The organism is Streptomyces sp. NPDC101110 (assembly GCF_044759525.1).
Taxonomy (GTDB): Bacteria; Actinomycetota; Actinomycetes; order Streptomycetales; family Streptomycetaceae; genus Streptomyces.
Map to the genome: position 1 here is coordinate 1 of NZ_JBIVZM010000014.1, position 54,949 is coordinate 54,949.

Here is a 54,949-nt window from a genome sequence, read left to right on the forward strand (position 1 = left end):
GTCCCGCAGCGGATACCGGGCCAGCACCGCCTCCACCTCCGGCGTCAGCGCCCCCGCCAGACGGGAAGCCGCAGGACGGCCCTCGTCCCGCAGGGTCTGCGCCGCTGTGAGCAGCACCGAGCGGCCGGCGCCCTTCGGCGTGCCGGCCGCTGCCCGCTCGAACAGTTCCGCGCCCTCTTCCAGGACCAGATCCGGGTCGATGCCCGCCGGGACCTTTATGCCCGCCGTGTGACGCCAGGTGGCCACCGGGTCGCTCCAGGCCTCCACCCGGTACGACCAGCGGCCGACGGCGTTCGCGGTGACCTCGGCGCCCCAGCGGTCGCTGCCGGGGGCGAGCTCGCGCATCGGCGTCCAGGGACCGGGGCGGCCCTCGGGGTCCTCCAGGACGACGTTGGCACCCACCGCGTCGTGCCCCTCCCGGAACACGGTGGCGGTGACCTCGAACGACTCACCCACGACCGCCTTCGCCGGCCGGTTGCCGCCCTCCACGGCCGGGCGGACATCCCGTACCGGGATACGGCCGATGGCCCGGGTCCTCCTCATGGTCCTCACCTCCAGCGTGCTCGAAAGCCGGGCCGCCTGGCCCGGTTCAGGGGACGGGTGTGCGGGAAGGCAGCTACCTTCCCGCCGTGGATCTGCGCTCGGCGGCCGTGGGTCTGCGTTCCGCCGCCGAGGTCCTGCGTCTGACCGCCGTGGCCGGGCGGGGCCGTTCCTTCGGTTCCTGCACGCAGGCGACGTGCTGCTCCTGCAGGCAGGTGATCTGCTGTTCTTGCAGGTAGGCGACGTGGTTCGTGCGCAGGTACCGCTCGGCGGCGTCCGCCGCCTCCCGGGCACAGCGCTTGCCCATCAGCACGCAGAGCGTGTAGCCGGAGTCCTCGAAGGTGGTCCGCACCGTGCGGTCGTTCGGTGCCGCGAGCATCACGCGTTCCCAGGCCCGGTAACGCCGCAACTGCCGGGCGACTTCGGCTTTGGCGGGTAGCAGCATGGCGCCGATCACCTTTCGGGGCTCGAGGGGCACGGTCTCCCGACGGTCGGACGGCGGCCGTGCAGCGGCCGGACCCGTAACGGCGATCGAGTTCTTCACACATGGTGCACGTGTGGACACGCAGCGTCTTGTTGGGTCTTCAATCAATGGCGGTTCGACTGGGCCGTTCGGGCGCCCCGGGCCTGCTCACTTGTGCCCTCTGGCGCCTCAGTTGTGCGCTCGTGTTGCACGGACGGGCTAGCACCCTCACGCTAATGGTGACTCAGAAGCGATAGGCGCTCACGTTCCGTGTTCGGGGCTCGTCCCGCAGGACCGCGGGAGCGAGAAGGAGCTGAGCTTCGCGGTGAGGAGCCGACCGATGAAGACCGCAGTGCCCTGCTACTACCACCTCGACGTGGAAGTCAGCCCGGAACGGGTGGGACAGGTCAGCCGCATTCTGGCCGCTCACCTGAAGTTCTGGGACCTGGACAACCTGATCCAGCCCGTCTGCGGCGGTACCGAGATGCTGCTCAAGGCCATCGACGAACACGCCACGGACAAGAACACGTCGATCGAGATGTGGTGGAACGGGCAGCACCTGATCACCGCCATCGGGGACAACGACCGCGCCCTGCGCCCGGACCAGGAGCTGCGAGGCTGCCTGGAGCACCTCGCCGCCATGAGCGACGGCTGGGGCTGCTGCGCCACCGAGACCGGAAGCAAGGTCATCTGGTTCTCGCAGCGCGCCCGCGCCGGTGAACGCGTCCCGCTGGTGCCCACGGCTCCCGCCCCGCGTGAGAGCGAGGGTCTCGACGTGCCCCGCGAGGAGCGGGTGGTGCGGCTGGCCGGCCCGGTCGGCACCCCGGCCGAGGTCCTGGAGGACGCCCGGTGACGCGCCTGCCGTCGAGGAAAGGGGCGTCCGCCTGGGGCGGGCGCCCCTACCCGCTGGGAGCGGACTACGACGGGGACGGCACCAACTTCGCGCTGTTCAGCGAGGTCGCCGAACGCGTCGAGCTGGTCCTCGTCGACGACGACGGTACCCACACCCGGGTGCCGCTGACCGAGGTCGACGGCTTCGTGTGGCACGGCTACCTCCCCGGCGTCGGCCCCGGCCAGCGCTACGGGTACCGCGTGCACGGGCCGTGGGCCCCGGCCGCGGGCCACCGCTGCAACCCGGCGAAACTGCTGCTCGACCCGTACGCCCACGCGGTGGACGGGCAGATCGACAACCACCCTTCGCTCTATGAGCGCAACCCCGACGGCCCCGACCCGGCCGACAGCGCCGGGCACACCATGCTCGGTGTGGTGACCGACCCGGCCTTCGACTGGGGCGACGACACCCGGCCCGGCCGGTCCTACGCCGACACGGTCATCTACGAGGCACACGTCAAGGGCATGACCCGCCTGCACCCCGAGGTGCCCGAGGAACTCCGGGGCACCTACGCCGGACTGGCACACCCCGCGGTCGTGGAGCACCTGACCTCCCTGGGCGTCACGGCCGTCGAGCTGATGCCGGTCCACCAGTTCGTCCACGACGGGGTGCTGCACGACCGCGGTCTGTCGAACTACTGGGGCTACAACACCATCGGTTTCTTCGCGCCCCACAACGGCTACGCCGCCCACGGCACCCGCGGCGGCCAGGTCGCCGAGTTCAAGCAGATGGTGAAGACCCTGCACGCGGCCGGGCTCGAAGTGATCCTCGACGTGGTCTACAACCACACCGCCGAGGGCAACGAGAGGGGGCCGACGCTGTCCTTCCGCGGGATCGACAACTCCTCCTACTACCGGCTGGTCGACGGCGACTGGGGGCACTACTACGACACCACCGGCACCGGCAACAGCCTGCTGATGCGCCACCCCTACGTCCTGCAGCTGATCATGGACTCGCTGCGGTACTGGGTGACCGAGATGCACGTCGACGGCTTCCGCTTCGACCTCGCGGCGACGCTCGCCCGGCAGTTCCACGAGGTGGACCGGCTGTCGGCGTTCTTCGACCTCATCCAGCAGGACCCGGTGATCAGCCGCGTCAAGCTGATCGCCGAACCGTGGGACGTCGGCGAGGGCGGTTACCAGGTGGGCAACTTCCCGCCCCTGTGGTCCGAGTGGAACGGCATGTACCGCGACGCGGTCCGGGACTTCTGGCGCGGCGAGGACCACACCCTCGGCGAGCTCGCCTCCCGCTTGACGGGGTCCCCGGACCTGTACCGGCACAGCAGGCGCCGGCCCCGCGCCAGCGTCAACTTCGTCACCGCGCACGACGGTTTCACCCTGCGCGACCTCGTCTCGTACAACGGCAAGCACAACGAGGACAACGGCGAGGACAACCGGGACGGCGAGAGCACCAACCGGTCCTGGAACTGCGGCACCGAAGGCGCGACCCGCGACCCGTCCGTGCTGGAGCTGCGCACCCGCCAGCAGCGCAACTTCCTCGCCACCCTGCTGCTCTCCCAGGGCATCCCGATGCTCTGCCACGGCGACGAACTCGGGCGCACCCAGGGCGGCAACAACAACGCCTACTGCCAGGACAACGAGATCTCCTGGATCGACTGGCGGCTCACCGAGGAGCAGCGCGACCTCCTGGAGTTCACCCGGTACGTCATCCGGCTGCGCAGGGGCCACCCCGTCCTGCGCCGGCGCCGGTTCTTCCTCGGCGAGACCCTGACCCGCGCGGACCAGCCGCTGCCCGACCTGGTGTGGCTGGCGCCGGACGCCGGCGAGATGACCCACGACGACTGGCGGCGCGGCGACGCGCACTCCGTGGGCGTCTTCCTCAACGGCGACGCCATCGCCGAACCCGATCCGCGGGGGCGCCCGGTCGTCGACGACTCGTTCCTGCTGCTCCTCAACAGTCACTGGGAGCCGGTCGACTTCCGCCTTCCGGACCGCTCCTACGGCGAATGCTGGAGGGCCCTCATCGACACGGCGGACCCGGAGGCCACTCCGGACGAGTCCGAGCACAAGGCCGGGACGGGCCTCACCGTGGGCGCCCGCAGCCTGGTCCTGCTGTCCCGCCCGTCACGGGCGGCGCGTGGGGAGGAGTGACGCCGGGCGAGCGGCGGCACGTGTGAGGGGGTGACGCCCGCCGGGCGTCACCCCCTCACACGTGATGCGCTGTGCGCGGGAAGCGACGGCGCGCGGCAGCGCGAAGGACGTGACCACGCGGCAGTGCGAAGTACGCGACCGCGCGGCAGCGCGAAGGAGGTGACCTCGCGCGGCGGTGACGGGGATCAGCGGTCGCGGCGCGCGGGCGGCACGGCAGTCGCGGGGATCAGCGGTCGCGGCGCGCGGTCACGGTGAACTGTGCGCCGTCGTGGTCGCGCAGCACCGCCTCGTCGCTGCCCTTGGACAGGACGCTGCCGCCGTGGAGTTCGGCGGCCCGGGCGCAGGCCTCCACGTCGTCGACGGAGAAGTGGACCTGCCAGTGCGGCCGGATCGCGGGGTCGGGGGCCGCCTCCAGCACCCCCGACTCGATCCGGGCCACCACGTCCCCGCGGCTGCGCAGCACGACCTCGCCGCCCTCGTAGTGGACCTCGCAGCAGCCGGGCCGCTGGGTCGCCCAGTCGAGGATCTCGCCGTAGAAGATCGCCGCGTCGAAGGCGTCCCGGGTGTGCAGCGTGATGAAGGCCGGCTGCGCGTTGCGCCAGGTCTCCCAGTCGGTGAAGAGGTCGCCCTCCCAGATGCCGAAGGTCGCACCGTCCCGGTCGGCGAGCAGCGCCGCCCGCCCCGGCGGCAGCGAGATCGGCCCCACCGCGACCGTCCCCATGCGCTCCTGCACCCGCGCCACCGCTTCGTCCGCGCTGCGCACCGCGAAGTACGGCGTCCACGCCACCGCCATCTGCCACATGGTCGCCACCCCCGCGATGCCGGCCACCGGCGAGCCGTCGACCAGCGCGATCCGGAAGCGGTCGCCCAGCTTGGCAGGCCGCCACTGCCAGCCCAGCACGGCACCGTAGAACTCCTCGGTCGCCTTGACGTCCCGGCTGGTCAGGCTCACCCAACAGGGCGCACCGAACACGGAGTGTGATGAGACGACGTCCTTGGTGCCGGAGGAGGTGGGCATGTCGTGGTTCATGGCAGTCGCGTCCTGATCTCGTCGGCCTGGCAGCCACCGGAGGATTGACACCAGTGTCCAACCGGAACCGCTGTGGGCGCCTGCCGAGTACCCCGGCCAGGGCGCCGAAACGGTGTCCCGCCTGGTCCGCCCCGGTGGCACCGGGCGGGCCGAGTGACGACGATGGATGGGTCGGACACTGCGTCAAGGTACTCAAGCATCCGGCGGGACCTCCGGCGCAGCGGCGCACCGCACCCGGAGGTGACCATGCCCACGGACGGGGGCTCGGACCGGATCCTCGAACTGCAGGAAGAGGTCCAGCAACTGAAGGAGGCGGTCGCCTCCCATGCCGTCGTGGACCAGGCGATCGGGATGATCGTGGCACTCGGCAGGATCTCTCCCGACCGGGGGTGGGCCGTGCTGAAGGAGGTGTCGCAGCACACCAACATCAAGCTGCGCAACGTCGCCGAGCTGATCCTCGTCTGGGGGCGCACGGGCCTGATGCCCGAGGAGATCCGGTCCGTCCTGGAGGACGCCCTCGACCGCGCCGGACCGACGCAGATCCCCGGATCCCCGCCGGAGGTGTGATCCCGGCGGCGGTCCGGTCCGGAACCCCACGCCCCCGCTTCAGCGGGCCTCGGCGAGCAGTTCCTCGCGCAGATGGGCGAAGCAGCTGCTGAGCAACCGGGACACGTGCATCTGTGAGATGCCGAGCTGTTCGGCGATGCGGCTCTGTGTCATGCCCTTGAAGAATCGCAGATACAGGATGATCCGTTCACGCTCCGGCAGCGCTTCGAGGCAGGGCCGGACGGCCACCCGGTTGACGACGGTGTCGAAGGCCGGGTCGGGTCCGCCGATCGCGTCCCCGAGCGCGTAGCCGTCGGTCCCGGGCATCTCGGCCTCCAGAGACAGCGCCGAGAAGCACTCCAGGGCCTCCATGCCGGTGCGCACCTCGCCCTCGGTGAGCTGGGCGTACTCGGCGATCTCGGCGACGGTCGGGGCGCGCCCCGGGGTGGTCTGCGACAGCTCCTTCGCCGCGTGCCGCACCCGGTTGCGCAGGTCCTGGACCCGGCGGGGCACGTGCAGCGTCCACATGTGGTCGCGGAAGTGGCGCTTGATCTCGCCGGTGACCGTCGGTACCGCGTACGCCTCGAAGGCGTTGCCGCGGGCCGGGTCGTAGTGGTCGACCGCCTTCACGAGCCCCAGTGCGGCGACCTGGTACAGGTCCTCGAGGGCCTCGCCACGGCCCCGGAAGCGGACGGCGATCCGCTCGGCCATGGGGAGCCAGGCCTCGACCAGCTCGTCCCGAAGAGCCTTGCGCTCGGGCCCCTCGGGCAGAACGGCGAGACGTGCGAACGCCGCCGCGGTGTCGGGGGCGTCGTCGTGGGGGTGCGTTCGGGTGCTGCCGGCGATACGCATGGTGCGCACCTCCCTGCGCAGGTGCTGAATGGGGACAGACACCGTGGGAAGCGCGGCCACGGACCTCACGGAAAGCACCGGGAGTCCGGGCGGCCGGCTCCCCACATACGTGCCTCCTGTCCGAAGCACTAACAATTCAGACAATACGGCATTTGGGGGACGTGGGCGCTCTCGAGACCGCCACCCTTTCGCGTACACCGCGTGACCTCATCCGCCCTCGAACCACCCCTGACCCTTCTTGACCTCGGCTTGGACCGGCCGGCTCCGTTGCAGAACCGATGTCGGCGGCACGGAGCCGGGGGCCTCCCCCGAAGAGCTGACCGACGGGCTCGGCTGGGTCCGGTGGCTGCTCCGGCGGCGCCTGCGGCGGCAACCGCCCGCCCCGCGGCCGCGCGGTGCCGAGGTGGAACTGCTGCGCCTGGTCGTGGCTCGCCGGCCCGGCGTCGGCGTCTCCGGCGCGGCGAAGGGGCCCGGTCCGGCGGCGAACTCGGTGTCCGCCCTGATCAACCGGCTGGTGGGGGCCGGCCGCGTGGTCCGCGAGACGGGTCACGCGGACCGGCGGGCCGCCCTGCCGCCGCGCACCCCCCTTGTTCTCCGGCCCCAGTCGTCCGGCTTCGCCGTGCTGTGCGTCGGCGCCGCACTCGGCGTCGCCGCGGCCTGGGTGCCGCTGGGCCGTCCGGCCCGTTGATCTTCACTCGTGGAAGTGATGTGCGGCACGCCTGGGCAAGCGCTTTCCCCCGCTCCTTCCGGATAACCGCTGGGCACGGCTTGATCACCGATCAAAAAGGATGAACTGCCAGGCCACAGCGCATTCTGCTCATTTGACAGTGCGCTGAGGGCACAGATAGGAAGCAGCTTCCAGAGGTCGAGAGGGTGCAGCGTGTACGAGCCGAACGTGGTCGGGGACTGGCAGGAGTACGACGAGCATGCCGGTCTGCGCGTCCGCGTCCACCGTCTGGAACTGGCCGAGCCGCCCCGCGGCCGGGACGACGCCGCCGACGGACTGACGTACTTCTGCCTCCGGGTGACGGTCGAGAACCGCGGCAGCCGCCATCTCGGTGTGCACCTGGAGGACGGTCAGATCGACGTCCGCCTCGGGCCGGACGGGGAGAGTGCCTTCATCGACTGGCGCAACTCGCAGTTCATCGAGGGCTTCGACGTCTACCCGCTGCGCCGGGCCACCGCCGTGCTCTACGCGGCCGGCGCCGAGGCCTCCCTGGGCCTGGTCGACGTCCAGGTGCAGCTGCGCGTCGAGGAGGAGTGGGCCGACCGCCGGCTGTGGTCGGGCGGCATCGGCGTGCACGAGGGCGCCGCCGCCGGTCAGCAGGGCGCGGTGCGGGACAGCCTGGCGCACCAGGTGAGCGTCTTCCTGCGGGATCAGGCGGAGGAAGGCACCGCCTGATCCGGCGTCAGGGCGCCCGCGCGGGTCAGTGCGGGATGCCGTCGATGATCTCGCGCGCACCCTGACGCAGCAGGGCCACGGCGACCGAGGTGCCGAGGGTGGCCGGGTCGAGCCGGCCCGCCCACTCGTGGGCGTTGAGGCGCGTCTTGCCGTCCGGAGTGAACACACAGGCCCGCAGGGACAGTTCGCCGCTGCGGTCCACCTGCGCGAACCCGGCGATGGGGCTGTTGCAGTGCCCTTGGAGCACATGCAGGAACATGCGCTCGGCGGTGGTCTCCCGATGGGTGTCCGGATCGCCCAGACCGCTCACCGCGTCGATCAGCGCGGTGTCGCCCTCACGGCACTGAAGCGCCAGTACGCCCGCGCCGATGGGCGGCATCATCGTCTCGGTCGAGAGGATCTCGCTGATGACGTCCGCGCGGCCGATGCGCTCCAGACCGGAGACCGCGAGCAGCAGCGCGTCCGCCTCCCCGGCGGCCAGCTTCGCGAGGCGCTTGTTGGCGTTGCCGCGGAAGGGCACGCACTCCAGGTGCGGGTGCGTGGCGGCCAGCTGCGCGACGCGGCGCACCGAGGAGGTGCCGATCCGGGTCCCGGCCGGCAACTCGTCCAGGGTGAGCCCGCCCGGGTGAATCAGGGCGTCGCGGATGTCGTCCCGCTTCAGGAACGCGGCGAACACCGTGCCCGCCGGGAGCGGACGGTCGGCCGGCACGTCCTTCACGCAGTGCACGGCGAGGTCGGCCTCGCCCGCCAGCAGCGCCGCGTCGACCTCCTTGGTGAACGCGCCCTTGCCTTCGACCTGGGACAGATCACCCATCCACTTGTCGCCGGTGGTCTTCACCGGCACGACCTCGGTGCGCACTCCGGGGCGGGCGGCGGCCAACTCGGCCCGGACACGCTCCACCTGGGCGAGCGCCATGGGGGAGTCACGGGAGACGATGCGAATCAGTTCGGGGGCGGACATGCGGCCACGATAGACCCTCTCGCGGGTGCGTTCGTGCCGTACCTCCCCCGACCGCCGGGCGACGCACGCCAGTTCGGGACGAGTGGATCTCCCGCGGCACGGCGCCGCCTCACCGTGTGGCGGGGCGGCACCGGCACGAGTCCGGCCCGGCAGGGGGCGGCCCCTGGCCCGGTCGCGCGTGTCAGGCGTACGGGTCGAAGGAGATGCCCGAGGGCTTGGCCTTCGCGAGGTGGCCCGCGAAGTCGCCGTCCTTCAGGCCGAAATGGGCGCTGCCGAAGTCGTACGACGTGAGCTTGTCGCGCACCCCGGCCGGGTAGCCGTTCCAGCCGACCAGTGCCGGGTACTGCCAGGTGCGCTTGTGGTTCTCCGGAGGCTCGTCCTTCGTGTTCGCGGCGCGGAAGCAGTGCGTGCTGATGCCGTCCTTGTGGTAGACGACCTTCGCGTGCGTGCCGTCGAAGCGGATCGCGGACGCCGCGCGCACGGTGAACGAGCCGTGGTTGGACGTCGACACGTACTTGACCTGGTTGTCCTGCACGAACACCGCGACGTGCTCGAAGTCGTGCCGGTGGCCGCCGATGCCGCTGCCGGCCACGGCCTGGTCCTTCTCGAAGTAGAGGGCGTACAGGATGGCGCACCAGCCGTTGTTGCACTTGGAGCGCGCGTAGCCGTTGGTGTTGTCGAGGTCCGAGGCGTCCCGGCAGTTGCCGTTCAGGGCGCCGCTCGGTTTGAGACCGCCGTTCACCGTGCCGTCCGGGCCGATCGCCGGCGTGGAGTAGCAGCCGTCGGTGTCGTAGTCGTAAGCGGGCTGGTACGTCTGCTCCAGCGGGTCCGCGTTGGCGGGCAGTGCCGACGGCGGGGCCGCGAAGGCCGTGGCGGGGGCCGCCAGGACGAGGGCGGCGGCACCGGCCGCTCCGGTGAGCCATCTCCTGCTGTGGCGGGCGAACGTGCGTGACGACGACACTGCGTCCTCCTTGGTCCGGGCGCAGCCCAACGGCTGTGGGGGGAACGGGGGTTCAGCTTCCAGGCTGAACGCGTCCATGCCAAGAGGGGCGGAGGATCTCAGGGCGAATCGCAGCCTGACAGTGGGAGATCCGGCGTCGTTTCAGACCATGTCGTCCGGGATGTCGGCCGCCGCCTCCTCGGGCGCCAGATCGGGCCGGAGCCGCAGCCAGGACGGCTGCCTCAGCAACCCCTCCCGGGTGCGGGTGCTGTAGCGGACCTCACCGACCAGGCGGGGGACCACCCAGTGCGCTCCCGGCGCCCGGGGGGCCGGGTCGAAGGGGCAGACCCCGGTCGCGGCGGCCTCCAGCAGCCCGGCGAGTTCCGTGCGTTCGGCCTCGCTCCAGCCTGTGCCCACACTGCCGACGTAGCGCAGCCGGCCCGCGGCGCGCTGCCCGACCAGCACCGCGCCGGGCAGGCCGGTGAGCCGTCCCCTGCCGGGCTGCCAGCCGCCGACCAGGACGTCCTCCGTGCGCATGTTGCGGATCTTGATCCAGGCCCGGGAGCGGGTCCCCGGTTCGTACACGGAGTCCAGCCGCTTGCAGACCAGGCCCTCCAGGCCGTGCTCCCGGGTGGCGCGCAGGGCCTCGGCGCCGTGGCCGACGAGTGCGCGCGGGGTCGACCAGGAGGGCCCGGTGAGGCCGAGGTCCTCCAGCGTGGCGCGGCGTCGGGCGTAGGGGAGGCGCAGGAGGGAGTGGTCCTCCAGGTGCATCAGGTCGAACAGCACGAGGTGGACGGGGACCTCGGCCGCCCGCCGGGCTGCCCTGGCCGGCGCGTGGGCCAGGCCCATCCGGGACTGCAGCAACTGGAAGCTCGCGCGGCCCTCGGCGTCCAGGGCCATGACCTCGCCGTCCAGCACGGCGGGTGTGGAACCGAGCGCGGTGGCCAGCGGACCGAGTTCGGGGTAGGCGGCGGTGATGTCGTCCCCGGAGCGGGCGCGCAGCAGCACGGTGCCGTCCCCGGGCAGATAGACGACCACCCGCTGACCGTCCTGCTTGGTCTCGTAGGCCCAGCGCGCGTCCTGCGCGGCGGGCGGCAGGGCGCCGGACGTGGCGAGCATGGGCGGGATCAGCGGCAGGTCCACGGGTGAGGTGTCGACGGACCGGTGGGCCCTCACGCGTGTTCTCCGGCTGTTTCCCCTGAACGGCGCCGACACGAGGCCCGGTCCAGGGTCCGCCCCGCACCCGCCCGGTCCAGGGTCCGCCCCGCACCCGCCCCGCCCGATTTACTTGACTCACGCAACGAGATGATGGCCTGGTGCTCATGTCCACACCACCGCTCCCCTGCGTTCCGACCCCGGAAGTGATCGAGATCGAGCGTGAGCTCACCCGCATCACCCACCTGAGCACCCGCGCCCGCCGGCACGACCGGCTGATGGCCCTGGCGGGCGTACCGCTGGACCGCGCCGCCGTGGCGCTGCTGCGACAGGTGGCCGACTCCGAGCCGCTGCGGCCCGGGGAGCTCGCCGCGCGGCTGGGCGTGGAGGCCTCGCACGTCACGCGTACCGTGCGGCAGCTGCCAGAAGTCCGGGTACGTCACCCGCGTCCCCGCCCCGGACGACCGCCTCGCTGCGGCAGCTCGCCACGCTGTTCCACCGATGGTCGACGACTTCCTTGCCCACGGCGACGAGGAAGGCGAATCCCGGTCGGTTCCGGACGGGCCGGCCTGATCGCCTGTCAGCGTGCGGCCGGGTCAAGCGGATCCGTCCGCACGGCGGCCGCCGCTCCCGCGGCCGCCGGTTCGCGCACGCCGCACAGCAGCAGCCGGCCGAGTGCGGGCAACGCGATGAGCGGCAGCAGGGCCGACCGGAGGGACGTCGCGTCGGCCAGTGCCCCGAGCGCGGGCGCCACGAGGCCTCCGACGCTCACGGTGAGGCCCAGCGTGACCCCGCTCGCGGTGCCCACGCGCCGGGGCAGAAAGTCCTGGCCCAGGGTGATGTGCAGCGAGAACGGCACATACAGCCCCGCCGACGTCAGCGCCACGAACAGGTAGACGGGCGGCCCGGGCACCAGAACCAGCCCGGCGACGGCCAAGACCGTCAGGGTGTACGACCGGCGCACCACCGCCACCCTGCCGTACCGCTCCGCCAGCCGGCCCCCGGCCAGCGTGCCGAGCGCCCCGCCGGCGTAGAGCAAGAACAGCGCCGCCGTACCGGCCCCCTCCCCGCCACCGGTGCGTTCGCGCGCGTACAGCGAGACGAAGGCGCTCAGGCCGACGAACACCACGGAGCGGCACGCCACGGCCCCGGACAGCCGCAGGAAGGACCGCCAGTCGTCCTCGCCGACGGCGGCGGACGCGCCGGCACTCCCCGGGCCGGGCCCCGCGGCCCGCACGGCCGCCGCACACAGCGCCGCACCCGCCAGGGCGGGGACGACCAGCAGGGGAGAGGCGCGCAGCCCGCCCGTGGCCACCACAGTGAAGACCAGCAGGGGCGCCAGGGCGAAGCCGGCGTTGCCGCCGAAGGAGAACCAGCCCATCGCGGTGTGACGTCCGTGCGCCACGGCCCGCGCCACCCGCGCGGCCTCCGGATGGTAGGCGGCCACACCCACCCCCGACACGGCCACCACCACCAGGGTCAGCGTGTAGGAGCCGGACACCCCGCTCAGGGCGACGCCCGTCCCGGCCGTCAGCGCGCTCAGCGGCAGCAGCCACGGCATCGCCCACCGGTCGGTGAGCACCCCGAACAGCGGCTGCAACAGTGACGACAGCAGGGACGCCGCCAGGACGACACCCGAAGCGGCGGCATACGAGTAGGCGCGCTCGGCGACGAAGTACGGCACCAGGGCGGCGACGGCCCCCTGATACACATCCACACAGGCGTGCCCCAAGGACATCAGGGCGACGGGTCGATCGCGTCTCGAAGTGGTCACCCGGCGATCGTCGTCCGCGGGCCGTGCGGCCCGCTTCCGATAATCTGCCGTACTGTGCCGAACATCCGCCACACGCCCACCGCGCCCACCCGCGCCCAGCGGCTCACCGCCGGCGACCGCATCGAGGCGCACCGGCACGACGACCACCAGATCGTCTACGCGGGTGCCGGTGTCGTGGCCGTCACGACCGACGCCGGCACCTGGTTCGCCCCCGGCACCCGCGCCATCTGGGTCCCGGCCGGCACCGTGCACGCCCACCGCGCCCACGGCCGCCTCGACCTCCACCTGGTCGGCCTGCCCGCCGAGGAGAACCCCCTCGGCCTGGACCACCCGGCCGTCCTCGCCGTCAGCCCGCTGCTGCGCGAGCTGATCCTCGCCTACACCCGCGACCCGGGCGACCGCAGCCCGGAGCGGCACCGGCTGCGCGCCGTGCTGTGCGACCAGCTCCTCGTCTCGCCCCAGCAGCCCCTGCGCCTGCCGGCTCCCGCCGACCCACGGCTGGCCGCCGTCTGCGCACTCGTGCACACCGACCCGGCCGACGTCCGCACCCTCGCCGAGCTCGGGGCGGCGACCGGCGTGGGGGAGCGGACCCTCAGCCGGCTCTTCCGCGGTGAGTTCGGCATGACGTTCCCCCAGTGGCGCACCCAGTCGCGGCTCTACCACGCCCTGCGGATGCTCGCCGACGGCCTGCCCGTCACGACCGTCGCACATCGCTGCGGCTGGTCCTCCGCGAGCGCCTTCATCGACGTCTTCCGCCGCTCCTTCGGTTACACGCCGGGCAGACATCACGGGCACTCCCGGGGCCCGGTGGACTGACCTGACTACCGACCGGTAATAATGCGCGGCAGGCCTTCAGAGGAGGAACCGTGCCCCGGTCCGAACGCTCACCCCTGCTGCTCGCCGGCCTGCTGGCCACCGCGGGCGTCGCACACTTCGCCAGCCCCCGCCCGTTCGACGCCACCATCCCGCGCGGCCTGCCCGGTACGCCCAGGGCCTGGACCTACGCGAGCGGCGCCGCCGAACTCGCGCTGGCCGCCGGTCTGGCGCTGCCCCGCACCCGCAAGGCCGCCGCCCTGGCCACGGCGGCGTTCTTCGTCGGAGTGTTCCCCGCCAACGTCAAGATGGCCGCCGACTGGCGCCACCGCCCCGCCCCGCAGAAGGCCGCCGCCTTCGGGCGCCTGCCCCTGCAGGTGCCCCTCGTGCTCTGGGCCCGCGGCGTGGCCCGGAACGCGGAGGGCAGGTCGTGACCGCGCGCGTGGAGCCCGGGGACAAGGTCGAGGACTTCGCCCTGCCCGACGAGACCGGCACCGTGCGCAGCCTGTCCGGGCTGCTCGCCGAGGGTCCCGTCGTGCTCTTCTTCTACCCGGCCGCACTCACCCCGGGCTGCACCGCCCAGGCCTGCCACTTCCGCGACCTGGCAGCCGAGTTCGCCGCCGTCGGAGCGCGCCCCGTCGGCATCAGCGGCGACGCCGTCGAACGGCAGCAGGAGTTCGCCGGACGGCACGGCCTCGGCATGCCGTTGCTGTCCGACGCCGACGGGGCGGTCCGTGAGCGGTTCGGCGTGAAGCGCGGCTTCTCTCTGGCGCCCACCAAGCGCACCACCTTCGTCATAGCGCGGGACGGCACCGTCCTCGACGTCGTCCGCAGCGAACTGCGCATGAACGCGCACGCCGACCGGGCCCTCACCGCGCTGCGCTCCCACCGGCCCTGACACCGTTGTGAATGCCGCACCGCGGTTGATAGCGGGCAGCAAAGGGATGATCCTGGACGAATGGAGGACGCCTCCGCTGCTGCGATCATCGACGCCCGCGGCATTCTGACGGGGTGGAGCGAGGGAGCCCGGCGGCTGACCGGCTATCCGGCCCGCGAGGCCCTGGGCCGTGCCGTGCGGGAGCTGCTCGCCGAGTCCGTGCCGCCCGAGGCGATGTCCGCCCGGTCCGGCACCGTCATGGTGCGCCACCGCGACGGCTACCTCGTCGGGCTCCGCGTCAGAGCCTGCGCCGTGACCGGCCCGGACGGGGAAGCGGGCGGATACGTCATCACGGCCGCCTCGCCCGGCCGCGGGGAGACGTCCCTCGCCGGCCGTGCCTTCCAGCAGGCGTCCATGTCGATGTCCGTCTTCGACGTCAACCAGCGCTACCTGCGGCTCAACGACGCCGCGTGCCACGTGATGGGCGTGTCCGAGGAGACCCTGCTCGGCCGGCACTTCCCGGAGACCGTGGAAGAGGCGGAGCACAGCCGCGGCTTCAACTGGCACCTCCGGCACGTCGTCGAGACCGGCCGGCCGCTGAGGTACGAGAGCTACACCGGAGCCCCCGCCCTCAACCGCGAGCACGCCTGGGTCACCGAGATGTGGCCGGTCCGGGACGCCGCCGGCGAACTCGTGGGGACCGCCCTGGCCGCCTTCGACAGCACCGAGCAGTACTGGGCCCGGCAGCGGCTGGCCCTGCTGAACGAGGCCGCCGCCGCCATCGGCACCACCCTGGACGTGGTCCGCACGGCCGAGGAGCTGGTCGGGGTCGTGGTGCCCCGCTTCGCGGACTTCGCGAGTGTGGACCTGTTCGACTGGGTCCTCGGCGCGGACGAGCCGCCGACGGCGGCCGCGCCGGAGATCACGCTGCGCCGGGTCGCGCACGGATCCGTCACCGAAGGCACCCCGGAAGCGGCCGTCCATCTGGGAGAGGTGGACGTCTACCCGTCCTTCTCCCCGATCGCCAGGGCCATGCGCGAGGGCCGGGCCGTCCTCAGCCAGGCGGGGGAACCGGCGTTCATGCGCTGGGTGGCCGAACGCAACTCACGAGCCCCGCAAGGACGCCCCTACCGCAAGGGCGTCCACTCGATGATGGCCGTACCACTGCGGGCCCGAGGCACCATGCTCGGCGTCGCCGTGGCCGTGCGGGTGGCACAGCCCGACGACTACGCCGACGACGACGCCGTGTTCGCCGAGGAACTCGCCAGCCGGGCGGCCGTCTGCGTCGACAACGCCCGCCGCTTCGCCCGCGAGCGCACCACCGCCCTCGCCCTCCAGCACAGCCTGCTGCCCAGGGGACTGCCCGGCCAGGCCGCCGCCCAGGTCGCCCACCGCTATCTGCCGTCCGGCTCGGCCGCCGGCATCGGCGGTGACTGGTTCGACGTGATCCCGCTCTCCGGCAGCCGCGTCGCACTGGTCGTCGGGGACGTCGTGGGGCACGGCATCCCCTCGACGGCGACCATGGGCCGGCTGGTCACCGCCGTCCGCACCCTCGCCGACGTGGACCTCCCGCCGGACGAACTCCTCACCCACCTCGACGACCTGGTCACCCATCTCGCCTCGGACGACCAGGGCGACGAGGTCGCCGAGCTCGGCGCGACCTGCCTCTACGCCGTCTACGACCCCGTGACACGCCGCCTGGACCTGGCCGCCGCCGGGCACCCCGCGCCCGCCCTGGTCCTGCCCGACGGATCCGCCCGGCTCATCCCCATGAGCGCGGGGCCCCCACTGGGCGTGGGCGGACTGCCGTTCGAGGCGACGGAGCTCCAGCTGCCCGAGGGCTCCGTCGTCGCCCTCTACACCGACGGGCTCGTCGAGGACCGCGACCGCGACGTCGACCACGCCACCGCCGAGCTGTGCCGCGCCCTGACCGTGCCCGCGGACTCGCTGGACGCGCTGTGCGACACCGTGCTGAAGGCCGTACTCCCGGAGGAGCCCGGCGACGACGTGGCCCTGCTGCTGGCCCGCACCCGGGCGCTGGGCGCCGACCAGGTCGCCACCTGGGACGTCACACCCGACCCGGCGGAGGTCGCCACCACGCGGCAGGCCGCCACCGACCAGCTCACCGCATGGGGGCTGGACGAGACGGCCTTCGTCACCGAACTCGTCGTCAGCGAACTGGTCACCAACGCCATCCGGTACGGCGCCCCGCCCATCCAGCTCCGGCTGATCCGGGACCAGACCCTCATCTGCGAGGTGTCCGACGGCAGTTCGACCTCACCGCACCTGCGGCGCGCCCAGCAGGACGACGAAGGGGGCCGCGGCCTGCTGCTGGTCGCCCAGCTCACCCAGCGCTGGGGCAGCCGGCAGACCACCCGGGGCAAGACGATCTGGTGCGAACAGCCACTCACACCACTGCTCTGAACGACTCGGCACACCAGGCCGGCCGCGGCACGAGGAGACGGCCGCCACCGCTCACTCCCCGGCCGCGTCCGAGGCGACCTGGGCGAGCGTACGGCCGGACTTCGCCGAACGGGCACGGCGCGGATCGGGAGCGCCGCGAGAACGGGCCGCGTCCCCGGACCGTTTCACGAGCAGCCAGGCCTCCTCGCCGTCACCGCTGCGGTCCCCGCGAAACCGTGTCAGGGCGTACTCGCCGTGCAGCTTCGCACCGCGCAGCCGGAACGTGGCGTGCCCGCGCTCCAGCGACTCGGCGAAGCCGACGGGCCGGCCCTGACGGTCATGACTCAACGGCTCGTACGTACCGCGGTCCCAGACGATCACCGTGCCGCCGCCGTACTCGCCGCTCGGGATCACGCCTTCGAACTCCTCGTACTCCAGCGGATGGTCCTCCGTGGGCACGGCCAGCCGCTTGTCCTTCGGGTCGGCCGAGGGGCCCTTGGGGATCGACCAGGACTTCAGCACGTCGTTCACCTGGAGCCGGAAGTCGAAGTGCATCGTGCTCGCATCGTGGATCTGCACCACGAACCGGGGCGGGCCCCCGGTGGAGGCACCTGGTCCCCGGGGCTCGCCGGTCCGGTCGAAGTCGCGTCTGCCGCGGTAGTCCCGCAGCCGGTCCCGATCGGCCACCTGCGGCTCCTTCCTGTCTCGCGCGCCCCGGGTACCCGTCAGAACTCCTCGTGTACCTCCGGGTCGCCGCCCACCCGCCGGTGGGACCGGGCCGCGACGGCCCGCATCTCGTCCTCGCCCAGCTCGAAACCGAACACGTCGCGGTTGGCGCGTTGCCGTTCGGGGTTGGCCGACTTCGGGATCGGTACCGCGCCCAGCTGGGTGTGCCAGCGCAGCACGACCTGCCCCGGTGACACCCCGTGCGCCTCGGCGATCCGTGCCACGGCGGGATCCTCCAGCAGGTTGGTGCCACGTCCCAGCGGGCTCCAGCTCTCGGTGACGATGCCCTTGCCCGCGTGAAAGGCGCGCAGTTCGTCCTGCGGCAGCAGCGGGTGCAGCTCGATCTGGTTGACGGAGGGCAGCACCCCGGTCTCCTGCTCCAGCCGCTCGATGTGCCCGGCCGTGAAGTTGGAGACGCCGATCGACCGGACGAGCCCCTCCTCGCGCAGCCTGATCATGGCCTTCCAGGAGTCGACGTAGCGGTCCACGCGCGGCAGCGGCCAGTGGATCAGGTACAGATCGACGTACTCCAGGCCGAGGCGGGCCCGGGACTCCTCGAAGGAGGCGAGTGTCTCCTCGTATCCGTGGTGCCGGCCCGGGAGTTTCGTCGTGACGACGACGTCCTCACGCGGCACCACCCCGGAGCCCACGCCCCGCCCGACCCCCGTCTCGTTGCGGTAGTTCGTCGCCGTGTCGATCAGGCGGTAGCCCGCCTCCAGGGCCGAGAGCACCGCCTGCTGCGCCTCGTCGTCGCCGAGCGGCCAGGTGCCGAGGCCCAGGGCGGGGAGCGTCGTACCGTCGTTGAGCGTGTGCGTCGGGATGCTGATCACTGTCGGGCCTTCCCGTTGACTGTCGTGCGGCTGTGTCGTCCCTCCAGCGTCACGGACGGGGTGAGCAACGATCAACCGGACAGGCCCGGTCGCCACCGGAACCGCATGAGGGAGCGGCACGCCCGCTGGTCGCGGTCGTCGGCGAGCCGGTCGTGGATCACCCGGTGCACCTACCCGCGCTGCTCCTCGTCGCGAAAGCCCGCCGGCAGGCCCGTCAAGGTCACGGGGCCTGACGTCAGCGACGCGGTCCGGCGTGCCTCGACCGGTTCTCCGGCGGCTCCGGCCGGCCCGTGGCGGCACGGTCGCCCTCGGCGGAGATCACTGCCACGATCTCCGGGAAGGCAGAACCAGGGCCACGACCAGCGGAGCGTTCATGACGACGGACAGCCGGACGACGGACGAGGCGGCACGGGAGGCCGGGGTGGAGGTGAAACCGGTGGCCGGGTACATCGGCGCGGAGATCGGCGGTGTCGATCTGGCCGCGGACCTCGACGACGCCGTGGTCGCCGCCATCAGAGCCGCGGTGCTGCGGTGGAAGGTGGTGTTCTTCAGGGGGCAGCGGCTGGACCACACCGGGCACGTGGCCCTGGCACGGCGCTTCGGGGAGCCGGTGGTGCTGCCGCGACGGGGCAAGGCCTCGCCCCCCGACTTCCCCGAGGTCGAGACGACGGCCGACCGGCTCGAGCTGGGCGGGCGGTTCGGGATGGAGCACGACGAGTGGCTGCGCCGCCGCCGTCACACGCTGCTGCGCGGCTGGCACTGCGACCACGGTGCCCGCGTCGACCCGCCCGCCGCGACGATCCTGCGCGCCGAGACCGTGCCGCCCTACGGCGGCGACACCACCTGGGCGAACCTGGCGGCGGCGTACGCCGGACTGTCCGCGCCGCTGCGGCGGTTCGTCGACGGGCTGCGGGCCGAGCACCGGCTCGGCGTCGGCTACCAGCCACGGCCCGGTGAGGACGCCTACGTCCGGCACCTGCTGGACCGGCAGGTCGCCTCCCTGCACCCGCTGGTGCGCGTCCACCCCGAGACCGGGGAGCGGATCCTCTACGTCAACGGCTACTACGTCGAGCAGATCGACGGTCTCTCCCGGCCCGAGAGCGGTGCGGTCCTGGAGATGCTGCTGGAGCAGGCGGTCCGGCCCGAGTACACGGTCCGGTTCCGCTGGGAGCCGGGCAGCGTGGCGTTCTGGGACAACCGCGCCACCATGCACCTGGCTCCCGGCGACACCGCCCACCTCGGCCGTCCGAGGATCATGCACCGCGTGATGCTCGCCGGGGACGTGCCGGTCGGGGTGGACGGCACGCCGTCGGAGCCGATCACCGGGACCGAGCCGGGCCGCTGGTGACCCCCGGGCCCGGGCAGTCCCGTCGACGCCGTCAGCGCAGGGGGATCGTCACCTCGTCCTCGACCGGCGGGTCGATCTCCTGGGCGCGGTTGCCGGTCGCCGCGTAACAGCGCAGCCGGACCGACTCGGGGGAGACGTCCAGGCGCAGGAAGCACTTGAAGAACGGCGGGTCGTACGTCGCCGAGCTCGGCGAGAACAGCGACGTGTAGATCTTCCGCACCGGCAGCCGGAACCGCTTGGCCCGGTCGGGGCGGCGGCCGGTGCCGAGCAGCCCGGCGACCATACGGACGCGCCGGGTGAGGCGGGCCGGGGCACCCGGGGCGCGGGTGGGTTTGATGCCGAGCCGCTCGGCGATCACAGCCGTCGCCTCGGCCTCGGTGAGCGTGAAGAAACGGCGCATCCGCAGCCGGCGGCCGTAGAGACGGCTGTAGAAGGCCAGCGAGTCGCCGCGCAGCGGGTAGCAGCGGAAGTCCTGCTCGGTGACGCCCGCGACGTCGACGCGCGGGATCGTGTGGGTGGCGTGCATGAACGCGCCGCCCCCGCCCGCGACGACGTACTGGAGCGTGCGGCCGTCGTCCAGCCGCACCGGGTAGCGCTGGTAGTTGTGGATGTCGCCGCCGATCGCCGCCACGTAGTGGTGGTCCGGGTCGCGGACGATGTCGTCGACGGTGCCGCCGCCTTCGACGGCGCACGGCTCGCGCCGCCCGTCCACGTACAGCGGCGAGCCGGTGACGAGGATCTTCGGCCGGGGTCCCCGGGACACCTCGCGCAGCCACGCGCCCTGCTCGGCGTCGAGGGTGCCGAGCAGCCCCGTGTCGATGCCGATGATGCGCAGCGGACCGGCGTCGATCGCCCAGTACGGGCCCGGCTGGACGGCCCGCTGTCCGGGCGCGTCACGCAACTTCCGCGCCTGCGACAGGCGTTGTCCCTCGTCCGGACGCGGCCTGTGCCACAGCAGCGACCGCAGCCAGGCCCGGGTGAGGGGGCGCGGCCGGGGTTCGGCCGGCAGGGGCGGGGCGTCGTCGCAGAAGACGCGCATGAAACCGCCGAGGTCCTCGTACCAGTCGTGGTTGCCGGGTATGGCGTAGATCGGCGCCCGGTAGTCCTGGTAGGGGCGGAAGAACTTGGTGCCGTAGTCGTCCGCGCTGCCGACCGGGTAGATCACGTCACTGGCCAGCACGGCGAAACGGGTGTCCTGACCGGTCTTCAGAAAGCCCGGCACCACCGCGTACTGCGGGTCGTCGCCCTCGCCGGTGTCGCCGATGACCAGGAACGAGAACCGGTCCGGGTCGTCCCGGCGGATCACCTTGTCGGCCGGTGCGCCGGAGGCAGCCCGCTGCGCCACCCACCGGCTGCGCGTCCGGCCCGTGGGGTCCCCGAACCAGGAGGCCAGCACGCCGTTGCGGGCGACCCACAGCATCTTCGGGTTCAGCCAGGAGATCTTCTCGGCCGCCGACGGCATCAACTGACGGTACGCGCCCCGTTCGCTGGTGCCCCAGCCGGCGCCTTCGGCGGTATCGCGTGAGGAGTCGGACACCGGTGCACCGTAACAATCGATCCGGGTCCCGTCCGCAGGCGGGCCGCTCACCGTTCGCGTGCGGCCGTCCGCGACGCGCGCCACGAAGGCCCGTGCCGGGACGCCGAGTTGGCGGCGGGGACGTCAGGCCGGGATGCCGACGACCCCTCGCCCAGCACCAGCAGCGGATCGAACATCACGACGACCCCGGCCAGCAGCAGGAAGCCCACCGGCCCGACCAGCATCGGCAGCAGCAGGGATGTGGGTGATTCGCCCGCCCATGTCCCGCCGGTCGTGTCGTGCACATGGATGCTGACGGCGGCCATGCCCGTGTAGTGCATCCCGGACACCGCCACACCCATCACCAGGCTCGCCCCGAGACTGGTCAGGAAGCCGCGGATGGTGACGGCGGACCACAGTGCAGCCGTCGCGGCGCAGACGGCGATCAGCACGGACAGGGCGACACCGGCCGGGTCGTAGCCGACGTCGCCGTTCAGTCGCATCGCCGCCATGCCGAGGTAGTGCATGCCCGCCACGCCCAGCCCGGTGACGGCGCCCGCGACCGCCAGGGTGACACCGCTCGTGCCGCGGTACCCGACGATGAACACACCGACGCCCACCACGGCGACGGCCACGACGAGACTGAGCACCGTCGTGGCCGCGTCGTACCGGACCCGGGTCTCCTCCACATGGAAACCGATCATGGCGATGAAGTGCATCGTCCAGATGCCGCATCCGATGGAGGCGGCGCCCAACGCCAGCCAGCCCGCCTTCCACGACGGTGCGTCGGGCAGCGAGCGCACGATGCACCGCAGCCCCAGGGCCCCGCCCAGACAGGCCATCAGATAGGCCGCCACCGGGGTCACCGCACCGTAGCGGAACCCGTCGACCGTGCCGTCCATGAGCCAACTCCCCCGCATCCTGACCGGTGTTCAGCAAGGTCTACGCGCAGGGATCGGAGGAGAGCAAGCCCTTACCGCGGGTAGGCCGTCAACTCACGGGGCGGGAGGGCCGATCGAGGTCAGAATGTGCGCTTCAGCAGGTCGAGCAGTGCCGACCAGTGCCGCTCGTCGCCCTCCTGGTGGTACGCCGCGGTGTCGGCCTGCGTGAAACCGTGCGGCGCGCCCGCGTACACCTCGCACCGGTGGCGCACACCCGCCGCCGTCAGAGCCTGCTCCAGGCGCTCGATCTGCTCCTCGGGCAGGGAGTGGTCCTGGTCGGCGTGGCCGAAGTACAGCTCGGCGGTGACCTTGCCGGCCACCAGGTGGGGGCTGTCCGGGGTGTCGGTGGCCAGCCGCCCGCCGTGGAAGCCGGCCGCGGCCGCGACCCGGTCCGGACAGGTGCCCGCGGTCAGCAGCGAGAGGCGGGCGCCCATGCAGTACCCGGTCAGCGCCACCGGGCCGTCGGCCACCGCGGGCGACTCGGCCAGCCACCGCAGATACGCGCCGGCGTCCCGCGTCGCCCGCTCGTTCGTCAGCTCCCGCATGGCCGGCCCGATGCGCTCGAATATCTCCGGACGCGCCCCCGGGTCGATGAATTCGGGAAGGCCGAACAGGGGGGCGCGCCCGTGCCGGTAGAACAGGTTCGGCACCAGCACCGTGTACCCCTCGGCGGCGAGCCGGCCGGCCATGGACCGCAGCTGCGGACGCAGACCGAAGGCGTCCATGAAGAGCAGGACCGCCGGGTGGGCGGCCCCGTCGGCGGGGTGGGCCAGATACGCGTCGGCGGCGCCGTCCCCGGTGGGGATGTCGACGGCGGTTCCCTGTACGGCGGTCATGGCTGAGCTGCCTCTCTGCGGGGGTGGTCGGAACCCGTCCGCGTGACCGGGCGGATCACGGGCATCGTGACATGCCCTTCCCGGGGCAAATCGCCCACCCCAGCCATCCGGTTGAACCATGAACGGCCGTTGGTGCGCGCTTTACTCGAACCGTGACGGGTCGCCCGCGCCGTACCGCACGATCTCGGCCTCCCCGCCGGAGAAGTCGACGACCGTCGTCGGCTCGGTACCGCAGTCCCCGGAGTCGACCACCCCGTCCAGCACGTGGTCGAGCAGGTCCTTGATCTCCCAGCCCTGCGTCATCGGCTCCTCCTCGCCGGGCAGCAGCAGGGTGCTGGACAGCAGCGGCTCACCGAGCTCGGCGAGCAGGGCCTGCGTGACGACGTGGTCGGGGATGCGCACCCCGACGGTCTTCTTCTTGGGGTGCTGCAGCACGCGCGGCACCTCCTTCGTCGCGGGCAGGATGAACGTGTAGCTGCCGGGCGTCGACGCCTTGATCGCGCGGAACACGTCGTTGTCGATCCGCACGAACTGACCGAGCTGCGCGAAGTCCTGGCACACGAGGGTGAAGTGGTGCCGGTCGTCCAGCTTGCGGATCGTACGGATCCGGTCGATGCCGTCGCGGCTGCCGATGCGGCAGCCCAGTGCGTAGCAGGAGTCCGTGGGGTAGGCGACAAGAGCGTCGGCGCGGATGCTGTCGGCGATCTGGCCGATGGTGCGGGCCTGCGGATTGTCGGGGTGCACGTCGTAGTACTTCGCCATCCACCGAGCTTATGCCGCCGGTGCAGGCCGGCGGCGCAGGAGGGGGCCGGCCCCGGGGACACCGGCCCCTCCCCGTCCGGTATCCGGGCGTGAAGGACCGCCCGGCGGACGTGAGGTAACGTCCCCGACCGGTGTGCCGGAGGCGGCACGAGAAGCGAGGGGAAGGCCCAGGTGGCTGGCCGAGAGGACGGGAACCGGCTGCGGGAGGCGCAGACCGGCACGGGCCCGGAGTGGGCGGAGGAACTGCTGGAGCATCTGCGCCCGTCCGGGCGCGACGTCCGCAGAGTCGTCGCCTGGCTCTCCGGGGCCCTGGGCGCGACCGTCGCCCTTCAGGACGCCGCCGGGAACCTCGTCGCCGGGAACCAGCTCCCCCTGGACGAGGACCTGGTCGCGGACATCACCGCCGGCCGGATCGCCTCCGCGGCCTGGGAGAGCGCGGAGCGTCATCTGCGCCTGGTCCGGGTGGAGCACCCGTCCCACGCGTGCGTGCTGGCCGTCTCCCGGCAGGCCCCCTTCGACCGGCGGGCCTCCGGCGTCGTCACGCACACCGCCCAGGTGATCGAGCTGCTGCTGACGGCGAGGGAGTCGACCGCGGCCGGGCACCGGCTGCGCCGGGCCACCGCCGACCTGCGCCTGGCGATCCTGCAACTGCTGATGGTCGAGGACACCATCGCCGCCCGCCGCGTCGCCGCCGGACTCTGGCCGGGCCTGCTCGACGCCGACACGGCGTGCGTGTACGTCGTCGAGTCCGCTCCCGCCGTACGTGACCGCATCGCCGAGGAGTGCCTGGACACCACCCGGGAGGACGCCCTGGTGGTGCGCTGCCCCGCCATGGACGGGCACGTGATCGTCGTCAGCCCGAGGGACACCACGGACGAGGCCCTGCGTTCCCTGGTCGGACGCCACCCGGACCTCTTCCTCGGCGGCAGCGTCCGCCAGAGCCTCGCCCAGACCGCCACCGCCTACGGGCAGGCCGTCAGCGCCCTGGCCGTCGCGCACTTCCGGCCCGACAAGACGGCCGTGTACGCCGAGCGCACCCACCCCGAACGCCTGATGGACCCGGTGGCGCTGCGCGCCTGGACCTCCCGTGTGCTGCGCCCCCTCGACACCCTGCCGCACCACACCCGCGCCGAGCTCCTCGCCACCACCCGGCTCGGCCTGGAGTTCACCGCCGTCAACGCCGCCAAGGTCCTCGGCGTCAGCCGCAACACCGTCCGCGCCCGGATGGAACGCGTCGAGACCCTGCTCGGCATCGACTTCGCCGACCTCACGGTCCGGGCGGTGGTCCACCTGGCGCTCAACACCCGGATCGGCCTGCCCGACACCCGCTCCGCCGACGACACCGCGGAAACGGGGCTGCGCCTCGCCGACCTGCTGTCCGGCCCCGCCGTGCGCACCTGGGGGCAGGACCTGCTGGGGCGGCTCGACGCCGACGCCCGCAATCCGCGCCGGACGCTGCGCACCTGGATCGCCGTCGGCGGCAACGCCGAACGGGCCGCACAGGCCCTGGGGGTGCACGCCCAGACCGTGCGCGAGCACGTCCGCAGCGCCGAACCCGTACTGGAACGCCAACTGCTCGCCGCCGGCACCGACCTGTACGAGGTCGTCCTGGCGCACCTGACCGTGGGCGACCTCGACCTGCCGGTCCTCCCACGCCAGGCGTGACCTCGTTTGCCTCCCGGGCAACCGGTTGGCCGGATCAGGGTGGGACGAATCCGGGCCATCCGGACTCAGCTGTGCACGGGTGAGCCCCGCCGGGCGTGCAGCGGGCATCGACACGGTTCACAAGGCCACGGACAGGGACGTAAGTTCGACCCGTCGCGGGGGCTCGACCGGAACGGGGGACCGGTCGCGCTCCCGCGCGCTGCTTCGCGAGCTGTCCTCCCCTCCGGGAGGCGTCGGCCCCACGAGGTGGCATCAGGTGGCATCCCCCAACGGGGGGCGTCTGCCCCGTACGAGGTGGCGTCACTCCCCCCGTGCGTCAGCCCCGTAGCCGCACCGGGATCTCCTGCCAGCCGAACGCGATGAACGACGGCACCTGCCGCAGGCCCACGCCGCCGGTGTCCAGGCGCAGATCCGGGAACCGGTCGAACAGCGCCGGCAGCGCGGTGAGGGCTTCCAGCCGGGCCAGCGGCGCGCCGATGCAGCGGTGCACGCCGATGCCGAAGGCCAGATGGTCGTCGGCGCCCCGCGTGGCGTCGAAGCGGTCGGCGTCCGCCCCGTAGTGCTCGGGATCCAGCCCCGCCGCGGCGTACGTCGTGATGATGGCGTCGCCGGCCGGGATCGTCACCTCGCCGACGGCGAGGTCGGTGACGGCGAACCGCAGCGGCAGCGACGCGATCGACGGGTGGGCGCGCAGCGTCTCGTCGACGACGGCGTCCCAGCCGATCTCCCCGGACCGCACGGCCGCCAGCTGCCCGGGGTGGCGGAGCAGGGCCACCACCGCGTTGCCGATGAGGTTCACGGTGGTCTCGAACCCGGCGCCGATCACCAGCAGCAGCGTGTAGAGCAGCTCCTCGTCGCTCAGCCGGTCGCCGTCCTCGTCGCGGACCCGGATGAGCTCGGTCGTGATGTCGTCCCCGGGGTGCGCGGCCCGGTGGGCGATCAGCGCGGGCAGCACCGTCCCGATCTGCCGCTGCACGGACGCCGCGTGCTCCGGGCTCGGGTCGGAGGTGTCCATGATGGCCGCGATGAGGCGACCGGTGTCCTCCCGCAACGCGTCCGGCACACCCATGAGTTCGCAGATCATCCGCATCGGCAGCGGATGGGCGAGCCCCTCCTTGACGTCCACGACCTCGCCCTCCGCGGCCTCCAGCGCGGCCAGCAGCTCCGCCGTGATCGTCTCCACCCGGGGCCGCATCGCCTCGGTCCGGCGGTGCGTGAAACTGGGCGCGACCAGCTTGCGCAGCCGGGTGTGGTCCGGACCGTACGTGGAGAGCATGTTGACCACGCCGACCCAGCCCAGGATCCACGCCCAGGACGGGTTCTCGCCGACCTCGGGCCACAGCCGCCAGTGCAGCCGCGGGTCCCTGCTGACCCCGGGGTCGAGAATGAGCTCCTTCAGCGTGTCGTAGCGCGTCGGAGCCCAGGCGGGGATACCGCCCGGCAGTTCCACGGGCACGATCGGGCCGAGGGCACGCAGCCGGGCGCTCTCGGCGGCGATGTCGGCGCCCAGCGGGTCCAGAGCGATGCGGTCGGTCACGGTCACGGTCGTCCTCCTGGCTGGTCGGGGGAGCGGGGGCTGAAACGCACGGGCAGCGCCGTCAGCGAGCGGTGGAACGGACCGGGCCGCCACCGCAGGCGCTCGCGGGGCAGCACGGGTTCGAGGTCGGGCAGCCACTGGGTGAGCCGTTCGATCGCCTCGGTGGCGATGAGCAGGGCGTGCTGCTTGACCGGGCAGGCGTGCGGGCCCGCCGACCAGGACAGGTGCGAGGCGTCGGACGGGTGGCGGTCCGCGCCGCGCTCCTGCTCGGCGGCCTGGGCGAGCGCGCCGTAGGAGATCACCACCGGCACCGCGGCCCGGATCCACACGCCGTGCAGGGCGACCGGCGTACGGGCGTAGTGGATGCCGTAGTTGGCGAGCGGCGTCTCGTGGTGGAGGACCTCCAGCACCGCGTCCGTCACGGGGCGGGCGCCGCTGGTCAGCGTCGAGTAGTAGGCCGGGTTTCCGAGGATCCTGGACAGCGCGTTGGACACCAGGTTGGCCGTCGGCTCGTGGCCCGCGCCGAGGGTGAGGAACACCTGCCAGGTGACCTCCTCGGGGGTCAGCCCCGCCGGATGGTCCAGCAGCCAGCTCGGCAGATCGTCGCCCCGCCGCTCCGTCTTGGCGGCGATCAGCTCCAGCACGTACCCGCCGAACTCGGCCTCGCCCCGAGCGGCCTGGGCGCCGCCCTCGATCAGCTTGCCCAGGGCGGCGTCGAGCCGGTCGCTCGCGCTGTCCGGCAGCCCGAACAGGCTGTTGAACACCAGCGCCATCAGCGGCCGGGTGAACTCGCCCACCAGGTCGGCCTCGCCCCGCGGGCCGAACCGGCCCACCAGCAGGTGCACCGACCGGTGCACCCGGGCCCGCAGGTCGTGCGGCTCCACCAGATCGAAGGCGTCGATCAGCGAGGTGCGGTAGCGCAGGTGGGCGCCGCCGTCCGCGAACAGGGTGTTGGGACGCCAGCGCATCATGCCGAGCACCGGCGAGTCGTCGGGGACGGTCGCCTCCCACGGCCGGGGGTCGTGCGAGAACGTCTCCGTGTCGTGCAGCAGGTCCAGGGCCGCCCGCCGGTCGGTGACGACGTAGGCCGGGACGCCGGGCGCGAGTTCCGCCCAGCCGACCGGGCCGTGAGCGCGCAGGGCGGCGTAGTACGGGTGGGGATCGCGGGCGAAGCCGTCCTCCCAGAGTCGGACGGGGGCCGTGAGGGAGAAGGCCTGCTCGGCGGGGGAGGGGTGGGTCACCGGGGCTCCGGGGGGTGGTGGTCGATCAGGTGCTGTACCAGCGCGAGCAGGGCGTCGACCGAGGAGTGGGCCTCCCGCGCGTCGCAGGTCACCATGGGGGTGGTGGGCTCCAGGTCCAGGGCGGCGCGCAGCTGCTCGGGCGTGTGGTGGCGGGGCGCGTCCGGGAAGGCGTTGAAGGCGACCGCGTAGGGCAGGCCCGACTCCTCCACCAGCCCCAGCACATCGAACGAGGCGTCGATCCGGCGGGCGTCGACCAGCACGAGCGCGCCGAGCGCCCCGTGGGCGATGTCGTCCCACAGCGCCCGGAAGCGTTCCTGGCCGGGCGTGCCGAACAGATACAGCACGATGCCGCCCGGCAGACTGATCCGGCCGAAGTCGATGGCGACCGTGGTGGTCGACTTGTCCCGTACCCCGGCGAGATCGTCGACCCGGGCGGACGCCTCCGAGAGCTGCTCCTCGGTGTGCAGCGGCCGGATCTCCGAGACGGAGCGGATCAGGGTCGTCTTGCCCACGCCGAACGGCCCCGTGATCAGGATCTTCACCAAGTCCCGGGCGGTCTCGGGCAGGTGGACGTCCGCACCTCCCGGCTCGGCGTCAACGGTGTTTGAGGTCGCGGAGGCCATCGGCCACTCTCTTCAGCAGGTCGGGGTCGAAGCGCCGGGCGGGCGGGATCGGCGCGCGGGCCAGGACCAGGTCACGGTCGAGCAGGTCGGCGGCCAGCACCAGCACCGCGGAGACCGGCAGCCGCAGCAGGGCCGCCGCCTCCACCACCGTCAGCGATCCGTGCTCCAGCTCCTCCAGCAGGGCGCTCTGGGCGGCGGGCAGGTCGGCGGGGGCCGGCGCACCGGCGCCGGTGAGGACCGACAGCCGCTCCAGGTGCGCACGGCTGGGCCGCGCCACCCCGCCGGTCGACAGGTACGCGGGAACCAGGGGACGGCCGCCTCGGCGGCCCGTCATGCCGGTGTGCCGCCGTCGGCACCTCGGGGCCCGGCGGCCATCGCCTTCTCGCCCAGCCGCGCGACCTGCGAGTGCACCCGGTGGGCGAGCAGGTCCAGCCGCACCTCGGGAGCGCCGTACGCGGCGACGCAGGTCCCGTGGTCCGTCGGCACGATGAGCACATAACCGTGGTCCGACTCGATGACGACCTGCCGGATCTCCGCCCGGTCGGTGTCGGCGAACGCCGCCGCCGCGGTACGGCAGGCGCCCTGCACGGTGCTGGTGATGGCCGCGACCCGCTCGGCCGACGGCCGCGACAGCGCGTCGGTGTAACCGGTGACGAGCCCGTCACGGGTGAGCAGGACGGCTGCCTCGACGTGCGGCACCTCCAGGACCGGTTCGAGCACCCATGCCGTGTCCCCCGCTGCGCGGCTGGTCATCGAGCCGTTCCCCCTTCGTGGTCGTTGCTGTCGGTGTCCTCGGGCGCCGTGTCGGCCGTGGTCGCGGCCGGGGCACCCTCAGGTACGGCTGGATCGGCGCCGGCGTTCGACAGGGCGGCGGTCCGGGCCGCCGCGGTGCCGGACTGGAGGGCACCGAGGGCGGCGGCGGACTCCTCGGGACGCCGTCCGCGGCGGGGCGGGACAGGGGCGGCGGCGGAGCCGGCCGTAGCGGTGGTCCGGCCGCGGCGCCGCCGCTGGGGAAGACCGCTGCTGTCGCGCGGGCCGTGGTGGCCGGACGCCGGGGCGTCGCCGCCGGGGTCCTGCTCGGCGCCGTAGCCGTGATCGGTGCTGCCGGTGGTGAGCGGTGCGGGCGTGCGCGGCCCGTCGGCCGCCGCGGAACCTGCCGCGGAACCGGACTTGGGGTTGGACTCGGACGGCATGCTGACCGCGGCGGGTCGGGAGGCGGGCTGCGCGCCGGACGCGCCGGACGAGCCGGGCTTCGGGCTCTGGGACGTGCTGCGCTGCGGACCGTGTGACGTGCCGTGGCCGGGACCGTGCGACGCCCCGGGATCGCCTGCCGTGCCCGGCGCCGCCTCCCGCCGGGTCGAACGCGGCGCGCTGGCCGCCGGGGGTACCGCCTCGGGGTCGACCCGGGTCAGCAGGTGGCTGTCGATCCGCAGCACCGCCCGGACCCCGCCGTACGGCGACGGCGACGACAGGTCCACGCCCAGATCGAACTGCCGCGTCAGCTGGCCGACGGCCGCGAGCCCCATGCGCGGCGGATCCCCGAGCTCGGTCAGCAGGATCGGATCCGAACCGGCGACCATCCGCTGGGCCCGGGCCCGTTCGTCCTGTGTCATGCCCAGACCGGCGTCGTCCACGGTGACGCAGACGCCGTGGTGGACCGCCTCGAGATTGACCACGACGTCCGTGTCGGGCGCGGAATGGCGCAGCGCGTTGTCGAGGAGTTCGGCGACGATGATGGCGACCGGCTCGACGGCGTGGGACACCAGGCCGGTACCGGGCGCGAGGTGGTTGCCGACCCGGACCCGTCGGTAGCCGGCGAGCCGGGCCTGGCCGCCCGTCACCGCGTCCACGACGTGCGACTCCTCCCGGGCGAGACCCACCCAGGCTCCGCACACCACCGCGGCGATCTGCGCACGCCGTAGCGACTGCTCGTTCTCGTGGTCCAGCTCGAACAGCGTCTGCGCCAACTCGGGGTCGTCGTAACGCTGCTGCAGTCCCCGCAGAGCGTCCTGCAACCGGTACAGCGCCGCCTGGATCTCCCGGGTGGCCCCGCGCATCCCGGCCTGCGCCGCCGCGTCGATCCGGGTGCGCTGCGCGGCCAGTTCGGTGTGCAGCCCCGTCAACACCTGCTCCAGGGCGGCTCCCAGGGGCGAGCCGGCCAGCTGCGGATTGAGCGGGCCGGGCACGGTGATGTGGGAGTGTGCCGCCTGCCGGGCCGCTGCGGGCACCCGCCGTGCCGCCAGATGCTCCACCTCGGAGACGAACGCCCGTGTGGTGCCGTCGAGCTGGGCCCTGAGCGCGGCCGACTTCGCGCGCTGTGCGGCCAGGTGCCCCCGGGAGCGCAGCAGCCCGCCGCCGAGGGCGAACGCGGACAGGGTGCCGAGAGCGAGGGCGCCGACGGCCAGGTCCGGTACTTCGATCATCGAGTCGATTCCAGGAGGGAGTCGGGCAGGGCTGGGTCCGAGGTGCTCAGGCGAGCCACCCGCAGCACAGTACACACCGTCATCGACCGGTCTCGCACGGTGGAGTGCCACTTCGTTCCGAAAGTGATCGGTGTCTGTGGGCTTCCGGGTCAACTGTCTGGATTGCCCTCCAGGGGAGGGGAGTTGGCGGTGCGTGGGGGTCTGGGCGAGCGGGCCGGGCGCTGTGACCGGATGCTCGCAGTGTGTGACGAACCCGGACTGTGTGCCCGTGGGGAGGGCGGGTACTCGTCCGGCGCCTGAAGAGGTCCGCTCCGCGAGAAGGAGGCCCGCATGAGCAGTGGATCGGAGACCGGCGGTGTGACCGGTACGCAGGACAAGGACTACAACCTCATCTGGTACGTCGAGGCGTGTTTGAGCAACGCCCTGCGCCTGGAGAGCTACATCCAGGACGCGGAGCGCGCCAAGGACACCGAGGTCGCGGATCTGTTCCGCAAGGCTCAGGCGGACAGCCGCAAGGGTGCCGAACTGGGCAAGGGACTGCTGCGCGCACGCCTCGACGGAGGCTGAGGCTCACCGGCCCGCAGGGGCCCGGACCCCGGGCGGGGTCCGGGCCCTTTCCCGTGCCGTCGGGGCGCTTTCCGGTGCGGTCCGGGCTCTCTCCCGTGCCGTCGGGGCCCTTTCGCGTGTCAGAGCCCGAAGACCTCGCCGACCCGTTCGGTCAGTTCGTCCTCCGTCATCGTGCCGTCCACCGTGAGCGCGGGCAGTCCCAGACGGCTGGTCTCCTCCCGCAGCCGTTCGGTGAACAGGGCGTCCCGCGTGGCGAGGTTGCGGTCCGCGCGGTGAGGATCACCGGTCCGCTGCGTGAACCCTTCCCCCGCTGTGGCGCGACGCGCGAACGCGGCCCTGCGGAACTCGGGTGTGGGCAGTAGCCAGACCGCGTGTCCGGGTTCGGTGAGCAGCGGCTGCACCAGGTGCGGCAGTAGCCGGAACCCCTCGACGACCACCGGCGTGTCGCGTGGCAGTCGCGCGAGATCCTCGACGATCAGACCGAAGCCCTCGCCCTGGAACCAGTGGAAGGTCTCCAGCATGGTCCGGGGGGACCGGTGGACCCACCGGTCGTCCATGTCCATGGCCAGGAACGCGTGCAGCAAGGGCGCCTCCTCGGCGGTGGCCCGGCGTGCGTGGTCCGCCATCACGTCGTCGGTCGCGTACAGACGCCAGCCGTGCCGGCCGGCGAGCCGGCGGGCGACGGTGGATTTGCCCGCGCCGCTGCCCCCTCCGAGCCAGTAGACGTGCCGCATCCCTCTCCTCTCGTGACTGACCTCGTCCCTCCGGGTACCCGGCCCGTCCCGCCAGGACCGGCCGGGCGCCGCTCGCGGCACAGGCCCGGCAGGCAGCGGCCACGAGCCGAAGGAGCCCACACGTATGACGGACGCATCCGGTACCGGCCCCGCTCCGGGCGACGACCGCGAGGTTCTCACCGACCGCCAGGGCCATCCGGTCCACGACAACCAGAACCAGCGCACGGTCGGCGCCCGCGGCCCGGCCACACTGGAGAACTACCAGTTCCTGGAGAAGATCAGCCACTTCGACCGGGAACGCATCCCCGAGCGTGTCGTGCACGCGCGCGGTGTCACCGCCTACGGGCACTTCGAGGCCTACGGCACCTGGGGTGACGAGCCGATCAGCCGCTACACCCGGGCCAAGCTGTTCCAGCAGCGCGGCAGGCGCACGGACGTGGCCGTCCGCTTCTCCACCGTGATCGGCGGGCGCGACTCCTCCGAGGCCGCCCGCGACCCGCGTGGATTCGCCGTCAAGTTCTACACCGAGGACGGCAACTGGGACCTGGTCGGCAACAACCTGGGCGTCTTCTTCATCCGCGACGCCATCAAGTTCCCGGACGTCATCCACGCCCTCAAACCCGACCCGGTGACCTTCGAGCAGCAGCCGGGCCGCATCTTCGACTTCATGTCGCAGACGCCCGAGGCCATGCACATGCTGGTCAACCTGTTCAGCCCGCGGGGCATCCCCGCCGACTACCGCCACATGCAGGGCTTCGGCGTCAACACCTACAAGTGGGTCGACGCCGAGGGCGGCACCAAGCTCGTCAAGTACCACTGGATGCCCAAGCAGGGCGTGCGGAGCATGACCGAGGAGGACGCCGCCAATGTCCAGGCCGACACTCTCGGTCACGCCACCAAGGACCTGTACGAGGCGGTCGCCCGCGGCGATCATCCCGAGTGGGAGCTGCTCGTCCAGATGATGGACGACCACGACCACCCGGAGCTCGACTTCGACCCGCTGGACGACACCAAGACCTGGCCCGAGCAGGACTTCCCGCCCAAGCCGGTGGGCCGGATGGTGCTGGACCGCATGCCGGAGGACTTCTTCGCCGAGAACGAGCAGATCTCCTTCGGCACCGGCGTCCTGGTCGACGGACTGGACTTCTCCGACGACAAGATGCTCGTCGGCCGGACCTTCTCCTACAGCGACACCCAGCGTTACCGGGTCGGCCCGAACTACCTGCAACTCCCCGTCAACCAGGCCAGGAACGCGGACGTGCGCACCAACCAGCGCGACGGCCGGATGGCGTACCACGTGGACGGCGGGGGAGAGAACCCGCAGGTCAACTACGAGCCGTCCATCACCGGCGGCCTGCGCGAGGCCCGCTGTCCGACCCACGACGAGCAGGGTCCGGAGATCACCGGGCGGCTGACCCGCAAGCGGATCCCGCGCACCAACGACTACCTCCAGGCCGGTCAGCGCTATCTGCTGCTGGAGGACTGGGAACGCGACGACCTGGTGAAGAACTTCATCGGTCAACTGTCCAGGTGCGACCGGGCGATCCAGGAGCGCATGGTCTGGCACTTCCTGCTGGTCGAGAACGACCTCGGCCTGCGGGTCGGCGAAGGACTGGGCATCGGCCCGCAGGACGTGGCCGGACTGGAGCCGCTGGCGGGCCAGGACCTCACGGACGAGGACCGCGAACGCCTCGCCGGCCTCGGCAAGAACGAGCCGCGCGACGTGGAGGGCCTCACCATGACCCACTGCGTACCCGACGAGCGGCACGTCGTGACCCGCTGACGGGTCACCCGGCCACGGCAGCCGAACCAGCCACCGTGAGGGCTGTCCGACGGGTCACCCGGCCACCGCCGAACGGGCCACGGCGAGGGCCTGTTCCGCATAGCCCCGGCCGAACAGCACGGCGTGCACCAGCAGCGGAAACAGTTGGTGCACGCCGACGCGCTCCGCCCAGCCGTCCGCGAGCGGCGCGACCTCCCGGTAGCCCTCGAGCACCTGCTCCAGACAGGAGCAGCCGAACAGCCGCAGCATCGCGAGGTCCGTCTCCCGGTGCCCGCCGTGCGCGGCCGGGTCGATGAGCCGGACGTTTCCGTCGGCCGCCCACAGCACATTGCCGCTCCACAGGTCGCCGTGCACCCGCGCGGGTGGCTCCGCCGGTCCCGCCAGCTCCGGCAGCCGCTCGCACAGCCGCTCCACGACTACCGCCTCACCGGACCGGAGCGTGCCCTCGTCGACCGCCCGCCGCAGATACGGCAGCACACGCTGCCCGGCGTACCAGCGAGGCCAGTCGGTGCCGGGTTCGTTGCGCATCGGCGCCGGCCCGATGTACGCGTCCACCGGGCCGTCCGGCGGCGCCGCCCCGAACGCCGGTGCCCCGGCGGCGTGCAGCGTCGCGAGGTCCCGCCCGAACCGCACCGCCGCGCCGGGGTCGGGCCGCCCGTGCGGGACCCGGTCGACGACCAGCCAGCCCTCCTCCTGCCCGTGCACCGCCGGCACCCGCACGCTTCCGGCTGCGGCCAGCCACCGCAGTCCCGCCGCCTCGGCCTGTGCCGCCCCCGGCGCGTCGGACCGCTTGACGACCACGACCCGCCCGTCGTCCAGGGTGACTTCGGCGAGGGCCCCCGACAGCGGCCTCTCACCGCTGACCGCCCGCCCGGTGAGCCGGGCGACGACTTCCGAACGGACGGTCACGAGTGCTCCTTCTCGGTCCTGGGACCCGCAGTCCGGTGTGGATCCCCTGCGCGGTGCAGCGGTCGCCGGTGTCGGCGGCCGGCACGGCAGCGACCGGAACCGGTGCGGGCCGCTGCCGGATTCCGGGACATTCGCCACCCGCCGGTCACGCGGGACGGTGAAATCCCGCCGCCCGGCGACAGAACCGGCCGCCGCCGGGGGAGCAGTCGGGTCATGACGAGTTCACCGTTCCAGCGCACCATCGCCCTGCCGGCCCCCGTGTGCGAGCAGGCCGCACAGCACCTGGAGCAGGCCGCGCACCGGGCCGTCGACGGAGCCGCGGTCCCGCTGAAGGCGTTCCGCGAGGCGGCCGACAACGATTTCATTCTGCCGGTCTCGGTCGTCGAACAGGCGGCGGCCTGCCTGCTGGTCCTGGCCACCGAGACCGCCCAGACGGTACGCCCGTCCGCCCTGCGCGCCACCATCAGCGTCGCACTGCGGCTGCGCGACGCGGTGCAGCCGGCCCATCAGCCCGCTCTCAGCAGCCGGTTCTGGTAACCGGGCGCGGTTCGTTCCTCACCCTCCTCGGAAGGCGACCTCCACCTGCCGGTGGCGCAGCGCCTCCAGCGTGGCGTGCTGCTGCCGGGCCCGGTCGATGAGTTCGTCGAGCCGCCGTCGGTCCAGACGTTCGTCCGTGGCCGCCAGATCGCGCAGCGTCTCCCAGCCCGCCAGCTTGCCCTCCACCCCGAGCGCCAGTGCCTCCAGCTCCCACAGGGTGCTCAGCGGGGAACGCCGTACCAGGCTGCCGTTGCTCTTCAGCCGTCCCACCTGCTCGGCCGCCCGGCCCGCGTAGACCTTGTAGCGGCGCACCGGGACGTCCAGACGCCCCATGATGCTCAGCAGGCCCGACCGGTCGTCGGCGATCTCGTCGGCGACCGGTGCCAGCGCGTCGGCGAGCGGCGAGCCGGCGCAGGAGCGCAGCAGGTAGCGCACCCGCGCGGTCGCGGCGGTGGCACCGGCCAGATGATCGTTGAGGTAGATGCCCAGCAGGGACATGTCGGTGGCCGGGGCACGCTGGGCGCCCGGCGAATCCGCTCGCTGTTCCGTCATGACGCGACTCCTGTCGTCCTCCGGCCCTGCTCCACGGTCACCGTCGTGGTGACCCGTACGAGACAGGGAGTGCGGGGTGTCGAGCCGGTCCCGAAGCGCACGGGAGGTTCGACCGGGGCGAGGGCGCCGAAGCTCTCGCCGTTGCGGGTGACGGTGGCCGAGGTGACCGGGTGCAGATCCCTGACCCCGTACCACTGGTGCCGTCCGGCCCGGGCACCGGCGTGGGTGTGTGCCCCCAGCAGCAGGTGTGCGGGCCGGTCCCACAGCGCGATCCAGCCCGGGCGGGACGCGAGCCGCCCCGGGACCGCGCGCAGCGCCAGACCCGCCAGGTTCCGGCGGCCGGTGGTGAGGCCCAGCCGGAACGGCGGGGACGTGACGGTCCAGTGCTTTTGGTCGGTGATGCGCACCTCGACCGGTACGACCCGCACCTCGTCGAAGACGTACGTGGCGGCGACGAAGTCCGCCGTCTCGCGCGTGGGGGCCAGCAGCAGCCGGTGTCCGTCCGCCTCCTCGACCATCACGTCACTGAAGGGCCCGAACGGCGAGCGGGGCCAGTGGCCGAGCACCACACGGGTGCCGGACGCCGTGCCGATCCCGGCGATCCAGCCGTCGAAACGCAGCGAGCGCACCGGCGGCCGAGCGCCTGCACGCCGCGCCGGACCTGCGGTTTTGGACCCATGGGAGAACACGCGGGCCGGGTGCCCGACGCCTCCCCGGCGAAACGGGCCCCACCGCAGCCACAGCCACAGCCCCAGGCCGGTCACACCGCGACCCCCGGGGCGTCGGCGGTGTGGTCGAGGCCACGTCCTGGACGAGGTCCCCATCACGTCGGGGGACGGCGAGCGGCGGTTACCGTCTACGACCAGATCCCCGCTCCCTCCCTCCGGACGGCCCGGCAGTGCACGCAGATCTCTCCCCTGTCATCGCGGCGACCGCCCAGTGGCTGACCCGCGCCTTCCCCGCCTCCGGCGGCGCGCTGGCCTCCGCCCTGTGCGAGGTCCAGGCCCGGCAGGCCGTGACGGCCGCGGCCCGGCTCAGGTACCCGGCGGCGTTGGACGCCGCTCTGCTCGGGGTGTCCGGCCCCGGTGGCTCCGGGCGGCTCGACTGGGTCAGTGGCTCCGACGCCGGACTCGGCGACGACCTGGACGCGCAGGCCTGGCGGACCTGGGTCGACGAGGTCGTGGCCAGCTGGGCGGCCTGCCTGCTCACCGACGCGGAACTGGCGGACCGGGCGGTGGCCGCGCTCGCCGACGGCGGCCGCACAGCCGGTGCCCCCGCCGAGTTCCGCCGGCTCGTCGCCCCCGACGCCAGTGACCGCGACGCCGCAGCGCTGCTGCGCCACCCCGACCTGCTCGCCCCCGTCGCCGTCCTTCACCAGGACCAGCTCCTCGACCGCCTGAACCCGGGCCGCACGCTGATCGCCTGACACTCGGGTGCGACGCGCTGGACCGCTGAGGAACCTCTGAGAACAGCGCCCAGCCACCCCTCTCACCCTCCGTGACTCACCGGTTCGCCGTAGGCGGCCGTGCCGTGCCCGCACGGTCGGCGGACGCTGAGCGTGGGCTCGACGATCCCCCTCCGCCCCCACCCCCGGCCGAGGCACGACCGTCCTGCCGCGCGCCGCCGACGGAGGAGACACCCACATGACCACCGCCCTCTCACGGAACTGGGAGCACGCCGTCGTCACCGGCGGCGCCGGGTTCGTCGGCTCCCACCTGTGCGCCGCCCTCCTGAACGCGGGCGCGGCCGTCACCTGCGTCGACGACTTCAGTACCGGCCGGCCCGAGAACATGTCGCCGCTGCTGGAACGCCCCGGCTTCACGCTCGTCCAGGCCGACGTGACCGAGCGCCTGCGGATCAAGCGGCGTCCGGATCTCGTCCTGCACCTCGCCTCCCCGGCGTCCCCCGCGGACTACCTGCGCCTCCCGCTGCACACCCTGGAGACCGGCAGCCTCGGCACCCGCAACGTCCTGGAGCTCGCACACTCCCACCGGGCGCGTTTCGTCCTCGCCTCGGCCTCCGCCGTCTACGGCGACCCCCAGCAGAAACCCCAGGACGAGCGCTATTGGGGCAACGTCAACCCCGTCGGGCCGCGCAGTGTCCACGACGAGGCCAAACGCTTCGGCGAGGCGCTGACCACCGCACACGCCGACGCCGAGGGCACCGACACCTGCATCGTGCGGCTGTTCAACACCTACGGTCCCCGGATGCGCGGCCACGACGGGCGCGCGGTACCGACGTTCGTACGGCAGGCCCTGGCCGGCGAGCCCCTCACCGTGACCGGCGACGGCCGCCAGACGCGATCGCTGTGCTACGTCGACGACACCGTGCGCGGCATCCTCGCCGCCGCCGCCCACGGCATGCGCGGACCCGTCAACATCGGCAACCAGACCGAGATCACCATGCTCGACCTGGCGCGCCTGGTCGTCGAACTCGCCGGCTCACCCTCCGACATCCGCTACATCGAACGCCCGGTGGACGACCCTGCCGTGCGCTGCCCGGACATCACGCTGGCCCGCGACAAGCTCGGCTGGGAACCGCAGGTGCGGGTGGAGGAGGGGCTGCGGCGCACGATCGCCTGGTTCCGCGAGGCCGCCACCGAGGAGTGAACCCCGGGCGGCCCACACCCTCGCGTCCGGTGTCTCCCGACCGCCGCAAGGCCCGCGTCCCATGCGCATCCCAGGAATCAACGCCCTCTTCCACGACGTCGCCGCCCTGCCGGCCGTCGGCGGACGCGATCCGGCGCGGCGACCTCTTCCGCATCCACCCCCGCAGCGACGACACCGGAGGCCCTCGATGACCCGACCCGAGGCCCTGACGGGCGACGCCTCCTATGCCGTCGTGATCCCGACGCTGGGCCGGCCCAGCCTGGGCGCCTGCCTGCACGCCCTCGCCGAGGCCGGCGGGCCGGGTCCTGTCCGGGTGGTCCTCGTCGACGACCGGCCCGCAACCGGCGGCGTCCCCCTCACAGCCGACGTCCCCCCGTCCCTGCGCGCACGCACCATCGTCGTCCCCGGCGGCGCGCGCGGACCCGCCGCCGCCCGCAACCTCGGCTGGCGGGCCGCCGGTGACGTGCCCTGGATCGTCTTCCTCGACGACGACGTCGTCCCCGGGCCCACCTGGGGCGACGACCTGACCCTCGACCTGGCGGCGGCGACCGGGCGCACGGCCGGGATCACCGCCCGGATCCAGGTCCCCCCGCCCGTCGACCGGCGCCCCACGGACTGGGAACGCAACAGGGCCGGACTCGCCGCCGCCCGCTGGATCACCGCCGACATGGCATGCCGCCGGGCGGCGCTGACGGCCGTCGGCGGATTCGACGAACGCTTCCGCCGGGCCTTCCGGGAGGACGCCGACCTCGCCCTGCGCATGCTCGACGCCGACTGGGCACTCGCGGTCGGCCGGCGCACCACCACCCACCCCGTGCGGCCCGCCGGGCGCTTGATCTCCGTCCGGCTCCAGGCCCGCAACGCCGACGACGTGCTGATGACCCGGCTGCACGGCCGCCACTGGTGGCGCCGGGCGGAGGCACACCGCGGACGCCTTCCCCTGCACCTGGCGGTGACCGGAGCGGGAGTGACGGCCCTCGGCTGCGCCCTGCTCGGCCGGCAGCGGGCCGCCGCCGCGTGCGCCGCCGCCTGGCTGGCCGGAACCGCCGAGTTCGCCCTCGCCCGCATCGTGCCCGGGCCGGGCACCCGCGACGAGGTGTTCACCGTGACGGTGACCAGCGCGCTCGTCCCGCCCGCGGCGACCTGGCACTGGCTGCGCGGGCGGGTCGCCCACCGCAAGGCCCGGCGGTACGGCCCGTTCGGGAGCGGTGATCCGGCGCCCGCGCCCCGCCCCGCGGTCAGGGAACGGCTGCGGTCGTGACGCCGTCCCCCCGGTCCTGGCTGCTCCCGGGGCGGTGTGGTTGATCCCACGCGGACGGGAGCGGGGCCCGTGGCCTCCCGGCGACGGGCCCCGCTCCCGCGGGGGTGACTGCCTTACCCGGACTTGCCCCGTCCGCTCAACGCGTCACGCAGCCGGTCCACCATGCCGGTGCCCGGCGCCAGGAGCTTGTTGGCCGGGGGCTTGTCGGGAGCCGCCGGATGGGGCCGGGTCGGGGCGGTCTTCTTGGCCTTGCGCACCTTGTCGCCCAGCTCGTTGAGCGTGTCCATCGGACAGGCCTGCCGCAGCCGCGGGAAGAGGTTGCCCTCCTCGTCGGCGATGTGCGAGCGGATCTCGCTCATCAGCATGCCCGCGAGCCGGTCGAAGTCGGCATCGCCGGGGTCGCAGCCCTCCAGATCCTTCATGATCTGCTCGGCCGTGGCGTGGTCCTTCAGTTCCTGGTCGGCGAGGGCGTCCCCACTCGCCACGTGCTCGCGTACGGCCGGGTAGAGGTAGGCCTCCTCGGCCACCGAGTGCCGTACGAGTTCCATCGTGACCTGGTCGGCGTACAGCTTGCGGTCGCGGTGGCCGGACGGCAGAGCCTCCATCTTGCCGAACAGCTCCTCGACCTCGCGGTGATCGGTCACCAGCTCGTCGATGACGTTTCCTCCGTGTCCCATGTCCTTCACCTCCAGCGCTCGGGTCCCCCCGGCCCCAGGGGGTTAACGTGCCGTGCCGCAGCGGGCGCCGCCTCAGGCGGGGAGCTTGGCCCGGACACGCCCGGCCGCGGCGGCCGGGCGCGCGGTGGCCCGCACGGAGCGGCGCACCAGACCCGCGTCGCGCCGCAGCCCCCGGGCGGCGTGAGTGCCGCGCCAGACCACCGAGGGGCGGGCACCGGTGTCGTCGGCCGCGATCAGCAGCCCGCCGAGCATGGACATGTTCTTGAAGAAGTGGATGCGCTGCTGCGCCCGCTCCTCGGGATCCTGCGCCTCCCAGAAACGGTGCCCCGCCAGGGTGGTCGGCACCAGCGTGGCGGCGATGGCCAGCGCGGCCGGACGCGGTACACGCCCCGTGGCCAGCATCAGCCCCGCCGCGACCTGTACGGCGCCGCTGAGCCGTACGACCTGCTCGGTGCGGTCCGGCAGAGCCGGGACGCGCTCGGTGACCGGTTGGACGACAGGCTCGGCGGCGTCGGCGACCTGCTCCGGGGCGCGGACGGAGTTCATACCGCCCGCGAGGAACATCGAGGCCAGCAAGGGGCGGCCGAGCACACGCAACAGACTCATGGCCCTCTCCAGGGAGTCGGATGGGTACAGCTCCCGCCGGGTTCCCCAGCCGGAGCCGAACCACTCACTCCGCCCGGTGCCGCGCCCACGCCTCCTCGCGCAGGGCCTCGGACAGCAGGACGTCGGCGGCGGTGCACGCGAGTGCCTCGGTCGCGGCCATCAGCACCTCCCGGCCCCGGGGCGAGGCGGCCGCCTCGGCGAACTCCGGGGTGTGGTCGGAGCCGTCCTCGCCCATGATCGCGACGAAGGGGTGGATGGCGGGGACCCGTGTGCTGACGTTGCCGATGTCGGACGAACCCAGGTACACGCCGGGGGTGGGCCGCGAGAGCGGGATCCCGGCCCGGGCCAGATGTGCGGCGAACCGCTCGGACAGCACCTCGCTGTCCCTGAAGTGCTCGTAGCGCACGGTGGCCCGCTCCACCTCGGCGGTGGTGCCGGTGGCCGCGGCCACTCCGTCTGCGCACACTCGCAGCCGCTCCGTCAGGTCCCCCAGCGCCGCCGTCGTGGCCGCGCGCAGACCGAACAGGCCCTCGGCGTACTCCGGGACGATGTTCGTGGCCGTACCGCCGTGGGTGACGATGCCCTGCACGTGCGAGCCCTCCGGCAGCCGGCGGCCCAGTACGGCCAGCACGTTGAACAGCTCCACGAGCCCCGCCAGCGCGTCGACGCCCTCGGTCGGGTTGCCCGTGGGGTGCGCGGCCCGGCCGTGGAAGGCCACCCGGTACTGCACCTGCGCGGTCAGCGGCGCCCGGGCCCAGCTGTACACCCCGGGGTGGAACATCAGTGCCGCGTCGACGTCGTCGAACACCCCGGCCTCCACTTCGGCCGCCTTGCCGCCGCCGCCCTCCTCGGCCGGTGTGCCGACCGCCAGCACCGTCCCCGGGGACTCCTCCGGCACGGCGGCCGACACGGCCAGCGCGGCACCCAGCCCGGCTGCCGCGATCAGGTTGTGGCCGCACGCGTGGCCGAGGCCGGGCAGGGCGTCGTACTCCATCAGCAGCGCCACGCAGGGCCGGCCCCGCCCCGAGCGCGCGGTGAACGCCGTGGGCATCCTCGCCACGCCGCGCTCCACGGTGAAACCGGCGCGTTCGAGCTCACCGGAGAGCAGCGCGGCCGCCCGGTGCTCGGCGAAGGCGTACTCCGGGTCGGCGTGCAGACGCCGGGCCACGTCCCACAGCGTGTCGGCCCGGGCCGTCACCTCCTCGCGCACGGCCTGGTGCACGGTGTCGGGCGTTCGGGTCACGGGGGCTCCTCGTCGTCACGCGCGGTGTGCGTCGTCCCGGCCCGGGTTTCACCGCCGACCGCCGCGACACCTCGGGCCGTGCAACAGGCAGCCGCCGCGACACCTCCGCGCGGCGCACCGGTCCTTCGCCGCCACACGTCCGCGGCCGGGCGCCCTGGCGGCGCGGCGGCACCGCACGGTGACGCCCACGCCGTTTCGACCGGTGCACGGGGTGAACACGGTCGGTGTACCCGCCGGCCCACGACAGGGTGGACGCCGCGGCGGCGGCTCGGGCGGGCCGGACCCGGGAGGAACCATGGACCACTCGCGCGTGCCCGTCCTGGAGGCGCTGGAGGACTTCCGGCGCCGCGGCGACATCGCCTACGGCCCGCCCGGCCACAAGCAGGGCAGGGGAGTGGACCCGAGGGTCGCGGACATCGTCGGCCTCGACGTGTTCCGCTCCGATGTGCTCTCACTCAACGGGCTCGACGACCGCCGCCAGTCCCAGGGCGTGCTGAACCGCGCCCAGGAACTCATGGCCGACGCCGTTCGCGCCGAACACGCGTTCTTCTCCACCTGCGGCAGCTCGCTGTCCGTGAAAACCGCCATGCTCGCCGTCGCAGGCCCCGGCGAGAAGCTGCTGCTGTCGCGCAACGCCCACAAGTCGGTCATCGCCGCCGTCGTGGTCAACGGCGTCGAGCCGATCTGGGTGCACCCGAAGTTCGACGGCGAACGCCATCTGGCCCACCCACCCGAGCCGGACGACGTCCGCCGTCGCCTGCGGGAGCACCCGGACGCCAAGGGCATGCTGCTGATCACGCCCACGGACTGGGGTTCCTGCGCGGACATCGGGGGAGTGGCACGGGTGTGCCACGAGTTCGGCGTCCCCGTCATCGTCGACGAGGCCTGGGGCGCCCACCTGCCGTTCCACCCGGACCTGCCCGCCTGGGGCATGGACGCCGAGGCCGACCTGACGGTGACCAGCGTGCACAAGATGGGCGGCGCGGTGGAGCAGAGCTCCGTCTTCCACCTCCAGCACGACCGGGTGTCGCCCGAGGTCCTGGCACAGCGCGAGGACCTGCTCGGCACCACCAGCGCCTCGTCCCTCGTCTACGCCACGCTCGACGGCTGGCGCCGCCAGATGGTCGAACAGGGTCATGAGCTCCTGGACACGGCCATCCGCCGTGCGGAACGCATCCGGGCGGCCATCGCCGAACTGCCCGGCCTGCGGCCCATGGGCCGGGAGATCGTGGAGGAGGGGCTCGCCGCCGACCTCGACCCGCTCAAGATCGTGATCGACGTCCGCAAGCTCGGCCTGAGCGGCATGCAGGCCGTGGAGTGGCTGCGCGAGCACCGCCACGTGGACCTCGGCGGGTCGGACAGCTGCCGGGTCAGTGCCTCGATCACCCACGCGGACGACGACGAGACCGAGGAGGTCCTGCTGGGCGCGCTGCGCGCCCTCGTCGAGCACGCGGACTCCATCGAGCGGCGCCCGCCGGTCCGGCTGCCCGAGCCCTCGGCACTGGAGCTGGAACAGGCCATGCTGCCGCGCGAGGCGTTCTTCGCCCCGGTCGAGCACGTGCCCGCCGAACGGGCCGCCGGCCGTGTCGCCGCGGAGACGATCAGCCCGTACCCGCCGGGCGTCCCCGTGGTGGCACCAGGCGAGGTCGTGACCGACGCGGTGCTGGACTACCTGCGCAGCGGCGCCGAGCACGGGGTCCTGATCCCGGACGCGGCCGATGCGTCGGTGCGAACGCTGCGGGTCGTGGCGCGCGAAGCGGCCTCTCGTCGTGGGTGAGATGCAGAAGAAGTGGGGGGACGGTGCTGTGCCTTCCGAGAAACCGAACGACGTGCCGAGTGTCGCGGCAGCGAAGGACCGGGCCCCTTCGCTCGGTACTCCGGCCGGTGCACCGGCGGGACCTGACACACCGGCACGTGCGCACCCCCGCCCGGTTCCGTCACCCCACCGACGGCGGGCCGACGTTCGTCCACGACGCATCGCGTGGCCGGCCTGCGCTCCCGGGCTTCTTGCCCGGCACCGGCCCGGCGCTCGCCGCCGTCCGCACGCGCGGCTTCCGCGCCCACGACCCGTTCGCCGCGACCGCGCAGCCGCTGCTCCCCGAGGACCGGCCGGGCCGGTCCGGCGTCGACGCGTGCCGCGCCGGCGCCGGACAGCCCTGACTCCTCGTCACACCCGCTGCCACAGGGCCGGGGTGTCGGCGGGTGCCCAGGGACCCTGGGCCTGGTGGCTCTGCAGACACTGGTAGCGCACACCGGCGTGCGTGACCACCGCCCCGGCCTCGTAGACCCGGCCGGCGGCCCACGTCTCGGCGGCGTCGCCCTGCGGCGCAGAGGTCTCCGTCCCCGTCGTTCTCAGGGTGAGGCCGAACTCGCTGAGCAGCGGGTTGATCGGCTGGTACAGGGTCATGCCGCCGGTCGTGCAGTCGCCGGAGCCGCCGGACGTCACCCCCTGCGCCTGCACACCCGAGACGTACGGCCCGCCGGAGTCGCCCGGTTCGGCGCACACCGTCGTCCGGGTCAGCCCGTCCACCCTGCCCTCGGCGTAGCTGACACTCGTGTCGTGCTGCTCGATCGTGCCGCAGTGCCATCCCGTGGTGGAGCCCGAGCGGCAGACCGCCGCGCCGACCAGTGCCTGGACCGACCCGGCGATCCCGACCGTCCGCCCGCCCTCGCCCTTCACGTTCGGCGTGGTCTCCCAGGGGTCGACCACGGCCACCCACGACATGTCCTCGCCGGGGAAGACGGAGCCCTGGAAGGTGCCCTGGTCCGCCTGGTTGTGCCCGGTCGTCCTGGCGCCCCGCTTGCCGCAGTGACCGGCCGAGGCGAAGCCCTCCCGCTCGCCCTTGGTGACGGAGAAGCCGACGGAGCACCGGGCGGCGCCGTCGATGTAGTAGGCGTCACCGCCGGTGATGTCCTCCATCAGCCGCGGCCGGTTCGCCGTGACCCGTACGCTCACGCTCTCGCCGTCGAGGGCGGCGGCCTGCACGAACGCCGCGGCCGAGGCCTTGCTCGTGGCTTCCACCACGACACGGTTCGCCGGGATGTCGACGTACCACAGGGGGGTCTCACGGGTGGCGACCCGGTCGGCGGCCGCGTCCAGTTTCCGCTGGGCGGCCCGCAGATCACGCAGCGTCTTCCGCACGACGGCCGCCGTCGCGCCCTGCGCCCTGATGGCGGGCACGTCCGCGGCGTCCGTGGTGGCCACCAGGAGTTCCTGCGAGGTCGTGCCGCGCAGCCAGGCCCCGGCGAAGCGGTCGCCCAGGGCGTTGCGCAGCCGTCCCGCCCGGGCGCCCGCCTCCGCCTCGTTGATCAGCCGCCGGGACGCCTGCGCCGGGGTCAGCCCGAGGTCGCGTTCAAGAGCGCGCAGCATCGGGGCCGACGGCCGGGCGGCGCCGAGGGTCTGGGCGGCCGGGGGCACGGGGCCCGCCGCGGGGGCCGGTTCGGCCGCGACGGCGGGGATCCCGGTGGCGGCGAGCGCGCCGAGCGCGACCAGGGCCACCCGGCGACCGGTCACGGCATGTCTGTGGACCATACGATGTGTCTCCTTCGAGCAGGCTGCCCGGTAACAGCGATCGTGGTGGAGCTTGCGCAAGGCCTTGCCGCTACGGCCCACGGTGATGTTCCGGGCCGCCACGGTTCGCGCTTTGGTGCCGGGAAGGGCGCCAAGTGCAGTACGGGACCGGGCCGCAGGGCGGGGCGGGGTCAGGGGGACCGCACGCCCTGCGATCCCGTCCCGGTGACGAAGGACGCGGTCGTCGAGACGCCGCCCCCGCGCCTGGTCGGCCCCGTGTGCCGGCGGACGGCAACGGAAACCGCCGCCGGGCGAACGCCGGCGGCGGTGGAGGGAGAGAAGGGGAGGGGCCCGCTCAGCGGGTCCGTTGGGCGACGGCGCCGGTCGCGGCGGGCTCCCGGACCGGCAGGTGGTAGACGTGGAAGGCCCGTCCGATGACCGGCTGGGCGACGTTGCGCACCCGCACGCCGCCGCTCGTCATGCCGTGCTCGGTGCCGGCGTGCGCGTGCCCGTGCACCGCGAGGTCGGCGCCGGCGGTGTCGATCGCCTCCGCCAGCAGATAGCTGCCCAGGAACGGATAGATCTCCAGCGGCTCGCCCGCGAGGGTGTCCGCCACGGGGGAGTAGTGGGTCAGGGCGATCCGCGCGTCACAGCCCTCTGCGGCCAGTCGCTCCAGCGCGTTCCGCAGCCCGTCGGCGCTCCGGCGGGAGTACCGGACGAACTCCTTCATCACCGGCTCGCCGAACTCCCCGGCGCAGCGGCCGACGAAGCCGCCGCCGAACCCCTTGGTCCCGGCGACTCCGATCCGCGCCCCGCCGCTCTCCACGACCGTCGCCTGCCCCTCCAGGACATGGACGCCCACGTCCCGGAGGATGGCCGTGACCTCGTCCGGGCGGTCGTCGTGGTGGTCGTGGTTGCCGAGCACGGCGACGACCGGAACGGCCAGGTCCTGCACCTCCCGGGCCACCACCCGCATCTCCTCGGGTGTGCCGTGTCGGGTGAGGTCCCCGGCCAGCAGCAGGAGGTCGGCGCACTCGGGCAGGGTCTCGAAGGCGGGGCGGAGCACGCCCTGGCTGCCGGGCCCCATGTGGATGTCTCCGACGGCTGCGATGCGGATCATGAGAGTTCCTCCGCGTGGTCGGGGGAGGAGGCCTCGGTGACCACGAGGTCGCTGTGCACGGGGAATCCGGCGAGTTCGTCGTGGACGGTGCGCAGGATCTCGTCGCGGCAGGGCGCCGAGGGCACGGTGCCGGTGAGCAGTACCGACCCGCCGCGGGCCTCGACCCGTACGCCCAGTTCACCGATCTCGCCGGAGGCGAGGCGGTCCTGGAGGTGGGCGATGCGGTAGTCCAGGTTCTCGGTCGGCGGCCCGCCGCCCGAGTCCTGGGGACCGTGGGTGCTCATGGGTGCTCCTTCAGATGACGTTCAGGCGCTCCAGGAGGAAGAAGAAGGCCGCGGGCATGGGCTCGTCCCCGCACTCGCGCCGGACCTTCTCCCAGTCGACCTTCTCCCGCAGCGCGCGTGCGATGGGCAGGGCCGCCCCGAAGTCGCAGTGGTGCTCCGAGAACGCGGCGGTCAGGCTCCACAGCAGGTCGGTAGGGGCCAGCACGGGCATGCGTACCGAGTCGACCGACAGCTCCTGCGCCCGCTCCAGCATGTCCGCGCCGACGGGCCGGTGCGCCAGTTCGAAGATGATGTCGACCGGCTGGCCGAAGCAGGTGGCCTTGATGAGCCAGTCCTCCGGCGGGGTGTAGACCGTCAGTCCGGCTTCGTGGAGCGTGGCCGCCACCGCTTCCGCGTCCTCGGGGCGGATCGCGAAGTCGACGTCGTGCTGCAGGTTCTTCTCGCCGCCATGGGCGTACGCGGCCACGCTGCCGGCCAGCGCGAACAGGTGCCCCTTGCGCTTCAGCAGGGCGCCGACCTGCTTCGCCGCCTCCAGGAGCGCCTGGTTGCGGTCCTGGGGGAGTTCCTGCAGCGGCTGGTCCGCCTGCGGGTCCTGTGGTGGCGCGGGCTCGGCACCGTCCGGTGCCGTCCGGAGGTCGGGGATCCCCGGTCGCCGGACGAGCGTCGCGTCATCACCGTTCTGCGTCATGACCACTCCTTCGCCGCGCCGGACGCTCCGCTCCCGTGCGGTGTCCGGACCGAGACGGCCTGTGTGCCTGCACTGGGTACCCGGCGCTCCCGACCCGACACGGACGGCTTCCGCGCACCGGCGGCTGACGTGCGGCCGGCCAGGACCACCGACGTAACTGCCGCACAGGACCGACGGCGCGGCCGAACAGAGCAGCGGCCGAACAATACAAGCGCATACCGTGGCAACGACGGAATATAGGGCGAAAGACGGGAAAACCGGATCGCACCGTTGGGCAACGCGCTTGTGGAGGTCGCCATGAACCAGGAGACATCACGTTCGTCCGATCTTCCGCAGCCGTTGCGGGCCGTCGCCTCGGGCCTGCGACACCTGCCGGGCGCGGAGCGTGTGGGCAGGGCGGCCACGGGCACGCTCGACAGGATCGGCGCCATCTCGCCGCGCGGCCGCCGGATGGCCGTCTACGCCGGCGCCGGGGTGCTCGGCGTGGCCGGAGTGGTGGAGTGGCCGGTGGCGGTGACCGGGGCGGCCGTCGCCTGGCTGACCCGGCCGCGGCCCGGACAGCAACCCGACGGCGCGTCGACGAACGGCGGAACACGCACCGGCACACCGGGCGACCGCCGCTCCGGCAGGACCGCCCCCCAGGACGAGGACACCTCCGTGTACGGCCCCGGCGGCAGGCTGGCCCCCTCCCACCACCGGCAGGAGCGGCCGGAACAGCACGTCCACGAACAGCCCGCCAAAGTCGGTGACACCGCCACCGCCTCCGCCCTGAAGCAGGTCGCCGAGGCCACCGCGCACCATGGCGAGGAGCAGCCGCACGGGCACGACAGCCGCTCCACCGGCTGAACCGGGGCGACCGCAGATGCTCACAGCGTTCGACATCACCCCGCTGGTCGGGGCCATGGCCGGGGCCGCGGCAGGCGCCGCCCGCGGCACCGCCCGGTCCGTGACGTCCGCCTACGACACCACGCGCCGCGTCCGCAACGTCGCACGCAACGCCCTGACCGGCGGACAGCACTGGAAGGCCGGGCAGCGCCTCCACCTCGCGCTGCGGCACCCCGACGGGGACATCGGGACACTCGCGCACCGGGTCGCCGAGGAACTGGTCGAGCACCCGGACGTCCTCACCGCGTACTGGGACGGAGGGCTGGGCCGCCTGGTGGTCACCGTGGCCGAGGACGCCGCCACCGACCGTGTCACCGAGCGGGCCACCGCCCTCGCCACCCGCCTGGGCCTGGCGGAGGGCGTCGACCCGAACCTCCGGGACACCAGCCACCCCGGCGACCCCGCCGAGGTGCGCGTCACCGCGGCGGCGATCCTGCTGGACGCCGCCGGCGCGGCCGGTGCCCTGGCCGGCCGGTCACTGCGACTGCCGCCCACCTCGCGCGTCGTCACCGCCACGGTCACGCTCCTGCGCGAGAACCCCCGCTTCCGGGCCATGCTCCGGCAGCGATTCGGCACGTCCGGCATGGAACTCGTCCTCGCCGCCGCCAACGCCGCCGCCCACGGCATCGGCCAGACCCCGCTGGCCCTCGTGCTCGACGGCATCCTGCGCGGCAACCAGCTCACGGAGGCGGTGGCCAGGGCCGCGACCTTCGAGGCGCTGCACGACGACGTCTGCCACCACCGGCGCACCAGTGTGGCCTGCCCCGAGGACGCCCGGCCGCCCCTCAAGGTGACCCCCGCCGCCGCGTACGCCTCCCACGCCAGCACGGGCAGCCTCGCCGGCGCCGCCGCCACACTCCTCGTCACGCACAGCGCCCGGGACGCCGCCGAGGCCGTCCTCGCCGGCTCCCCGAAGGCGGCCCGATACGGACCGGCCGCCTTCGGCGCGACCCTCGGCACCTTCCTCGCCCACGACGGAATCCTGCTGCGCAACGGAGAGCGCCTGCGGCAACTGGAGATCGCCGACGCCCTCGTCCTGCACGCCGACGCCCTGCGCAGCCTGCGGCAGGACGACACCGACGACGGCCTGCCCGACGACCCGGTGCACCCCTTCGCCGAGGCCGTCCTGGACGCCGCCCGCCGCGCCGGGCTGCACGTCGTGATCGCGGGCGGCTCCGACCTGAAGGACATCACCCGGCTCGCCGACGAGGTCGCCCCGAGCGCCGAGCCGTTCGCCGACGTCGTACGCGCCCTGCAGGCCGAGGGGCGCGTCGTCGTGACCGTCGCCCGCCTGGACGAGTCCGGCGAGGGAAACCTTGCGGCCGGGCTGCCCGCCGGTGACGTGGCCATCGCCCTCACCGACGGACGGTCGGCCGTCTCCTGGGGCGTCGACGTGCTGGCCCCGCGAGGCCTCGCCGACGTGTGGCGGCTGCTCACGGCGATCCCCGCGGCCCGGCGCGTCGGACGCCGGTCGCAGACCCTGGCCCGCGCCGGAGCTGCCCTCTCCGGGCTCCTGGTCGCCCGCGGCGGGCAGCCCCCGGGCCGCCACCTGCTGTGGCCGCTCACCCGGCACGCCCCCGTCAACATCGCCGCCGCCAACGCCCTGCTCACCGGCTGGCTCGAGGCCGTCCGCGTCGCCCGGGCCACTCCGCCCCCGCCCCGGCTGCACATCCCCTGGCACGCCCTCGAACCCCACGAGGCCCGCGACCGGCTGACCCGCACCGACGGGGACGGCGAGCCCCGGGGCCTCTCCCTCCTCGCCGACCGCTCCCGGCAGCAGGCCCGGCGTCTGACCGGTCACCCGGCTCTCGCCCCGGCTCGCTGGACGTGGCAGGCGGCCGGTGCCGTACGCCGCGAACTCGACGACCCGCTGACCCCCGTCCTCGCCACCGGCGCCGTCGCCTCGGCGCTGCTCGGCTCGGTCGTCGACGCGCTGCTCGTCGTCGGCGCCATGGATCTCAACGCCGTGACCGGCGGGCTTCAGCGGCTGCGCGCCGAACAGGCCCTGGCCCGGCTCGCCGCCCGGCAGCAGCCCAAGGCCCGCAAGCAGGACGGCCGCAGACACACGGTCACCGTCGACGCCGCGCGACTGCGGCCCGGCGACGAGATCAGCCTCGGCGCCGGCGACGTCGTGCCCGCCGACGCCCGGCTGCTGGAGGCCGAGGGCCTGGAGGTCGACGAGTCGGCGCTCACCGGCGAGTCGCTGCCGGTCACCAAGAGCATCGACGCCACCCCCGGCCTTCCGGTGGCCCAGCGCACCTGCATGGTCTTCGAGGGCACCACCGTCGTGGCCGGACGGGCCGCCGCCCTCGTCGTGGACACCGGCGACCAGACCGAGGCGGGCCGGGCCGTCACCCTCGCCGCCCGCACCCCGCCCCCCGCCGGCGTCCAGGCCCGCCTCCAGGAACTGACCCGCAAGGCCCTGCCGGTGACCTTCACCGGCGGCGCCGCCGTGACCGGGCTGTCGCTGCTGCGCGGCAGCCCCGTCCGGCGCGCCGTCAGCGGCGGGGTCGCGGTCGCGGTCGCCGCCGTGCCGGAGGGCCTTCCGCTCGTCGCCACCGTCGCGCAGATGGCGGCAGCCCGCCGACTGTCCCGCCGCGGCGTCCTGGTGCGCACCCCGCGCACCCTGGAGGCGCTCGGCCGGGTCGACACCGTCTGCTTCGACAAGACCGGCACCCTCACCGAGAACAGACTGCGCCTGGTCCGCGTCGCCACCGCCGACGGCACCGTCCTCGCCACGGACGACGAACGGGCCGCGTCGATCGTGCGGCTGGCCGCGCGCGCCTGCCCCCCGGAGGAGACCGGCGAGGGCCGCCGCGTCGCGCACGCCACCGACGAGGCCGTCCTCGACGCGGCCCCGCCCGACCCGGACTGGGCGCCCACCGGCGAGCTGCCCTTCGAGACCCGCCGGGGCTACGCCGCCGCGGTGGGCCGCGACGGCGACCCGGACATGGGTGAACTCCTCGTCGTCAAGGGCGCCCCGGAGACGATCCTGCCCGCCTGCCGGGACCTGCCCGGCCACGCCTCGGACACCGCCCACGAGTTGGCGGGGCAGGGGCTGCGCCTCCTCGCCGTGGCCCGCCGCCCCTGCCGGTCCGACGACGCCGAGGCCGAACTCGACGCGCCGCTCGCCGACCTGGAGTTCAGCGGTTTCGTCGCCCTCGCCGACGTCCCGCGCGACACCTCGCACGCCCTGCTCGCGGAACTGCGCCGCTCCGGCATCCTGCCCGTCATGCTCACCGGCGACCACCCGGAGACCGCACGCGCCATCGCCCTGCAGCTGGGCTGGCCGGAGGAAACCGAGGCGGTGACCGGCGACGAACTCGTCGCCATGGGACGCCGCGAACGCGTCCGGGTCCTGCACGGCGCGGGCGTCGTCGCACGGGTCGCGCCCGAGCAGAAGCTGCACGTCGTGGAGGCCCTGCAACAGGCCGGACGGGTCGTGGCGATGGCCGGTGACGGCGCCAACGACGCCGCCGCCATCCGTGCGGCCGACGTCGGGGTCGGCGTCGAGTCACGCGGCTCGGCGGCCGCCCGCAACGCCGCCGACCTCGTGCTCACCACCGGCGACCTGTCCGTCCTCGTGGACGCGGTCGCCGAGGGCCGTGCCCTGTGGCGCAGCGTCGCCGACGCGGTGAGCATCCTCATCGGCGGCAACGCCGGTGAGGTCGGCTTCAGCGTCCTCGGCACCCTGCTGGCCGGGGCGTCACCCCTGTCGACCCGTCAGCTGCTGCTGGTCAACCTGCTCACCGACATGTTCCCGGCCATGGCCGTGGCGGTCACGCCCAGCAGCGACCCCTCCACCGCGGAGCACGCCGCGACCGGCCCGATGGGCCTCGACGTCCTCGGGGCGCCCCTGCTGCGCTCGATCCGCCGCCGCGGCATCACCACCTGCCTCGGCGCGGTCACGGCGTACCTCATCGGCCGGCTCACCCCCGGCACCGAACGACGGTCCACCACCATGGCCCTGTGCGGTGTGGTCGGCGCCCAGCTCGTGCAGACCCTCTCCGGGCGGCGCCACAGCACTCTGGTGTGGGTGACGGCCCTCGGCTCGGCCGCCGTCCTCGCGGCCCTCGTCCAGACCCCCGGCGTCAGTCACTTCTTCGGCTGCACCCCGCTCGGGCCCGTGGCCTGGGCCGGAGTCGCCCTGGCCATCGCCCTGTCGGCCCTGGCACCCCGCCTCGAACGACTCCGGGCCGTCCACGCCCTCTACGACGCCGCGGCGCAACTCGCCCTGCGCCTCAACGACCTGAGCCGCCGGACCCGGCACCTCTTCCAGAGCGGGATCGCCGCCCCGGTGGCGACGTAGGGACTCGCAGGGGAACGAACACGAGCAGCGGCGCCGCAGGGAGTGAGCACACGGCAGGAGGCCGCCACCACGAGCAGTGGTGGCGGCCTCCTCACACCCGGTCAGACCTCGCCGCGCCAGGCGCCGGTCTCCGTCCCGCGCGCCTCCATGAACTGCTTGAACCGCTTCAGGTCACCGGAGACCTGCCGCTTCACGAAGCCCAGCTTGTCGCCGACCGTCTCGGCCACACCGCTCGGGTCGAAGTCCATCTGCAGCATGACCTTGGTCGTGTCGTCCTGGATGCGGTGGAACGTCACCACACCGGCCTGCCGCGCCTCACCGCCCACGGTGGTCCAGGCGACCCGCTCGTCCGGGACCTGCTCGGTGATCTCCGCGTCGAACTCCCGCGGCTGTCCGCCGACCTTCGTCACCCAGTGCGTGAGCGTGTCGGTGCGCTGCTCGATGCGCTCGACGCCGTCCATGAACTGGGGGAAGGACTCGAACTGCGTCCACTGGTTGTACGCGGTGTGCACCGGCACGCGGACCTCGATGGATTCCTCTACCTGCGACAAGGCGGTACCTCCCTTTCTCGTACGTGAGCCTCGTACGTGAGCGGGGGGACGGGTACCAGATCTCGCGCCGCTCACTCATCGCCGGCGCAACTCGTCCGACCAGGTGTCTTTTCCGCTCTGTCTGGTACCCGGCCGGGAACTACGGACCGGGAGGTGATCGCCATGGAGGACACGCACCGCACGGCCCCCGCCGCTTCTCGCCCGGGGAGCGCGCCGACGGCCGGTGACGAACCGGTGGGCGAGCTGGTGCAACGGGCCACCGAGCAACTGACCGACCTGGTGCGGGGCGAGATGCGCCTCGCGCAGGCGGAGATGACCGAGAAGGGCAAACGCTTCGGCAAGGGCGGCGGCCTGTTCGGCGGGGCCGGCGTGCTCGGCTTCGTCACCTTGCAGGCCCTGGTGGCCACGGCGATCGCCGCCCTGGCCGTTCCGCTGCCGGTGTGGGCGGCGGCGCTGATCGTCACCGGCGTGCTGGCCGTCGCCACGGGCCTGACGGCACTGGCCGGCCGCAAGGAAGTGCGCAGCGCCGCTCCGCCCGCCCCGCAGCAGACCATCGACAGCGTGAAGGCCGACGTGGCCGAGATCAAGGAGAGTGCACAGCGATGACCCAGCCCCCGCACGACGAGCCGACCGCCCGCAGCCAGGAGGAGCTGCGCGAGCAGGTCGAGCACACCCGCCACGAACTGGGTGACACCGTCCAGGCCCTGGCGGACCGGGCCGACGTCAAGACCCGCGCCCGGGAGAAGGCCGTCGCGGTCAGGGAACAGGCCGGGGCGAAGGCCCAGGAGTGGAGCGGGCAGGCCAGGGCCAAGGCCGCGCACGTCGCCCACACCGTGGAGGAGAAGCTGCCCGAGCCCGTGAAGCAGAAGGGCGCCCTGGCTGCTCAGGGCGCCAAGGAGAAGGCCGCACAGGCCGA

The 54,949-nt window shown here is 73.3% G+C and carries 55 protein-coding genes and 1 pseudogene (1 of these 56 cut by a window edge); 24 read left to right on the plus strand and 32 right to left on the minus strand.

Features of this window, described 5'->3' with window-relative positions; translation table 11 throughout:
* Together ACIQU3_RS28510 and ACIQU3_RS28515 are read right to left on the minus strand one after the other, a co-directional pair.
* Window positions 1-543: maltotransferase domain-containing protein (locus ACIQU3_RS28510; RefSeq protein ID WP_403743863.1), on the minus strand; the 543-nt coding region annotated here is incomplete at its 3' end.
* 73 nt (window positions 544-616) lie between these two features.
* Window positions 617-985, minus strand: a complete 369-nt coding sequence (locus ACIQU3_RS28515; RefSeq protein ID WP_403743865.1) for a DUF5133 domain-containing protein — start codon at window positions 983-985, stop codon at window positions 617-619.
* Window positions 986-1,343: 358 nt separating this feature from the next.
* Here ACIQU3_RS28515 and ACIQU3_RS28520 point away from each other — a divergent pair, with 358 nt between their 5' ends.
* Together ACIQU3_RS28520 and glgX are read left to right on the plus strand one after the other, a co-directional pair.
* Window positions 1,344-1,856 (plus strand): pep a2, encoded by a 513-nt coding sequence (locus ACIQU3_RS28520; RefSeq protein WP_403743867.1) that lies wholly within the window; start codon window positions 1,344-1,346, stop codon window positions 1,854-1,856.
* Window positions 1,853-4,006, plus strand: a complete 2,154-nt coding sequence (glgX, locus tag ACIQU3_RS28525; RefSeq protein WP_403743869.1) for a glycogen debranching protein GlgX — start codon at window positions 1,853-1,855, stop codon at window positions 4,004-4,006. Before ACIQU3_RS28520 ends, glgX begins: the two co-directional genes overlap by 4 nt.
* Before the next feature lie 226 nt (window positions 4,007-4,232).
* On the opposite strand, the gene ACIQU3_RS28530 is transcribed toward glgX, so the two are convergent.
* The gene (locus tag ACIQU3_RS28530) at window positions 4,233-5,036 is read right to left on the minus strand and encodes a VOC family protein (protein ID WP_403743872.1); all 804 of its coding nucleotides are present in this window, start codon (window positions 5,034-5,036) and stop codon (window positions 4,233-4,235) included.
* 246 nt (window positions 5,037-5,282) lie between these two features.
* Here ACIQU3_RS28530 and ACIQU3_RS28535 point away from each other — a divergent pair, with 246 nt between their 5' ends.
* Complete coding sequence (locus ACIQU3_RS28535) at window positions 5,283-5,603, plus strand: ANTAR domain-containing protein (RefSeq protein WP_403743874.1); 321 nt, start codon at window positions 5,283-5,285, stop codon at window positions 5,601-5,603.
* Between the two features lie 39 nt (window positions 5,604-5,642).
* Here the strand turns inward: ACIQU3_RS28535 and ACIQU3_RS28540 are convergent, their stop codons facing one another.
* Window positions 5,643-6,434, minus strand: a complete 792-nt coding sequence (locus tag ACIQU3_RS28540; protein WP_403743876.1) for an RNA polymerase sigma factor SigF — start codon at window positions 6,432-6,434, stop codon at window positions 5,643-5,645.
* Between the two features lie 316 nt (window positions 6,435-6,750).
* On the opposite strand from ACIQU3_RS28540, the gene ACIQU3_RS28545 reads away from it, so the two are divergent.
* Window positions 6,751-7,122, plus strand: a complete 372-nt coding sequence (locus ACIQU3_RS28545) for a hypothetical protein (RefSeq protein ID WP_403928635.1) — start codon at window positions 6,751-6,753, stop codon at window positions 7,120-7,122.
* Window positions 7,123-7,314: 192 nt separating this feature from the next.
* A complete protein-coding gene (locus ACIQU3_RS28550; protein ID WP_403743881.1) occupies window positions 7,315-7,836 on the plus strand; it encodes a hypothetical protein in 522 nt (173 codons plus the stop codon).
* A 25-nt stretch (window positions 7,837-7,861) separates the two neighbouring features.
* Here ACIQU3_RS28550 and hemC read toward each other — a convergent pair whose 3' ends face one another.
* From hemC to ligD, 3 genes are all read right to left on the minus strand, one after another.
* Window positions 7,862-8,797: a hydroxymethylbilane synthase gene (gene hemC / locus ACIQU3_RS28555; RefSeq protein ID WP_403743883.1), complete on the minus strand. Its 936-nt coding sequence runs from the start codon at window positions 8,795-8,797 to the stop codon at window positions 7,862-7,864.
* 181 nt (window positions 8,798-8,978) lie between these two features.
* Entirely contained in the window at window positions 8,979-9,758 is a 780-nt protein-coding gene (locus ACIQU3_RS28560; protein WP_403743886.1) for an NPP1 family protein, read from the minus strand.
* A gap of 141 nt (window positions 9,759-9,899) precedes the next feature.
* Complete coding sequence (gene ligD, locus ACIQU3_RS28565) at window positions 9,900-10,880, minus strand: non-homologous end-joining DNA ligase (RefSeq protein WP_403743997.1); 981 nt, start codon at window positions 10,878-10,880, stop codon at window positions 9,900-9,902.
* Window positions 10,881-11,059: 179 nt separating this feature from the next.
* On the opposite strand from ligD, the pseudogene ACIQU3_RS28570 reads away from it, so the two are divergent.
* Window positions 11,060-11,366 (plus strand): annotated as a pseudogene (locus ACIQU3_RS28570) (MarR family winged helix-turn-helix transcriptional regulator); the annotation flags it as partial.
* Window positions 11,367-11,472: 106 nt separating this feature from the next.
* Here the strand turns inward: ACIQU3_RS28570 and ACIQU3_RS28575 are convergent.
* The gene (locus tag ACIQU3_RS28575; protein WP_403928638.1) at window positions 11,473-12,630 is read right to left on the minus strand and encodes an MFS transporter; all 1,158 of its coding nucleotides are present in this window, start codon (window positions 12,628-12,630) and stop codon (window positions 11,473-11,475) included.
* Window positions 12,631-12,720: 90 nt separating this feature from the next.
* Here ACIQU3_RS28575 and ACIQU3_RS28580 point away from each other — a divergent pair, with 90 nt between their 5' ends.
* The 4 genes from ACIQU3_RS28580 to ACIQU3_RS28595 are packed head-to-tail and all read left to right on the plus strand — an operon-like array spanning window position 12,721 to window position 16,780.
* A complete protein-coding gene (locus tag ACIQU3_RS28580; protein WP_403928345.1) occupies window positions 12,721-13,482 on the plus strand; it encodes an AraC family transcriptional regulator in 762 nt (253 codons plus the stop codon).
* A 50-nt stretch (window positions 13,483-13,532) separates the two neighbouring features.
* Complete coding sequence (locus tag ACIQU3_RS28585; protein WP_403743893.1) at window positions 13,533-13,913, plus strand: DoxX family protein; 381 nt, start codon at window positions 13,533-13,535, stop codon at window positions 13,911-13,913.
* Window positions 13,910-14,377 (plus strand): peroxiredoxin, encoded by a 468-nt coding sequence (locus tag ACIQU3_RS28590; protein ID WP_403928348.1) that lies wholly within the window; start codon window positions 13,910-13,912, stop codon window positions 14,375-14,377. The genes ACIQU3_RS28585 and ACIQU3_RS28590 overlap by 4 nt, the downstream gene beginning before the upstream one ends.
* Window positions 14,378-14,437: 60 nt before the next feature.
* Complete coding sequence (locus ACIQU3_RS28595; protein ID WP_403928350.1) at window positions 14,438-16,780, plus strand: SpoIIE family protein phosphatase; 2,343 nt, start codon at window positions 14,438-14,440, stop codon at window positions 16,778-16,780.
* A gap of 51 nt (window positions 16,781-16,831) precedes the next feature.
* Here ACIQU3_RS28595 and ACIQU3_RS28600 read toward each other — a convergent pair whose 3' ends face one another.
* Together ACIQU3_RS28600 and ACIQU3_RS28605 are read right to left on the minus strand one after the other, a co-directional pair.
* Window positions 16,832-17,446 (minus strand): DNA polymerase ligase N-terminal domain-containing protein, encoded by a 615-nt coding sequence (locus tag ACIQU3_RS28600; RefSeq protein ID WP_403743899.1) that lies wholly within the window; start codon window positions 17,444-17,446, stop codon window positions 16,832-16,834.
* 38 nt (window positions 17,447-17,484) lie between these two features.
* Window positions 17,485-18,315 carry an aldo/keto reductase gene (locus ACIQU3_RS28605; RefSeq protein WP_403743901.1) on the minus strand — a complete coding sequence of 277 codons (831 nt, stop codon included), beginning with the start codon at window positions 18,313-18,315 and terminating at the stop codon, window positions 17,485-17,487.
* Window positions 18,316-18,688: 373 nt separating this feature from the next.
* Here ACIQU3_RS28605 and ACIQU3_RS28610 point away from each other — a divergent pair, with 373 nt between their 5' ends.
* Entirely contained in the window at window positions 18,689-19,663 is a 975-nt protein-coding gene (locus ACIQU3_RS28610; protein ID WP_403743905.1) for a TauD/TfdA dioxygenase family protein, read from the plus strand.
* A gap of 31 nt (window positions 19,664-19,694) precedes the next feature.
* Here the strand turns inward: ACIQU3_RS28610 and ACIQU3_RS28615 are convergent, their stop codons facing one another.
* From ACIQU3_RS28615 to ACIQU3_RS28630, 4 genes are all read right to left on the minus strand, one after another.
* The gene (locus tag ACIQU3_RS28615) at window positions 19,695-21,200 is read right to left on the minus strand and encodes a metallophosphoesterase family protein (RefSeq protein WP_403743908.1); all 1,506 of its coding nucleotides are present in this window, start codon (window positions 21,198-21,200) and stop codon (window positions 19,695-19,697) included.
* A 47-nt stretch (window positions 21,201-21,247) separates the two neighbouring features.
* Window positions 21,248-22,081: an MHYT domain-containing protein gene (locus ACIQU3_RS28620; RefSeq protein ID WP_403928353.1), complete on the minus strand. Its 834-nt coding sequence runs from the start codon at window positions 22,079-22,081 to the stop codon at window positions 21,248-21,250.
* Between the two features lie 119 nt (window positions 22,082-22,200).
* The gene (locus ACIQU3_RS28625; RefSeq protein WP_403743914.1) at window positions 22,201-22,956 is read right to left on the minus strand and encodes a dienelactone hydrolase family protein; all 756 of its coding nucleotides are present in this window, start codon (window positions 22,954-22,956) and stop codon (window positions 22,201-22,203) included.
* A 141-nt stretch (window positions 22,957-23,097) separates the two neighbouring features.
* Complete coding sequence (locus ACIQU3_RS28630) at window positions 23,098-23,718, minus strand: L-threonylcarbamoyladenylate synthase (protein ID WP_366718257.1); 621 nt, start codon at window positions 23,716-23,718, stop codon at window positions 23,098-23,100.
* 171 nt (window positions 23,719-23,889) lie between these two features.
* Between ACIQU3_RS28630 and ACIQU3_RS28635 the strand changes: the two genes are divergently transcribed.
* Window positions 23,890-25,383 carry a helix-turn-helix domain-containing protein gene (locus ACIQU3_RS28635; protein ID WP_403928356.1) on the plus strand — a complete coding sequence of 498 codons (1,494 nt, stop codon included), beginning with the start codon at window positions 23,890-23,892 and terminating at the stop codon, window positions 25,381-25,383.
* 316 nt (window positions 25,384-25,699) lie between these two features.
* On the opposite strand, the gene ACIQU3_RS28640 is transcribed toward ACIQU3_RS28635, so the two are convergent.
* Genes ACIQU3_RS28640 through ACIQU3_RS28665 form a run of 6 tightly spaced genes read right to left on the minus strand, consistent with a single transcriptional unit; the run spans window position 25,700 to window position 31,207 of the window.
* Window positions 25,700-26,926: a cytochrome P450 gene (locus tag ACIQU3_RS28640; protein WP_403743919.1), complete on the minus strand. Its 1,227-nt coding sequence runs from the start codon at window positions 26,924-26,926 to the stop codon at window positions 25,700-25,702.
* Window positions 26,923-28,161 (minus strand): cytochrome P450, encoded by a 1,239-nt coding sequence (locus ACIQU3_RS28645; RefSeq protein ID WP_403928358.1) that lies wholly within the window; start codon window positions 28,159-28,161, stop codon window positions 26,923-26,925. The genes ACIQU3_RS28640 and ACIQU3_RS28645 overlap by 4 nt, the downstream gene beginning before the upstream one ends.
* Window positions 28,158-28,784, minus strand: a complete 627-nt coding sequence (locus ACIQU3_RS28650) for a GTP-binding protein (protein ID WP_403743925.1) — start codon at window positions 28,782-28,784, stop codon at window positions 28,158-28,160. Before ACIQU3_RS28650 ends, ACIQU3_RS28645 begins: the two co-directional genes overlap by 4 nt.
* On the minus strand, window positions 28,756-29,118 hold the full coding sequence (locus ACIQU3_RS28655; protein ID WP_403743927.1) for a DUF742 domain-containing protein: 363 nt from the start codon (window positions 29,116-29,118) through the stop codon (window positions 28,756-28,758). The genes ACIQU3_RS28650 and ACIQU3_RS28655 overlap by 29 nt, the downstream gene beginning before the upstream one ends.
* Window positions 29,115-29,537 (minus strand): roadblock/LC7 domain-containing protein, encoded by a 423-nt coding sequence (locus ACIQU3_RS28660; protein WP_403743929.1) that lies wholly within the window; start codon window positions 29,535-29,537, stop codon window positions 29,115-29,117. Before ACIQU3_RS28660 ends, ACIQU3_RS28655 begins: the two co-directional genes overlap by 4 nt.
* A complete protein-coding gene (locus ACIQU3_RS28665) occupies window positions 29,534-31,207 on the minus strand; it encodes an ATP-binding protein (RefSeq protein ID WP_403928360.1) in 1,674 nt (557 codons plus the stop codon). The genes ACIQU3_RS28660 and ACIQU3_RS28665 overlap by 4 nt, the downstream gene beginning before the upstream one ends.
* Window positions 31,208-31,537: 330 nt before the next feature.
* Here ACIQU3_RS28665 and ACIQU3_RS28670 point away from each other — a divergent pair, with 330 nt between their 5' ends.
* On the plus strand, window positions 31,538-31,774 hold the full coding sequence (locus tag ACIQU3_RS28670; RefSeq protein ID WP_184854429.1) for a hypothetical protein: 237 nt from the start codon (window positions 31,538-31,540) through the stop codon (window positions 31,772-31,774).
* 119 nt (window positions 31,775-31,893) lie between these two features.
* Here the strand turns inward: ACIQU3_RS28670 and ACIQU3_RS28675 are convergent, their stop codons facing one another.
* Window positions 31,894-32,508, minus strand: a complete 615-nt coding sequence (locus tag ACIQU3_RS28675) for a hypothetical protein (protein WP_403743934.1) — start codon at window positions 32,506-32,508, stop codon at window positions 31,894-31,896.
* A gap of 124 nt (window positions 32,509-32,632) precedes the next feature.
* Here ACIQU3_RS28675 and ACIQU3_RS28680 point away from each other — a divergent pair, with 124 nt between their 5' ends.
* The gene (locus ACIQU3_RS28680; protein ID WP_403743937.1) at window positions 32,633-34,291 is read left to right on the plus strand and encodes a catalase; all 1,659 of its coding nucleotides are present in this window, start codon (window positions 32,633-32,635) and stop codon (window positions 34,289-34,291) included.
* A 54-nt stretch (window positions 34,292-34,345) separates the two neighbouring features.
* Here the strand turns inward: ACIQU3_RS28680 and ACIQU3_RS28685 are convergent, their stop codons facing one another.
* Entirely contained in the window at window positions 34,346-35,200 is an 855-nt protein-coding gene (locus tag ACIQU3_RS28685; protein WP_403928362.1) for a fructosamine kinase family protein, read from the minus strand.
* A 213-nt stretch (window positions 35,201-35,413) separates the two neighbouring features.
* Between ACIQU3_RS28685 and ACIQU3_RS28690 the strand changes: the two genes are divergently transcribed.
* On the plus strand, window positions 35,414-35,737 hold the full coding sequence (locus ACIQU3_RS28690) for a hypothetical protein (protein ID WP_403743944.1): 324 nt from the start codon (window positions 35,414-35,416) through the stop codon (window positions 35,735-35,737).
* A gap of 18 nt (window positions 35,738-35,755) precedes the next feature.
* Here ACIQU3_RS28690 and ACIQU3_RS28695 read toward each other — a convergent pair whose 3' ends face one another.
* Window positions 35,756-36,289: a hypothetical protein gene (locus tag ACIQU3_RS28695; RefSeq protein WP_403928365.1), complete on the minus strand. Its 534-nt coding sequence runs from the start codon at window positions 36,287-36,289 to the stop codon at window positions 35,756-35,758.
* On the minus strand, window positions 36,286-36,918 hold the full coding sequence (locus ACIQU3_RS28700; protein WP_403928366.1) for a hypothetical protein: 633 nt from the start codon (window positions 36,916-36,918) through the stop codon (window positions 36,286-36,288). Before ACIQU3_RS28700 ends, ACIQU3_RS28695 begins: the two co-directional genes overlap by 4 nt.
* Window positions 36,919-37,187: 269 nt before the next feature.
* Here ACIQU3_RS28700 and ACIQU3_RS28705 point away from each other — a divergent pair, with 269 nt between their 5' ends.
* The 3 genes from ACIQU3_RS28705 (at window position 37,188) to ACIQU3_RS28715 (ending at window position 40,159) form a co-directional block, all read left to right on the plus strand.
* Window positions 37,188-37,715 (plus strand): hypothetical protein, encoded by a 528-nt coding sequence (locus tag ACIQU3_RS28705; protein ID WP_403928369.1) that lies wholly within the window; start codon window positions 37,188-37,190, stop codon window positions 37,713-37,715.
* Between the two features lie 217 nt (window positions 37,716-37,932).
* Window positions 37,933-38,898: an NAD-dependent epimerase/dehydratase family protein gene (locus tag ACIQU3_RS28710; protein ID WP_403743952.1), complete on the plus strand. Its 966-nt coding sequence runs from the start codon at window positions 37,933-37,935 to the stop codon at window positions 38,896-38,898.
* 187 nt (window positions 38,899-39,085) lie between these two features.
* Entirely contained in the window at window positions 39,086-40,159 is a 1,074-nt protein-coding gene (locus ACIQU3_RS28715) for a glycosyltransferase family 2 protein (protein ID WP_403928372.1), read from the plus strand.
* Between the two features lie 113 nt (window positions 40,160-40,272).
* Here ACIQU3_RS28715 and ACIQU3_RS28720 read toward each other — a convergent pair whose 3' ends face one another.
* The 3 genes from ACIQU3_RS28720 to ACIQU3_RS28730 form a co-directional block, all read right to left on the minus strand.
* A complete protein-coding gene (locus ACIQU3_RS28720) occupies window positions 40,273-40,836 on the minus strand; it encodes a hemerythrin domain-containing protein (protein WP_403743957.1) in 564 nt (187 codons plus the stop codon).
* Between the two features lie 72 nt (window positions 40,837-40,908).
* Entirely contained in the window at window positions 40,909-41,442 is a 534-nt protein-coding gene (locus ACIQU3_RS28725) for a DoxX family protein (protein ID WP_403743959.1), read from the minus strand.
* Window positions 41,443-41,506: 64 nt separating this feature from the next.
* Complete coding sequence (locus tag ACIQU3_RS28730) at window positions 41,507-42,685, minus strand: amidohydrolase (protein WP_403928375.1); 1,179 nt, start codon at window positions 42,683-42,685, stop codon at window positions 41,507-41,509.
* Between the two features lie 295 nt (window positions 42,686-42,980).
* Between ACIQU3_RS28730 and ACIQU3_RS28735 the strand changes: the two genes are divergently transcribed.
* Together ACIQU3_RS28735 and ACIQU3_RS28740 are read left to right on the plus strand one after the other, a co-directional pair.
* Window positions 42,981-44,462, plus strand: coding sequence for an aminotransferase class I/II-fold pyridoxal phosphate-dependent enzyme (locus ACIQU3_RS28735; protein ID WP_403928378.1), 1,482 nt, complete (start codon window positions 42,981-42,983; stop codon window positions 44,460-44,462).
* A 137-nt stretch (window positions 44,463-44,599) separates the two neighbouring features.
* Window positions 44,600-44,845 (plus strand): hypothetical protein, encoded by a 246-nt coding sequence (locus tag ACIQU3_RS28740; protein ID WP_403928381.1) that lies wholly within the window; start codon window positions 44,600-44,602, stop codon window positions 44,843-44,845.
* A gap of 7 nt (window positions 44,846-44,852) precedes the next feature.
* On the opposite strand, the gene ACIQU3_RS28745 is transcribed toward ACIQU3_RS28740, so the two are convergent.
* The 4 genes from ACIQU3_RS28745 to ACIQU3_RS28760 form a co-directional block, all read right to left on the minus strand.
* Window positions 44,853-46,217, minus strand: a complete 1,365-nt coding sequence (locus ACIQU3_RS28745) for a carbohydrate-binding protein (protein ID WP_403928384.1) — start codon at window positions 46,215-46,217, stop codon at window positions 44,853-44,855.
* A gap of 334 nt (window positions 46,218-46,551) precedes the next feature.
* Entirely contained in the window at window positions 46,552-47,316 is a 765-nt protein-coding gene (locus ACIQU3_RS28750) for a metallophosphoesterase (RefSeq protein WP_403743973.1), read from the minus strand.
* Entirely contained in the window at window positions 47,313-47,600 is a 288-nt protein-coding gene (locus ACIQU3_RS28755; RefSeq protein ID WP_403743974.1) for a hypothetical protein, read from the minus strand. Before ACIQU3_RS28755 ends, ACIQU3_RS28750 begins: the two co-directional genes overlap by 4 nt.
* Before the next feature lie 10 nt (window positions 47,601-47,610).
* Window positions 47,611-48,288 (minus strand): nucleotidyltransferase family protein, encoded by a 678-nt coding sequence (locus ACIQU3_RS28760; protein ID WP_362050310.1) that lies wholly within the window; start codon window positions 48,286-48,288, stop codon window positions 47,611-47,613.
* 297 nt (window positions 48,289-48,585) lie between these two features.
* Here ACIQU3_RS28760 and ACIQU3_RS28765 point away from each other — a divergent pair, with 297 nt between their 5' ends.
* Window positions 48,586-49,134: a hypothetical protein gene (locus ACIQU3_RS28765; RefSeq protein ID WP_403928387.1), complete on the plus strand. Its 549-nt coding sequence runs from the start codon at window positions 48,586-48,588 to the stop codon at window positions 49,132-49,134.
* A gap of 16 nt (window positions 49,135-49,150) precedes the next feature.
* Complete coding sequence (locus ACIQU3_RS28770; protein ID WP_403743981.1) at window positions 49,151-53,482, plus strand: cation-translocating P-type ATPase; 4,332 nt, start codon at window positions 49,151-49,153, stop codon at window positions 53,480-53,482.
* A 101-nt stretch (window positions 53,483-53,583) separates the two neighbouring features.
* Here the strand turns inward: ACIQU3_RS28770 and ACIQU3_RS28775 are convergent, their stop codons facing one another.
* Complete coding sequence (locus tag ACIQU3_RS28775; protein ID WP_403743983.1) at window positions 53,584-54,033, minus strand: SRPBCC family protein; 450 nt, start codon at window positions 54,031-54,033, stop codon at window positions 53,584-53,586.
* Between the two features lie 162 nt (window positions 54,034-54,195).
* Between ACIQU3_RS28775 and ACIQU3_RS28780 the strand changes: the two genes are divergently transcribed.
* Window positions 54,196-54,639, plus strand: coding sequence for a phage holin family protein (locus ACIQU3_RS28780; protein WP_403743984.1), 444 nt, complete (start codon window positions 54,196-54,198; stop codon window positions 54,637-54,639).
* Window positions 54,636-54,949: the 5' portion of a DUF3618 domain-containing protein gene (locus ACIQU3_RS28785; protein WP_403743986.1), read on the plus strand. Its footprint extends 118 nt past the window's final position; 314 of the gene's 432 nt are visible here — the first part of the coding sequence; its start codon is at window positions 54,636-54,638; its stop codon lies off the right edge, out of view. Before ACIQU3_RS28780 ends, ACIQU3_RS28785 begins: the two co-directional genes overlap by 4 nt.

Bases quoted from the DNA above. Each gene is read 5' to 3' on its own strand.
- ACIQU3_RS28515 (WP_403743865.1), bottom strand. From the start codon at position 985: ATGCTGCTACCCGCCAAAGCCGAAGTCGCCCGGCAGTTGCGGCGTTAC.
- ACIQU3_RS28520 (WP_403743867.1), top strand. From the start codon at position 1,344: ATGAAGACCGCAGTGCCCTGCTACTACCACCTCGACGTGGAAGTCAGC.
- ACIQU3_RS28530 (WP_403743872.1), bottom strand. From the start codon at position 5,036: ATGAACCACGACATGCCCACCTCCTCCGGCACCAAGGACGTCGTCTCA.
- ACIQU3_RS28535 (WP_403743874.1), top strand. From the start codon at position 5,283: ATGCCCACGGACGGGGGCTCGGACCGGATCCTCGAACTGCAGGAAGAG.
- ACIQU3_RS28540 (WP_403743876.1), bottom strand. From the start codon at position 6,434: ATGCGTATCGCCGGCAGCACCCGAACGCACCCCCACGACGACGCCCCC.
- hemC (WP_403743883.1), bottom strand. From the start codon at position 8,797: ATGTCCGCCCCCGAACTGATTCGCATCGTCTCCCGTGACTCCCCCATG.
- ACIQU3_RS28575 (WP_403928638.1), bottom strand. From the start codon at position 12,630: ATGTCCTTGGGGCACGCCTGTGTGGATGTGTATCAGGGGGCCGTCGCC.
- ACIQU3_RS28595 (WP_403928350.1), top strand. From the start codon at position 14,438: ATGGAGGACGCCTCCGCTGCTGCGATCATCGACGCCCGCGGCATTCTG.
- ACIQU3_RS28610 (WP_403743905.1), top strand. From the start codon at position 18,689: ATGACGACGGACAGCCGGACGACGGACGAGGCGGCACGGGAGGCCGGG.
- ACIQU3_RS28620 (WP_403928353.1), bottom strand. From the start codon at position 22,081: ATGGACGGCACGGTCGACGGGTTCCGCTACGGTGCGGTGACCCCGGTG.
- ACIQU3_RS28625 (WP_403743914.1), bottom strand. From the start codon at position 22,956: ATGACCGCCGTACAGGGAACCGCCGTCGACATCCCCACCGGGGACGGC.
- ACIQU3_RS28630 (WP_366718257.1), bottom strand. From the start codon at position 23,718: ATGGCGAAGTACTACGACGTGCACCCCGACAATCCGCAGGCCCGCACC.
- ACIQU3_RS28650 (WP_403743925.1), bottom strand. From the start codon at position 28,784: ATGGCCTCCGCGACCTCAAACACCGTTGACGCCGAGCCGGGAGGTGCG.
- ACIQU3_RS28655 (WP_403743927.1), bottom strand. From the start codon at position 29,118: ATGACGGGCCGCCGAGGCGGCCGTCCCCTGGTTCCCGCGTACCTGTCG.
- ACIQU3_RS28660 (WP_403743929.1), bottom strand. From the start codon at position 29,537: ATGACCAGCCGCGCAGCGGGGGACACGGCATGGGTGCTCGAACCGGTC.
- ACIQU3_RS28665 (WP_403928360.1), bottom strand. From the start codon at position 31,207: ATGATCGAAGTACCGGACCTGGCCGTCGGCGCCCTCGCTCTCGGCACC.
- ACIQU3_RS28670 (WP_184854429.1), top strand. From the start codon at position 31,538: ATGAGCAGTGGATCGGAGACCGGCGGTGTGACCGGTACGCAGGACAAG.
- ACIQU3_RS28675 (WP_403743934.1), bottom strand. From the start codon at position 32,508: ATGCGGCACGTCTACTGGCTCGGAGGGGGCAGCGGCGCGGGCAAATCC.
- ACIQU3_RS28680 (WP_403743937.1), top strand. From the start codon at position 32,633: ATGACGGACGCATCCGGTACCGGCCCCGCTCCGGGCGACGACCGCGAG.
- ACIQU3_RS28690 (WP_403743944.1), top strand. From the start codon at position 35,414: ATGACGAGTTCACCGTTCCAGCGCACCATCGCCCTGCCGGCCCCCGTG.
- ACIQU3_RS28695 (WP_403928365.1), bottom strand. From the start codon at position 36,289: ATGACGGAACAGCGAGCGGATTCGCCGGGCGCCCAGCGTGCCCCGGCC.
- ACIQU3_RS28710 (WP_403743952.1), top strand. From the start codon at position 37,933: ATGACCACCGCCCTCTCACGGAACTGGGAGCACGCCGTCGTCACCGGC.
- ACIQU3_RS28715 (WP_403928372.1), top strand. From the start codon at position 39,086: ATGACCCGACCCGAGGCCCTGACGGGCGACGCCTCCTATGCCGTCGTG.
- ACIQU3_RS28720 (WP_403743957.1), bottom strand. From the start codon at position 40,836: ATGGGACACGGAGGAAACGTCATCGACGAGCTGGTGACCGATCACCGC.
- ACIQU3_RS28725 (WP_403743959.1), bottom strand. From the start codon at position 41,442: ATGAGTCTGTTGCGTGTGCTCGGCCGCCCCTTGCTGGCCTCGATGTTC.
- ACIQU3_RS28735 (WP_403928378.1), top strand. From the start codon at position 42,981: ATGGACCACTCGCGCGTGCCCGTCCTGGAGGCGCTGGAGGACTTCCGG.
- ACIQU3_RS28745 (WP_403928384.1), bottom strand. From the start codon at position 46,217: ATGGTCCACAGACATGCCGTGACCGGTCGCCGGGTGGCCCTGGTCGCG.
- ACIQU3_RS28750 (WP_403743973.1), bottom strand. From the start codon at position 47,316: ATGATCCGCATCGCAGCCGTCGGAGACATCCACATGGGGCCCGGCAGC.
- ACIQU3_RS28755 (WP_403743974.1), bottom strand. From the start codon at position 47,600: ATGAGCACCCACGGTCCCCAGGACTCGGGCGGCGGGCCGCCGACCGAG.
- ACIQU3_RS28760 (WP_362050310.1), bottom strand. From the start codon at position 48,288: ATGACGCAGAACGGTGATGACGCGACGCTCGTCCGGCGACCGGGGATC.
- ACIQU3_RS28765 (WP_403928387.1), top strand. From the start codon at position 48,586: ATGAACCAGGAGACATCACGTTCGTCCGATCTTCCGCAGCCGTTGCGG.
- ACIQU3_RS28770 (WP_403743981.1), top strand. From the start codon at position 49,151: ATGCTCACAGCGTTCGACATCACCCCGCTGGTCGGGGCCATGGCCGGG.
- ACIQU3_RS28780 (WP_403743984.1), top strand. From the start codon at position 54,196: ATGGAGGACACGCACCGCACGGCCCCCGCCGCTTCTCGCCCGGGGAGC.